The organism is Chryseobacterium sp. FP211-J200, from assembly GCF_001643375.1.
GTDB classification, from domain to species: domain Bacteria; phylum Bacteroidota; class Bacteroidia; order Flavobacteriales; family Weeksellaceae; genus Epilithonimonas; species Epilithonimonas ginsengisoli.
This window is the reverse complement of record NZ_LSHB01000045.1, coordinates 57,672-115,342: the sequence shown is the minus strand read 5'-3', so window position 1 is coordinate 115,342 and position 57,671 is coordinate 57,672. Positions and strand designations below refer to the sequence as shown.

Sequence of the window (57,671 nt, the reverse complement as noted above, 5' to 3'; positions counted from 1 at the left end):
AATATTTCTAGTCATGATATTGAAAATTATAATTTATATAAAAAAGTTTTGAGTCAAAAAGATGCTACATTCTATGTTGTAACACCGAATGAGACGAATGATGATTTTTCCATTTATACACTTTTCAATAGTGAATTGATAAATGTTAGCAAGGACGAATTTCCGAATTTTCAGACTTTAATTTCTAAACGAAAAGCCGATGAAAAAGCTGATTTAGAATCTATAATAGAAGAAGAAAAAAAAGAAAATATTAATAAGAAATATGTTATTACCACAACATTAACAACTGCAATTATTTCTCTTATCATTGCAATGCTTTTGACTCAAAGTTTGGACATTTTTAATTTTGATAATACTAAGACTAAGAAAGAAAATGATATTGTAAATTCAAATATTTATAAAGAACTTGAAAAGTTAAAACTTCAGCTGTCAATAATGGATTCAAAAAAGGATACTGTTACTAAAACAGATATAGAAATCGAACAGATAAAGAAAAGATTAATAAATATTGAAAAATTAATAACTCAAGACCCTAAGAATATTCTTGAGTTACAAAAAATAGATAATCATTTTGAAAGATTAAATCAAATAATTGATAGAGAAAAGGAATTAAACAATCTTAAAGTAGAAAAGTTAGAAGATAAAATGAATACTTATTCTAATATCATTTTCTCGCTTTTAGTAACAATCATTGGAGCAATTTTAGGTTATTTATTTAGTAATTTTAAACCTAAGAAAATATCAGCTAATAATAGCTAAGTTTTCGTTGCGTGCGAAGCACGAACAATGAAACTCCTGTTGAACGGAAGCTTTGGGAGCTCTTTTCAGCATTATCGGTTTATAGTAAAAATTTTTTAAAGATATTAAAGAGACTTTCAAAAAGGTCTCTTTTTTTGTGCGTGTTTTTTAGCAATTATGTAATTTTCATTAATGTGAATCACTTTATCATAAACAAATTCTAATGCAAGAGAACATAAAAAAAATTGCTGATTTTCGATGATTTACATTAACGTTATTTAACATCTTTTGTGTTTTTAGTTTGATAAGGAAAACCTACTTTTGTTAGAAAGAGTTGAAGAACACTCTTAATAACATTAAATTTTTAAATTATGGAAAAGTTTGCAATATTAGCTAGAGTAGAAGCAAAACCGGGTAAAGAAAATGAAGTATTGGAGTTCCTAAAGTCTGCCTTGCCGCTTGCGGAAGGTGAGCCAGGAACCGTAAGATGGTATGCTTTACAAATTGGCCCTTCTACTTTTGGTATATTCGATACGTTCGGAACTACAGATGCAAGAGATGCTCACTTGAATGGTGAGATTGCAAAGGCTTTAATGGCCAATGCTTCTGAATTACTTGCGAAAGATCCTGTACTTGAAATGGTAGATCTACTTGCTGTAAAATAAGAAATCGAACACAAATTTTTAATACAGTTAAATGGAGCTAGGAATTTTACCTGGCTCCATTTTTTTATATCATTTTGTGATAGGTTGAACCATTGAGATGTAAACAGGATTGATCTTATTTGCTCAAAGAAAATTTCAATTTCGCACAAAAAAAAGAGACTGAAACAGTCTCTTTTGAATTCTTAAGTATTAGAGTTTTTTAAGTTCTTCTAAAACTGCTTCGCCAACTGCATGAGCGGATTGAGGATTTTGTCCTGTTACCACTCTTTCATCTACGGTAACATGCGTTTGCCATAAACCAGATTTTTCAAACTTGGCTCCGCGTTCTATTAATTTAGATTCTAATCTAAATGGAACAACTTCATCTAATTTCACAGCAGCTTCTTCTTCGTTGGTGAAAGCATTGATTTTTTTGCCATCTACCAAGTATTTTCCATTGCTGAGTTTAATGTTCACCAATCCGGCAGGACCGTGACAAACCGCACTTACGATTCCATTTTTTTCATAGATTTTTTGTGCGATTACTGCCAATTCTTCATTATCTGGAAAATCCCACATCGTACCGTGACCTCCAGCATAAAGAATCCCCACATATTCATCAGGATTTACTTCTGAAGGCGTCATGGTGTTCTGAATTTTATTTTGATAATATTCATCTGCCAAAAATCTTTCATTAACCTTATCATCTGGAGTATTTCCATAATACGGCGGGTTTCCACCTTTTGGACTCACGAAATCTATTTCGTAACCAGCATCTACTAATACCGCCCAAGGATGCGTAACTTCACCTAAATAATAACCGGTAGATTCACCAGTGTTTCCTAATTCGCCGTGGCTCGTAACCACGAATAATACTTTTTTGCTCATTTTGTTCGATTTAATTGTTTGTGCATTGATCATATTAATCCCTAAAAAAAGAATACAACCGGTTAAGAAAATAATCTTGGATAAAAACTTATTGTGATTCATTTTACTATTGATTTTTAATGATTTGATAGTGCAAAGGTAAATACAGCTCCCCACAAACAACAGGACCTACCTCACAACTTTTTTGTGACCTACATCACATTACACCGAAAGCCGACTCAAGGTTTCTCTGGAAACACCTAAATACGAAGCGATTAATGTTTTGGGCAATCGTTGTAAAAGTGTAGGATATTGAGAAATAAATTGTTCGTAGCGTTCTTTGGCATTGCTATTCAGCAGAGACAAAATCCTTCTTTGGAGCGCGATATAACCATTATTAGACTTTTTCCTGAAAAAATGTTCTATCTTATGCATATCTGCACAGAGTTTCTCTCGGTTATAGAGTGACAAAGTAAGTACTTCGGTAGATTCTAATGCATCAATGGTAAAAGTAGCTTCCGTTTGATTAAAATACGCTTGATAATCGGTAATCCACCAATCTTCCATTGCAAATTGCATGATGTGCTCTTTCCCTTCTTTATTCAGGTATGATGCTTTTAACAAACCATTCATCACAAAATAATCATTTTGCACGGTATCTCCTTCTTGAATTAAAATCTGATGTTTTTTAAATTTTTTCAAGGTAAAATGAGACAGAATATACTCGAACTCCTGGTCAGTTAATGGCGTAATTTTCTCAATTTGACGTCTTAAAATCTCACTCATATTTTTATCATTCTAAATTGCAAACAAAAGAATTGTTGACTCCAAATGTAAATTATTGAAACCAAAAAATCCATCGCTCTTGATGGATTTTTTAAATATGGTAGATGGAATTCTTATGGATTGGTGGAGAAAACAAAAGCTATAGAATGATATCTTGGTCGGACCTATTTTTGTGTTTGTAGATTGTAAAAATCAATTGATAAAAGAAATCCGAAAAAGCAGTTTATTATTTTAATGAAACAACAAATCAATATCGCAAAAAAGTTTTTAGGATCTGAAGGAACTAATGCCTCATACAACTCTATTTTTATTGTTAATTCTTTAGCCAAAATTATCACAGCGATGATTGCATTGAAATTGGTAAGCTTAGGAAAATGGAACTTTAACGAACCTATATAAGTATACCATCCATTAAAATTGTCTCGCAGTTGAAATAAAAATTTTTCAAAAAAAATATTAGATAAAGCAAAAATACGTAAAACGGTTAAAACTGTTACTATACAGCGGTTTATAAAAGAGCAATACTAAGTTGGAAGTTGTTGTACGTTATCCAATAGGTAAATGTTAGATGGTCGCAAATGTATATTACATAATACTATTTGTATAATATCAGGAGATTTGGGGAGTATAACTTTGCATTATCAAATTAGAAGAAATAATTATTAAAGTTCTTCTAAAAGCAAAAAATGGAACAAGTGAATACTACAATAGACAATTTAAAAAAGATCCTGATCGAAAATGAAGAAATCTCAACTCTTCTGAATCCAGAATCTCTATCGTTGCTTGAAAATCATATTAAGCAAGCAAAATGTATCTTTTTTGTAGGAGCTGGACGTACTGGATTAGCATTAAAGATGGCAGCTATGAGGTTTATGCACCTTGGATTTGAAGTGCATGTAGTGGGAGAAACTACAACACCTGCTATTTTAGAAAATGATCTGCTTATAGTCGGTTCTGGTTCTGGCACAACATCAACCCTTGTGCTTGCTACAGAAAAAGCTAAAAAACAAAACGCCACAGTAATTGCAATTACAGCAGATGAGCATAGTAAAATCGCAACTCTATCAGATCAAATAATAGCCATTAAAGCAGCTGTAAAAACCGATTTCGGTATATCTGCTTCTGAGCAATATGCAGGTAGCTTATTTGAACAATCTGTTTTGTTGATTTTAGACGCAGTCTTTATGACGCTATGGCAAAAATCAGGATTAACAAAAGAAAATCTTTGGCCGAAACATGCCAATCTCGAATAATTAAAATACAACTAAATTTTTAAATTTTATATCATGACTAAATTACAAGTAGCAATTGACTTATTAACTACTGAAGCAGCCTTAGAATTGGCAGAAAAAGTAGCACCTTATGTAGATATCATTGAGTTAGGCACTCCATTAATCAAGGCAGAAGGTCTTAAAGTAATCACAGCAATGAAGGCTGCTCATCCAAATAAACTGGTATTTGCAGACCTTAAAACTGCTGATACAGGTGCATTAGAAGCAGAAATGGCATTCAATGCTGGAGCAGATTTAGTAACCGTAATGGGTGCTGTAGATGATGCAACAATTATTGGCGCTATTGAAGCTGCGAAAAAAGCAGGTAAAAAAGTAGTAGTAGATACAATTGGTGTTAAGAATCGTGTACAACGTGCTAAAGAAGTAACTGCTTTTGGAGTAGAGTTTGTGGAATTCCACGCTGGTTTAGATGAACAAGCATTACCCGGCTATAATGTACAAAAATTAATCAGCGAAGGTAGAGAAGCTCAAGTTCCTTTCTCAATCGCTGGTGGTGTTAACATCAACACAATAAAAGATGTCGTAGCTGCTGGTGCTGCAGTAGCAGTTGCTGGTGGAGCAATCTATGGTGCAGAAGATCCTGCCGCAGCTGCAAAAGCTTTAAAAGAAGCAATAATATCATAATTTGCTAGTAACTCACCATCAAAGTCTTCTCTATTATTGTAGGGAAGACCTTGTTCTATGATATTGATGATATAAATTCTCTTTTTTTAATCTCTGCATATTAAAATAAGCATTAATTTTAGTTAGGGATTTTAAATTCAGAATGGCTAATATCTCAATTAGTTTGTTAGTAATTGATATTAATAAAAAACTTGGAAAATGATTACATATAATTTCGGTATAGTTGGTTTAGGTGTTATGGGCAGAAATCTATTGCTCAATATGGCTGACCATGGGTTTGCTGTAGCAGGTTTAGATTTGGATCAAGAAAAAGCAGATTCATTACAGGCAGAAGCTCAGGAAGGTCATTCTGTTTTTGCAACTGTTAAACCAGAAGACTTTGTAAAGTCCTTAGAACAACCAAGAGCTATAATGCTATTAGTTCCGGCTGGTGTTCCAGTAGATGGAGCAATTAAAACATTGCTTCCATTTTTGGACGAAGGCGATATTATTATTGACGGAGGAAACACGTATTTTACAGATACAGACAGAAGAAATAATGAGCTTTCTTCAAAAGGAATCCATTTTTTCGGAATGGGTATTTCTGGCGGAGAAAGTGGGGCAAGAAGAGGCCCAAGCATGATGCCCGGAGGAGATAAGATAGCTTACGAACGTTTACGTCCAATCTTCGAAGCCATAGCTGCAAAAGTAGATGGTGAACCTTGTGTAGAATTTTTAGGCAACGGATCTGCTGGGAATTATGTAAAAATGGTGCATAATGGTATAGAATATGGAATTATGCAGCTTATTGCAGAAACCTATGATATTATGAAAAATGTTTATCATTTGGATCATGAAACCATTCAACAATTATTTGAACAATGGAATAAAGAAGAATTAAACTCTTTCCTTATTGAAATTACAGCTGATATTTTGAAGCAAAAAGAAGGTGGTGAACATTTGGTTGATTTAATTTCAGACTGGGCTAAATCTAAAGGAACAGGAAAATGGACTTCACAAAATGCAATGGATTTACAGGTTCCGGTTCCAGTTATTGATGCTGCTGTAAATATGAGAGATATGTCTAAATACAAACTCGAAAGAATACAGGCTTCAGCTTTATTAAAATGGAATAAGGAAGAAAATATCAGTAATGCAAATTTAGATGATTTGAAAAAAGGACTGTACTTTGCCATTATAACCACTTATGCACAAGGATTAGCTCAACTTAAAATTGCTTCTGAAATCTATGAATACGATTTGAATTTAGAAACAATATGTAAAATTTGGAGAGGAGGATGTATTATTAGAGCAATTTTATTAGAAGATTTTAGACAAGCATTTGCAACAGAATCCGATTTACCAAACGTAATGCTCGATAAGCACATTGCAGAAAAACTGAATACAACACAAAACAGTATTCGTACTGTTTTGAAAGACACTATTCAAAATGGAACTCCAGGTTCTGCATGGATGAACGCATTATCTTATTTTGATGCTTATCGTTCTGAAAAATTGCCAACCAATCTTATTCAAGCGCAACGTGATTTCTTTGGAGCACACACGTATGAAAGAATTGACAAAGATGGAATATTCCACACCCGTTGGGAATCGTAAAAAATAAATCAAATGAAAAATAATGATAAAAAACCAACTTCTATTGTCATTTTTGGCGCAACGGGAGATTTAGCAAAAAGAAAATTATTTCCTGCATTTTTTAATCTGTTTTTGGACGGTTGGATGCCAGAAGATTTTGAACTTCTTTCTTTAGGAAGAACAGAACATACTCAGGAAGAATTCAGAAATTATATTTTAGAAAATATCAACGATTTTTCGAGAATCAAGAACTTTTCTGAAGAGAAATGGAATCAATTCAAAGAAAAAATCAAATTTGTCAGATTCGATATTACACAAGAAGAATCTTTCATTCAGTTGAAAAATCAACTTGACGGCATAGATGCTAAATTAGGTGCCAGAGCCAACCGTCTTTTTTACCTTTCGGTAGCGCCAAGCTTTATTGAAAAAGTTTCAAAAAGCCTTAAAGAAAATGGCTTGGCTAATAATATGAATCAAGATCGCATGATTATCGAAAAGCCTTTTGGATACGATAAAGATTCGGCTGTGGCGCTTAATGCAATGTTAGCACAAACGTTCAAAGAAGAGCAAATCTACAGAATTGACCATTATTTGGGTAAAGAAAATGTTCAGAACATTTTAGCGTTCCGTTTTGGTAACACTATTTTCGAACCACTTTGGAATAATAAATATATCGATTCTGTGCAGATTACTGTGGCGGAAACCGTAGGTGTTGAAGATCGTGGAGGTTATTATGACGGTTCGGGAGCATTGCGAGATATGATCCAAAACCATTTAATGCAGATTCTCTGCATGGTAGCTATGGAACCACCAACTGCATTTGAATCTACAGAAATCAGAAACCGAAAAGTAGATGTCTTAAAAAGTGTGAGAAGAATCAATTTGGAAGACATCAACCATTATACGGTTAGAGCACAATATACTGAAGGCGAGATTGATGGTAAAAAGAAATTAGGCTATTTGGCAGAGCCAGGAGTTAATCCAAACTCAAATACAGAAACTTATGTTGCCATGAAGTTTTATGTTGATAATGAGCGTTGGAAAGGTGTTCCGTTCTATATGCGAACAGGAAAACGTATGTCCAAAAAAGAATCTTCTATTGTAATCAGTTTTAAAGAAGTACCTTGTACTACTTTTCAGGATAGAATAAAAAAATTGCAACCCAATAAATTAACCATCAATATTCAACCTGAAATGGATATCAATTTATCGTTTATGACGAAAAAGCCAGGGCTTGATATGAAACTGAAACCTGCTGAAATGGTATTCGATTATTTTGAATGTGCACCAGATACACCGGAAGCTTACGAGACGTTATTGTTGGACGCTCTTGATGGAGATTCAACACTGTTTATGCGTTCAGATCAAGTGGAAGAAGCTTGGGATGTTATTGCGAATATTCAAACAGCATGGGAAAATGGAAACGTGTCAAAAATGGTAACTTATCCTGCTGGAAGCTCAGGGCCAGAAGCAGCAGATGAATTGTTGAAGAGACAAGGACATAATTGGCTGAGTAATTCTAATGAAACATTGAAAACCAAAAAAGGTGCTTAATATACAATCATCAACGGAAGAAATATTTAAAACGGCAGCACAATTATTTGTAGCTGCCGCTTGTGATGCAATAGATCAAAAAGGCTTTTTTACAGTAGCTTTAACAGGAGGATCTTCACCAGAAGGGCTATACAAACTTTTGTCCGAAGATCAATACAAAAATCAAATTGACTGGACTAAAGTTCTTGTTTTTTGGGGAGATGAAAGATGGGTTCCTTTAGATAATGAGCTAAGCAATGCTAAAATGTCACAAGAAACACTTCTACAAAATGTTCCTGTACTGCCGTCTAATATTTTTCCAATGTATGCAGATGGTGTAAAACCCGAAGATTTTGCATCAACTTACAGTACACTTTTACATGAAAAACTTGGAGATGATGGAGTAATGGATTTTATTCTTTTGGGGATGGGAAGTGATGGACACACTGCTTCATTATTTCCTGGAACTGCCGTTCTTGAGGAAAAAGAAAAATGGGTTGCTGCTTATTATTTAGATGCACAGAAAATGTATAGGATCACTCTTACAGCTCCTTTTTTAAACAAAGCAAAAAAAATAATCGTGTTAACATTTGGCGATGCTAAGGCTGATGCCTTGAAAGAAGTGTTGGAAGGAGATTATAATCCGTCCCTCTATCCATCGCAATTATTGAAACCCGCAAAAGGAGAACTTTTGTTTTTAGTGGACGAAAAAGCGGCAAAATATTTGAGCAATAATGATTAATTAGCAAAAAGAAAAACTACAATATGTTTACACATTATCTTAAAGATATACAGCATAATTCTGAAAGGGCAATCACTCCCTTTCACATTTTTGATTTGGATAAAGAGGATATGGAGAAATATCGGAATCCTCATACAAAAGACCATTTTTGTCTTCTGTTTGTTAAAAAAGGGAGTATGAAAATGCAAGTAGAAGATCGTCGTTATGATGTCAGTGAAAATTGCATAAGCGTTATATTTCCTGGTCAATTATCCTCAAAAGAACAAATCAGTGATGATTTTGAAGGAAAAATGATTTTATTTGATGAAGTATTATTCTGTTCAGATATTTTAAAAAATGAGTTAAGTATTTACAATCACAATATATCCGTTAAGCTAAACCATATTGAATTACCCGTTGCAGAAACAAATGAAGTACAAATGTTATTGGAACAAATTGAAAAGTTGTATCATGACCTAACCTCTGTCAAAAAAGAGCAAGCACGATTTTTTATTAAGATAACATTGTTGAAATTAGTGGAGTTTGCACATACAAAATGGGATAAAGATAAAGTAACAAATGAGAATACCAGACTTTATGGAAAATTTCTTGAATTGTTGGAACGCAATTATAAAACGGAACGAATGGTTAGTTGGTACGCTGAAAAACTACTTATTTCACCAAAGAAATTAAATGAGATAACGAAGAAATCGGCAGGTTTAACTTCAATTGAAACCATTCACGCAAGGATAATGAACGAGATCAAACAATTGCTCTTACTATCCAGTTATTCTCATAAAGAAATTGCTTTTGAACTTGGATTCAATTCACCAGCAGCGTTAAATAAGTTTGTGCGTGCAAAATTGGATGAAACCCCAACAAATCTCCAACAACAATTGGCACAAATGTATAATACATAGGCTTAACGTGGTAGCATAAACGCCCATGATTGTAGGTAGGTTTGTACTACAAATTAAAAGTATATGTTACCATCAGTTCAATTAAAAAATACGCAAGCATTTCAAAATCTTGCAGCACATTTCGAGGACACAAAAGATCTGCAGATTAAGGATTTATTTTCAAAAGATCCACAACGATTTTCTTCGTTTTCTATCTTATGGAATGATATTTTGTTCGATTATTCAAAGAACAGAATCACAAAAGAAACATTTGATTTATTGCTTGATTTAGCAAATGAAGTGAAACTTCAGGAAGCTATTGAAAAGATGTTCTCAGGCGATAAAATTAATGCAACAGAAGCAAGACCTGTTTTACATACTGCATTAAGACAACCAAAAGACGCAGTTGTTCTTGTTGATGGGATCAATGTTATTCCACAAGTTCATGAAGTGCTTGAACAAATCCAAACCTTTACCGAAGATGTACTTTCAGGTAATTGGAAAGGTTTTACGGGAAAACAAATCACCGATGTGGTTAATATTGGTATCGGTGGTTCTGACCTTGGTCCTGTTATGGTTACTGAAGCCTTAAAAGCATACAAAACGCGGTTAAATTTGCATTTTGTTTCCAATATTGACGGTACTCATTTGTCAGAAGTTTTGAAAAATGTAAATCCTGAAACCACACTTTTTCTTATTGCATCCAAAACATTTACCACACAAGAAACAATGACCAATGGCCACAGCGCACGTACTTGGCTCATTAACTCTGGTGCGAAAGTAGAAGATGTAGAAAAACACTTTGTCGCATTGAGTACTAATGAAGCTGAAGTGAAAAAATTCGGAATCAATCCTAAAAATATGTTTGTTTTCTGGGATTGGGTTGGCGGAAGATATTCATTGTGGTCTGCCATTGGCCTGTCTATCAGTCTTGGAATCGGCTTTAATAATTTCAAAGCATTGTTAGAAGGTGCTCACGAAACCGATCAACATTTTCAGAACAGTGCGTTAGATCAAAATATCCCTGTTATCATGGCTTTACTTGGTGTATGGTATATTAATTTCTATGGTGCTGAAACATTAGGAATATTCCCGTACGACCAATATTTGCATCGCTTTGCTTCTTATTTTCAGCAAGGAGATATGGAAAGTAATGGAAAATATATTGATCGCAATGGTAAGGTAGTCAACTATCAAACTGGTCCAATAGTTTGGGGCGAACCTGGTACCAACGGACAGCACGCATTTTATCAATTGCTTCATCAAGGTACAAAGCTAATCCCTTCGGATTTTATTGCGCCTGCTAAAAGTTTAAACCCACTTGGTGAACACCATAAGATATTACTTTCTAACTTCTTTGCTCAAACTGAAGCTTTAATGAATGGCAAATCAGAAGAAGAAGTAATTGAAGAATTGAAAGCCGCTGGAAAATCAGACAAAGAAATCGATCAGCAAAAAAAGTTTAAAGTATTTCAAGGAAACCGTCCTACTAATTCATTCTTGTTAGAAAAAATAACACCAAAATCTTTGGGGAAACTTATCGCTTTATATGAACATAAAATTTTTGTTCAGGGTGTGATTTGGAATATTTTCAGTTTCGACCAATGGGGAGTAGAATTAGGTAAACAATTGGCTACCGTAATTCTTTCAGAGCTTGAAAAAGATGATAAGGTTTTAAGTCATGATTCATCCACCAATGGATTGATCGATCAATATAAAACTTGGAGTTAATCTATAATATTAATACATTTTTACAAAAGGTAACGGAGAAATTTCTGTTGCCTTTTATATGTTTAATCGTGTATAATAAATGTATATCGAAGCGAAACAATCAAAGGAATATGTAGAATCATGATCCCCTATTGCATATTGTATTGATTAAAAATAAACAATTCAGGCGGTTGGTTGTGAATGAATCAAATGTATATCATATAGTAAGTAATGGATAACAGCAGCCATGCAAGAGGCAGTTCTTTTGTAGAAGAAATTTAAATAATAAAATATGAGTAAGTTATTTGTTGCCAGCGAAGTATTTCATGGGGCTGGAAGTTTATCAGAATTGAAAAATCTATCTGGAAAAAAAGCAATCATTGTGACTGGTGGACTATCAATGAAAAAAAGCGGAACGTTAGATCGTGCAAAAGCATTCTTAACAGAAGCTGGATTGGAAACTATTGTTTTTGATGGTGTTGAAGAAGATCCATCATCAGCTACAAGTCTTAAAGGTGCGGAAATTATGCGTGAGTTCCAACCAGACTGGATTGTTGGCCTTGGTGGTTGCTCAGCTATTGATGCGGCTAAAATGATGTGGGTATTCTACGAACATTCAGATGCAAATTACGAAGCGATGACAAAACCGTTCAGTGTTCCAACATTACGTCAAAAAGCAAAATTTGTAGTAATTCCTTCTACAAGTGGTACAGGAACTGAAACAACAGGTTTAGCGGTTATTACCGACAAAGATAAGGAGTTAAATATCCAATCGTTTCTTATGAACTAACACCAGATATTGCGATTGTTGATGGAGAAATTTGTGCTACTATGCCAGCTCATATCACGTCAAACACTGGTTTAGATGCATTAACACATTGTGTTGAAGCATACGTTTCAAATATTGAAGACAATTATGCAGACGTATTGGCTAAAGGTGGTTTAGAAATCGTATTCGACAATCTTGAAGAGGCGGTAAATAATCCAACAAATATCAAAGCACGTCAAAATATGCACGACGCTTCATTTATGGGAGGTTTAGCGTTCAATAACGCTTGGTTAGGAATTGTACATTCATTATCACATCAAGTAGGTGCTCTTTATGGAATTCCTCACGGTGCAGCTAACGCAATTTTCCTTCCGAATGTTATCCGTTACAATCAAACAGAAACAACAAGATACCCTAATTTGGCAAAAATTGTAGGAAAAGAAACTGCTGAAGAATTAGCGCAAGAAATCGAAAAACTAAGAGCTTCTGTAAACAACAACGGTTCATTGAAAGCTTTTGGAATCTCTCGTGAAGATTGGGACAAAAATTTGGATTACATTACCAAAAACGCTTTGGAAGATCCATGTACAGGTTTTAATCCACGTAAACCGAGTTTTCAAGACTTAAAAGATCTTTATAACGCTTGTTATGAAGGTGTTGTTTACCAAAATTAAGTAATATTACAAAGTAAAGCGGTTAATCATTTCTGAATTAACCGCTTGCTTTGCTAATAAAGTTATTAGCATTATCTTTATTAGAGGAAAATGAATCGTATGATTTTCGTCTGTTTCATTGAACCTAAAATTATAAATTTAAAATAACAATTGCTATGATTATCAACCGAAAAATTCCATTTAAGTTTCTGTTGAATGAAATTAAATTACCGTTGTTTGTTGTTACTTTATTGGGAACGGCTTTTGGTTTATTACCCCGTTATTATTCGGAATATACGCCAGATGTATCTATCCAGATTGCTTCAACTTTAGGTATTGCAATCTCCATTCTCTTGTCTTATAAAATCAATCAATCCTACAATCGTTGGTGGGAAGCACGCACCATTTGGGGTTCGATTGCTAATGATAGCCGTACATTAATTTTGCGACTACAACTTTATTTGGATAATGAAAATGAGCAATTGCAGAAAATTTCATATTATCAGATAGCTTGGAACTATGCGTTGGAAAAATCATTAAGAAATCAGGATACATGGTCTAGTTTGGAAGGATTGTTGAACGAAGAAGACATAGCCGAAATTAAGAAGCATTCCAATATTCCGCTTGCCATTAGTCAATTACAGCTAAAAGCTGTAAAAGGGTTATTTGAGAAGAATTTGATTGATGCTTTAGGACGACTTCAATTAGAAAATACAATTAATAATTTATTGGCATCTATGGGGAAAACCGAAAGGATAAAAAATACAATTTTCCCTCCAACCTTTGGTCAAATATTGCATATTGCCATTTACTTGTTTGTTGTACTTTTAAGTCTGTCTTCTTCATTTCATCAGAATATTGATATTGTGCTACAGGTTTTCATCCTTATTTCAATTTCAATGATGTTCTTTTTTCTAGAAATGTTGGCACATAGACTTCAAAATCCATTCAATAATAGTCCTACTGATACACCAATATCAGCACTGTCACGTACAATAGAAATTAATATTCGACAATTATTAAATGAGACCGAAATCCCTAAGCCTATTGAAGCCCAAGGATTTTATCTTATGTAATGTTAGAAAATAACGTATAATCTTAAAGTATAGTTATCATGGCTCAAGAATTTAATGACGATAATATAGCTGGTTTTGTTCAGGTTCGAGGAGCAAAAGAACACAACTTAAATAATATAGATGTAGATATTCCAAGAAATAAACTTGTTGTTTTTACAGGAATATCGGGTTCAGGGAAATCTTCCTTGGCCTTTGGTACTATATATGCCGAAGCCCAAAGAAGGTATCTGGAATCCGTATCACCTTATGCTAGAAGATTTTTTAATCAGATGTCTGTTCCAGATGTTGAAGCTATTCATGGTCTTCCACCAGCGGTTGCTCTGCAACAAAGCCGTGGAGGAACAACCGTTCGTTCTACCGTAGGAAGTGTTACCACTATTTCTAATTTACTACGGATGTTGTATTCCAGAGGTGGAGATTATCCTGCCAATCAGTCTATTATTTATGCGGAAGGATTTTCTGCAAATACACCTGAGGGAGCTTGTCCAAAATGTCATGGTATTGGTCGTATTTATGATGTTACGGAAAAATCTATGGTGCCGAATGATTCTTTGACTATACGAGAAAGAGCAGTTGAGGCATGGCCATCAGCATGGCAAGGACAGAATCTTCGTGAAATATTAATGACTTTGGGTTTCGATGTTGATAAACCATGGAAAGATCTACCACAAAAAGATCGTGACTGGATTTTATTTACAGATGAAACGCCAACCGTTCCGGTTTATTCAGGGTTGTCGGCTCCAGAGGTAAAAAGAGCTTTGGAATTGAATCTGCCTGCAAGTTATATGGGAACATTCACCGGTGCAAAACGATATGTTCTTCAAACTTTTGCTAATACAAACAGCCAAATGATGAAACGAAGAGTTTCACAATATATGCTGAATACAGAATGTCCTGTATGTCATGGAAAAAGACTTAAAAGAGAATCATTATCTGTAAAATTTGATGGATATGATATTATTGATCTGTCCAATCTACCCCTTTCACAATTGATGGATATTTTTACGTCTTATGCCGAAGGACAATTTTTAAATAAAGAAAAAGATAAATTTCCTGAAAAAGCTATAGTAGTCCAAAATATCGCTATTGATCTTGTCGCAAGATTAAAAATCATGATTGATCTAGGACTTGGATACCTTTCATTAGAACGTAGTACACCAAGTATATCTCCCGGAGAATTACAAAGATTGCGATTGGCAACACAGGTGCACTCTAATCTTTTTGGAGTAATTTATGTTTTGGACGAACCCTCCGCTGGACTACATCCTGCTGATACCGAAGCGTTATTTACGGTACTTCAAAAACTAAAGGATGTTGGTAATTCCATGTTTATTGTTGAGCACGAAGTGGATATCATCAGGCACTGTGATTGGATTGTTGATGTTGGTCCAGAAGCAGGAACCAACGGTGGAGAAATATTGTATAGTGGCCCTTTAGAGGGCTTACAATTGGTCGAAAGATCATTGACCCGTCACTATATCACACCAAAACCTATAGCTAAAAAGAAGGTTAGAAAAGCAGAGCAATGGTTGCAAGTAAATAATGTTACCCGAAATAATATTCAGAATCTTGATGTGTCCTTTCCATTAGGAGTTCTTACCAGTATTACCGGAACATCGGGTTCTGGGAAAAGCAGCTTAGTAAGTCAGGCGTTGGTGGATTTAGTTTCAGATTATTTAGGACAAGAGATAGAAGAAGCTAAAGAAGAACAGTCAGAATTATTACAAGAAAATATTATTCACACCTCAGGTGTAATAGCTGATGGTATGCAACATATAAAACGATTGGTAAGAGTAGATCAAAAACCAATTGGTAGAACGCCGAGATCAAATCTGGCAACTTATACAGGTTTGTTTGACAGAATACGACAGCTTTTTGCGGAAACCCCGATGGCTAAAAGTCGCAAATATGATGTAGGTAGATTTTCATTTAATGTAGCCAAAGGTCGTTGTACACATTGCAAAGGCGAAGGATTTGTTATGGTAGAATTATTATTTCTTCCAAGTGTTTATACACCGTGTCCAACTTGCAAAGGAACACGATACAATGAAAAAACGCTAGAGGTAACATATAACAACAAAAATATTGCTAAAGTGTTGGATCTGACCGTAGATGAGGCTTGGAATTTCTTTCAGCATGATAAATCATTACGCCAAAGTTTAGATGTATTAAAGCAAGTTGGCTTAGGGTATATTCGTTTAGGACAACCAGCAACCGAGTTATCAGGTGGTGAGGCACAACGTATTAAATTAGCTTCAGAATTACAGCGTACACAGCGTGGTAAAACATTATATATTTTGGATGAACCTACAACAGGTTTACATCCATTTGATGTTGAAAAACTGATTGGTCAGCTTAATTTGCTGGTTGATGCAGGAAATACAGTTATCACAATCGAACATGATATGCACGTGGTGGCTTCAAGTGACTGGGTAATCGATATTGGCCCCGGTGCAGGGAAAGATGGCGGACAAATTGTAGCAGAAGGTACTCCGGTAGAAGTTGCGAAAAACACAAAAAGTAAAACAGCTAAATATTTGGCGGAGTATGTTTAAATGATAAAATACCCTGACATGATTGTTGTTGTTAAGTGTTGAGATTTAAACATTTGGTTTGAGGGAAATAATACAAATTATATGGTATAAAATAAAAATGAGAAGTAGCTTTTTAATTATTTTAGATAATTCAACCGTAATTGGATAAACAGCTTACCTCCTTCTTATTGTGGTTGTCTCCTCCTGCAATAAATTATCATTTTGAATAACTTGACCTCTTACAGCATTTTCAATTCCCACATTGATTCTTGTAACAGCCTTAAACAAAAAAAAATTCTCTTCTCCCCTCTCCTTCACATAATCTCTATTCTCATTCTCTTTAAGCATTTCTGCTTTTTCTATTTTGTACTGTTCCACCATCTTCTCTTTAATTTCCGGAAGCTCTTCCAATTTCTCATTCAATTCTGCAATTTTATCTTCAGTGGTTTTGGTTTGAAATTCAATTTGAGTAACATCTATTCCTTTCTGAGCTAAATTTTCAATTACTTCTTGTACTTGAGCTTTATGTAAATCAATTGTCCTTTGATAAGAAGGTAACTGTGTTCTCCAGTAGTCAGAATTTACATCTTCATTTTTTGAATATCCTTCGATCCTATTGAAGGAATGTTCAGCTTTAGCTATTAATTCTTTCACTTTTAAGAAATCTTCATACTTCCTCAAGACAAAAGCATTATCTGCGAGATGCTTATTTTTCTCACTTTCAATCCTTCTTTTCATTAATTCGATTTCAATGTTGGCTCTGGTTTCGGGATTGGTAATGAACTCCATTAGATAAAGTGATCGTTGTTGCAAAAGTATGGCGTGCAATATGATAGGTCAATTCTTTGTTAATTCCCCATAGGTCTGCAATCTCTTTGAGATAGGCGTTCATTTTTTGATTACTAAGAATAGGAAGAAGTTTTCCACTATTAAGACATACAGGATGATTTTTGTATTTTTTAATGATTTTCTCTGTTTGAGAAAGCAAGGGAATATTAGAAGTAGTTTTCGTTTTCTGACGTTTGGTATAGATCCATTGAGAGCCATCAAGTCCTAAATTGATATTTTGGTATGTTAGTTTTTGAGTATCAATGTAAGCCAATCCTGTAAAACAACTAAACAGGAAAATATCTCTTACCAAGGACAATCTCTCATTTTTAAAATCTTTGGCAAAAAGCACTTCTATTTCCTTTTCATTAAGGAACATTCTCGTCACTTCATTAAACTTCGAATGATAGTTCATAAAAGGGTCTCGCTCCATCCATCCATTTGCAAGACAGATACGAATGATCTTACCAAAATTCTTGATGTATTTAACAGCCGAATTATTGTTACAGGATCTTTCGGTTCTCAAAAAAAATTCAAAATCGTTTAGAAAAGCGTAATCGATCTTTTTAATTTCAATGTCGGTAACACTGTATTTCCATTTCAGGAAATCTTTGGTATGCTTCAAACAGGTCTTATAACGCGTTAATGTTCCTTGAGCAAATTCTTTGTCTATCAGTTTCTCCATTCGATCATTATGATCTTGAAAAATAGGAATCAGTGTTCTGGTCAATCTACCTCTACCCACTAACTTATTTTTAAGAGCCTCACAAGTTACTGTTTCCTTATCTCTGATTAATTCGTGATAGGTGTCGTAAACTTTTTGCTCAAATGTTTTTAAATAAAAATTAAGTGATCTGCATTCTTCTGAAGAACCACTAACCTTCTGCATAGCAGAATTCCATTTTGAAGGCTTTACTGTGCGTTTTGTGCTGATCTCGGATATTTTGCCATCAATTGTAATTCTTAGGTAAATAGGAGACTCTCCTACAGAATTGATTTTAGCTTTTTTTACATAGAAAAGTAAATTGAATGTCTTGTTCATTTCGTTTAGCGTTTAAGATTTAAAATTAACCTTAGCAAAAACTTTCAGATTGTGCTTTTTTAGTTCTCTTTGAACAGACATAAAACAAAAAAAGCTTTAAAACATACGTTTTAAAGCTTTTTGTACTACTTTGATATTGTAGTTGCGATCCGGACGGGACTCGAACCCGCGACCTCCGCCGTGACAGGGCGGCATTCTAACCAGCTGAACTACCGGATCTCTTGCCCAACAAACTAAGAAGAACTATCGTCGTTTATTGTGGTTGCAAAAATACAACAATAATCCACAACTGCAAATTTTAAATAAAAAAAAACGCCTCTCCAGAGGAAAAGCGTTCATTTTCAATTATATTAATTTTTTAAAGGTAAGCATTCAGCTTCTCAGCGATCACTTCTTTTGGTGCTACACCTACGATTTTATCTACTACTTCTCCGTTTTTGAAGATCAAAACTGTTGGAATATTTCTGATTCCGTAATCTACAGAGATTTGCTGATTGTTATCCACATCTACTTTTCCTACCAAAGCTCTTCCTTCGAAGTCGTTTGCAACTTCTTCGATGATCGGGCCTAGCATTCTACAAGGTCCACACCAAGCTGCCCAAAAGTCAACTAAAACTGGTTTATCTGAATTTAATACTGTTTCCTGAAACGATTGATCTGTGATTTCTACTGCCATGATTTCTTGTTCTTAATTATTTGTAATACAAAACTACAAAATTTATATTCTAATTATTCTGTTGATTATCTATGTAAACTATCGGCGTTTTCTATAACGAACTGACTTCCTATTTCCTCCAAAGCTTCTATCAGAGCATCAATGTCCGATTTTTTGGTATAATGACTAAATGAAACTCTTAAAGGCGTTTTGTTATCCAGATCATCCTCAGACAAAACAGACATCAATACCATAGACGGTTTTGAGGCTCCGGAACTGCAAGCACTTCCTTGAGAAATAGCGATGCCTTTCATATCCAACTGCAACCCGATCAATGGATTTTTATAAGGAAGCAAAACATTCAGAACGGTGTACAGACTTTCGTCATCTGCACTTCTTCCATTGAATTTGACCCCTGAAATCTTTTCTGTCAATTGCTGGATCGCATAATGTTTGATGTCGAGAATATGATTTTTGTAATCTTCCATTTTCTCCTGAGATATTTCCCAAGCTTTTCCAAGACCTGCGATTCCTGTTACATTTTCGGTTCCTGCTCTCAAACTTCTTTCCTGTGGTCCACCTGTGATGATTCCTTTCAAACCAGAAGATCTTCTTACGAATGCAAAGCCAGAACCTTTTGGCCCGTGGAATTTGTGTGCGCTGCAAGAAGCAAAGTCTACTGGAATTTTAGAAAAATCCAAGTCTACGTGAGCCATAGTCTGAACGGTGTCTGAATGGAAAAGTGTATTATTTTCTTTGCAAAGATGCGCTACTTTTTCAATGTCGAGAATGTTCCCAATTTCATTGTTGGCATGCATCAATGTTACTAAAGTTTTCTTATCTGAGGATTTCAGCGCTTCTTCTAATTTATTCAAATCAAAATCGCCGTTGGAGTCTGGTCTTAGATAAACCAATTCCACGCCTTTCAATTTTTTCATTTCAAGGCAGGTTTCGGCAACACATTTGTGCTCCAACGCAGAAGTGATGATTCTTTCCACACCAAGATAATTGACTGCAGATTTGATGATCATATTGTTGGACTCGGTGCCACAAGAAGTAAAAACGATCTCTCCTGGTGTCACTTTCAAAGATTCTGCGATCTTTCGCCTCACTTCTTCCAAAATGGTCTTGGCTTCCTGTCCCAAACTGTGGGTTGAGGACGGATTGCCGTAATTGAATTTCAACACATTCACCATACAGTCTATCACCTCATCGTCGAGAGGCGTAGTTGCAGCATTATCCAGATAAATTCTTTCCATTTTAAATTTAGATTTTGAAGCCGAAAAAAGTTCGAAAAATTAAGGCACTAAATTAGTGAAAAAATCGGTAATGCGATTCATTGGCGAACTTAAACATTGGTTTGTCACCAGATGTATCTCCAAAAGCTATGATTTTATCGAATTTCTTATCACCAAGTTCCGCTTCTATTCTGCAGACTTTTTCGTCTTTATTACAATTTTTTCCAATAAATTTTCCTGTAAAAACATCATCTTTAAACTCCGCTTTCGTGGCTAGCAATGTCATATTGAATTTCTCGGCAAATGGTTGCACCCAAATATCCAACGATGCAGAAACGATGTAAGATTCTGTATGTTCTCTATCGATATTATTAATGAAATCCGAAGCGTTTTCTCTGATCAGGCTTGGATAATTTTCATCAAAAAACAGTTTTGCTTTTTTATCGATATTATATCTTGATTCTCCTTTTAAGATGGATGAAATGAAGCTTTTCTTCACGGCCTCTGAATTCGCCAATTTTAATTTTAATAAGATAAACAGCGGAACGTGCTTTAGAAATTGAATCGAATATTTGGCTGGATTATAAAACTTCAAAAACAAAAACATGGTGTCTTTGTAAGTAAGCGTTCCGTCGAAGTCGAATAGATATAATTTTTTCATAAGTGATGAATTATGAATGATAAATGATTAGTTGCATCGCTTTTCTATCTCAGAATTGAAATCAATTATCATCTATCATTCATCAATTATAATTTAAGTTTTTTAAAAACAAACTCAGGAATATTTCTAATGATCAGCATTACGATTGCCCAAATTGGTAAAACGTAAGCCACGTTCTTTTTATTTTTGAAAGCTTTGTAAATTCCTTCCGCCGCTTTTTTTGGAGAAGCTGTCAACGCTGGATTCAATGGTAAACCTTCTGTCATTTTGGTGTCCATAAAACCTGGTTTCACCGTCAAAACGTGAACTTTTTTATCAAACAAATAATTTCTAAGTCCACTTAAATAGGCTGTTAAAGCCGCTTTTGCACTGCCATAAATGAAATTGCTTTGTCTTCCTCTTTCGCCTGCGACGGATGAGAGCACAATCATAGTTCCGGTTCTTTTGGATTCCATTTTTTTGGCGAAGAAGTTGAGGACAGGAACCAATTTAGCATAATTAATATCGATGATTCTCTCGGTATTTTCATCATCATAAAGCCCATCCTCTGTACTCAAACCAAGATAACCTGACGCGCAAAACAAAACATCCGAATTGAGATTTTCCAAATTTTTGTAATCGATTTCGTTCATCAAATCAAAAGGAATGATTTCCGAATGCTGAAAAAACTTCACCTGAATATGACAGGCAAATTTCTCTGTCGTCTCCGGATTGGAACTCAACAGATAAATGGTCTGGAATTTTTCGCCTTTCGCCAAACATTCTTCTACAAATGCTTGTGCAATTTCGGAATTGGAACCAAGAATAATCATAATTGTTAGGTTTGAGAGTTTTAGAGTTGGAGAGTTTTAGAGTCTTTAATAAAAACTAAATCCTATCAACCATTATTAATAATTCTTTTATGTTGAAGCGAAACAAACTTCGAAGAATCAACGTTTTGGAGATAATTCGTGAGCGATGAACGGCTCATACTATCTTTGGTCAAATAAATTCTTCCACCGCAATTCTCAACAATTGCATCGAGTTGGTCAATCAGTTTTTTCAAACCTTTGTTCACTTTAAAGTCCAAAGCCAAAGTGTAACCTTCCATTGGAAAAGAGTTGTAAGCTTGTGGATTATTTTTTCCGAAAAGCTTTAAAACAGCTAGGAAAGAACCGTTTCCACTTTTTGCAATTGTGTCCAAAATTTGTCGCATGCCTTCTTTTCCATTTTCTTTGGGAATGACCATTTGATATTGGATGAAACCACTTTTTCCGTAGATCTTATTCCAATCATTAATCACATCCAACGGATAGAAAAAAGTCTCATAATCAATAAAATTATTGAGTTGTTTCTTCGTCTGCTTGTTATAATAGAGGAAATTGAAAATCTTAATACTCAAAGAATTAAGGACAAACCCAGGAAAATAAAAAGGAATCGTCGGTTTTGGTTTCTCTTTCAGCTTCAAAGTTTTCTTTTGAAGGTTGGATGGCAATTCGGCTTTCAAAGCGTGCTCACCTCTCATCAAGATAGAGCGACCAAGGTTTTTACCTTTTTGAAAACAATCGATCCAGGCCACGTTGTAGGTCCAGTCTTCGCTTTCATCAAACAATCGGAAAACCTCATCCAGATTTTCGGCCTTGATGCTTTCTTGCTTGATGTAAGCAGATTCTATATTTTTCAGTTTGAATTTGGCTGAGAGAATAATCCCCGTCAATCCCATTCCACCGATTGTCGCCCAGAATTTGTCTGAGTTTTCTTCGCGTGAGCAAGTGATGACCTCAGCATTTTCATTCACCAATTTGAACTCGATCACATAATCTGAAAAACAACCTTCTGCGTGGTGGTTTTTCCCGTGAACATCGGATGCAATGGCGCCTCCAACGGAAATATATTTGGTTCCAGGCGTGACGTAAAGAAAATAGCCTTGCGGCACAGAAATCTCCAAAACTTCTGACAGAAGTACGCCGGACTCGCATTCGATAACACCGTTTAGCCTATCGAAAGAAATGAATTTATTAAGTCTTTTGGTAGAGAAGATATGTTCGCCAAGCGAAGCATCGCCGTAGCAACGACCATTTCCCCTTGCAATCACTTCATTATTTTCCCGTACAAATTTTTTGATAGTAGAAACAGAATCACCTGACCTCATTTCTTTTTCTACCACTGGGAAATTTCCCCAATTGGTCACTTTTTGAATAAAATTCGGTTTCATCTGTTAGTTTTTTTAATGGTCAAAGTTAATCCCCATAATTTCTTCATCATTGTTGTATGTTTTCAATCTTTGGATCATTCCTTTTTAAAATAGATCTGTAATAGAAAAGCAATCACCCAAAGAAAGATCGTGATCTGAATATACCTGTCTTTGTAAACGATCTTGGTTGGCGATTCGGTTTTGTTGTAGACCAAAGTCTGCTGCAAATATCTGAGGAATGCGAACACCACAAATAATACGGTGTAGAAAACCCTCGGATGGAATCTATCCTGAACCTCCGGTGATAAAGTAAACATCAAATAACAGATAATTGCCAAAGTACAACTGATAGACAATGCAATATCCGCAAACTGGACATTGTAACCGTCAAGCGCTCTTCTCGTTTTGCCGGAGACCTGCGCATTGATCAATTCGCCTCTTCTTTTCCCGATTGCCAGCACCAAAGCCAAAACAAAGGTCAAGAGGATCGCCCAATTGGTGACGGCAATTCCTGTCACATAACCGCCTGCTAGAACTCTTAGAACAAATCCTGTAGCAATGATGCAAATATCTACGATGGCGACCTGCTTTAGTTTGAACGTGTAGAAAAGGTTCATCACAAAATAAAATCCAATGATAACCCCAAATTTCCAAAAGTTGGTGTGAAAAATATAGTTTCCGATGAAAATAGAAGCAACAGATAAGATCACCAAGAAGGCAAATAAGATCTCTGCGCTTCTTTTGGAAACAGCACCACTTGCCAATGGACGGGTTTTCTTCTCTGGATGTCTCCTATCGGATTCTATATCAAAATAATCATTGATGATATAAATAGAACTTGCTGTCAATGAAAAAACCAGGAATGCAAAAATACTTTCGTAAAATAAGTATGTATTTGTAATTTTCCCTGAAAAAAATAATGGAGCAAAAACAAATAGATTCTTAACCCATTGTTCCACCCTTATTAATTTTAAATAGTTTTTCATCAATTATTTTAATAATTTACAAAAGTAGCATTAAAATAAAAAAACCGCAAATTGCGGTTTGTTATTTATTTGAAAATGAATGATTGTTAATTTGACCCAGATTTTGCAGCGTCGTTGATCATCTTTTCGTTTGCGGTAATTGCAAATTCTACACGTCTGTTTTGTGCTCTACCAGCGTCTGTATCATTAGAAGCGATTGGGCTAGATTTCCCTAAACCTTCTGTGAACAGTCTAGAAGACGAAATACCCTGAGCTGTAAAATAGTTTTTAACGGCTGCTGCTCTTTGTGCAGAAATCCTCAAGTTTACCGCATCTGTACCTACACTGTCTGTATGTCCGTAGATGTTGATGTTCGTATCAGGATTATTTCTAAGAACCGTTACCAATTTATCCAAGTTGGTTTTAGCCAAAGAAGTTAGATTTGAAGAGTTGAAGTCAAAATTCACGGTATTTTCGTGAAGCGTTACTTTGATCCCTTCTCCTACTCTTTCCACCTCAGCGCCAGGCAACACATCCTTGATCTCTTTTGCTTGTTTATCCATTTTGTTACCGATAACACCACCAGCAACACCACCTACAACACCACCAAGAACTGCACCTAATGGCGCATTTCCACCTTTTCCAAGGTTGTTTCCTAGGATTCCTCCTAGTACTGCACCCGCAGCTGTACCAATTGCGGCACCTTTTTGTGTGTTATTGGCATTTTGTACAGCTTCACAACTTGTGATCAATAGAGATCCAGAGATCATAAAGGCTGCAATATTTAATTTAGTAAATTTCATTTGATTTTTGATTTTTAATATTATTTAGTTCTTACAAAGTTGTAACGGATGTCCATTGGTGTACCATCTGCGTTCACAGACTGAACCAATGTGAAGGTATTGGCAGTTGGATTTTCCAAGATCAACTTGTATCCAGAACCTACCTTTTTTGCTTTTTCGCCCTCTCCGACTTTTTTGATAGAAACTACATTGTTCTTATCTACACTGAAAGTGATCGCCTGAGTTTTTTCTGGACAAGCAGAAGTTCCATGCAAATTGTAAGTTCCAGTATAATTATTTGGGATAAGTGTCCAAGAACTACCTACAAAACAGCTGATGCTAACGCCTTCGTCAAAAGGTTTAACGCTGAATTCTCTATTATAATCGATGTTAGAAATATCCCATTGTCCTTTCAGTTTCATCACTTCGGCTCTCAATGTTTGCGCTTGACCAGCGGAAACTCCAGTTTTGTTTGAAGAACAAGAAGCTGCAATCAAAGAAGCGCCTACAAGTCCTAAAAAAAGTGTTTTTTTCATAGTTTTAAAATTATTACCAAATGTATCATAAAAAAGTATGCCAAAGAATAAAAAACAAAAGATCCGAGAAAACTCTCAGATCTTTTGTCCTTCATAAAAAGTCTAATTCATTATAGCTTAGACTTTTCTATCGCTTTATTCGTTTTTTGTTTTTTTGCAGAGTTCTTTACAGAATTCGAAGATGAGTTGGCTCTGTAGAAATTGCTATACGCATACTCTGCCGCCTTCGCAACATCGATAACGCCTGCAGATCTTGATAATTTATCAAATCCATTGGTAGTGTTCGCGTTGGAGGTTTTCACCAAAGATTCGATGATCTGCTCTGGCTTCAAGTTCGGCATGTAAGCCAACAAGACCGCTGCAGCGCCTGCAACTACCGGCGAAGCCATAGAAGTTCCTTGCAGATATTCATATTTACCATCTGGAACTGTAGAATAGATCTTGTCTCCCGGCGCAAAAACGTCTACCATTTTCGCATCATAGTTGGAGAAGCTCGCTTTCAACATATCCGCATCGTTGGTATTGGCACCAACCACGATCATATTGTTGATGAATGGTTTCTCATCTGTTGCTGCTTTAAAATTGGTTGGGAAATACTGGTGTTCCGCAATATCCTCATTTTCATTTCCTGCTGCCTTCACAAGCAGTACACCTTTGCTTTCAGCATATTTGAAGGCATCCCAAACCACATTTTTCCCTGGAGAAACTGGTTTTCCAAAACTCATGTTAAGGATCTTCGCACCATTATCAACTGCGTATCTTACGGCATTTGCAACATCTTTATCTCTTTCGTCTCCATCTGGAACAGCTCTCACTGTCATGATCTTCGCCACTTTGGAAGCAACACCATATTGGTTTTCGGAACCGTTTACCAATCCAGCGATAATCCCGGCAACGTGTGTTCCGTGTTTTGCATCTGGACCTTCATAATGATTGTTACCATAACTTTTTTCAGAGTAATCATCATAGTTGTCACCAACGATAGATGCTCTCGTATCAAAATCAAGGTTAAAACCTTTCTCAGCCTGTGGCGTGAAATAATCTAAAGCTTCTTTCATCTGAGCTTTCAAATAAGTTTCAACTTCAGCTGCAGATTTCCCTGCCACCTGAGGATCATTGGAAACCTGAGCAAGAACCTGCATTGCCATCGCATCCTGCTGCGTTGATGGTTTGATTGCTGCTAAAGTTTCTTTCGTGAGGTTTTTACCGTTCAATAATTTCACCATATCTGGAATGGCGTTATTGATCATCGTATATAGTTGAAGGCTTTGTTTAGCTTCTTCACTTTTCTTGGTAAAGATCTCTTTGGACTTCATGTACATTGCAAATTCCTCAGGCATTTTGGTTTGATTCGCTTTGTTCTTTGTAGAATCGTCACCTTCGAAAACTGGTTTGTACTTTTTCACGACTCTCGTAACTTCCATGTTGTCAACATCTACATCGCCGTTTTTCCCACCTAGGAAATTCCAGCCGTAAACATCATCGATATAGCCGTTCCCATCATCATCTTTTCCGTTGTTTGGAACTTCATTGGGATTTCTCCACATATTCTTTACCAATCCTGGATGGTCCACTTCTACACCGCTGTCCAAAACACCCACGACAACTGTTTTTGGTTTCAGGCCTTTCGATTCCAAGAATTTATAAGCATTCTCCGTATTCACACCATACACTTTTGTGGTCGCGTAATCTTTGTGATACCAAGTTTTGAGGTCTTTATCGTTTTCTGGAGCAACTACTGTTTGTGCAGCTATCATTGCAAAACCGCTGTAAAAAGCAGCTGCTATCAATAATTTTTTCATTCTAAAATTTTTATTTAATTGATTTTGATATTTTTAATATATGTCAGACTTTCTGGTCCGATGTTACAGATCAAGTCCAAAATCGAGAGATCTTTCAGGAAACCATGCTTATCGGAAAAGCTTTGGTAATACTTCGAAAACACTGCTTCCGATTCGGATTTCGCAGAAAATTTTTCTCTGTAATTTTCAGATTCTGGATTTTTAAAATATTCTTCTGTCAAAATGTATTCCTTTTCTGTCTTAAGGATATTAAGGATCACTTTCAAAGCTTTGAGATTGAAGTCTAACAACGAATCTACTTTGCCTTCGTAAATAGTTTTCAGTTTATCTTCGTAATACTCGAAGTAAGGCGTGCTTTGGTAGGCTGTTTTGATAGATTTCCAATGGAGTTTCTGCCAATCTTCCACAAAAGAGATCTCTATGTCTTTGAGTTCTCTTTTTCCAGTGTGTTTGATTGGGATGATCAGTGGTAATTTTCCGTTGGCGCCGTAAATCACTGCACGGTTTCTGTAGGTCTGCTTTGGAAAGTTCTCGAACTGCTCGAAGGTGATTTCATTTTCTGGATCAAGGAAAACTGAGAACCACGAAATGGGTGGCAAATAAAATATGGGTAAAAGAATCTTGTTGTTCATATTTGTTAAAACTAAAAAACTTTGTCAAAGGTTTGAAACTTTGACAAAGTGATGATTTTTAATGCTTGATAGAAGTTGAAAAACGTCATCCAAGCGTGGTCATTTTATTTGGAAGACAAATCCAATAGCCCCGATAGGAACGGCATCCTTTTTTGCTTTTTCTACAAATTCAACTTTGAAGATCAAACGTTGTAAAAGCAAAAAAGATATAGTGGATAGCGGGATCAGCTCCTGATTATATTAATCTTCTTCTTTTTTCTTTTTAAATAAGTTGGCAAAGAAATCCCATCCGAAAAACAGGACCAAAATAAGCACTGCTACCCACCAATATGAGGTTTTGTTAGCTTCGCCTGTGTTGGTCGCTTTGAACATTCTGTCCCAACGGATCTTCTTTCCTGGCGCCTGATAAGTTGAGTTGGCGTCTGCAAAGAGGCCTTCTACACTCATCCAAGTGAACATTGGGCGACCAACGATATTCTCCTCTGGCACGACTCCGAAGAATCTCGCATCCAAAGAGGCATCGCGGTTGTCCCCGATCATCATGTAATAATTTTGCTTGATGGTATATTGATTGGTTTCCTGACCGTTGACGTAGATTTTTCCTCCTTTGTTCTCCAATTTGTTGTGCTCATATTCTGAGATGATCCATTTGTACATTGGCAATGTTTCCTGATCCAATTTTACGACATCTCCTTTTTTCGGAATTCTCAGCGGGCCGTACCAATCTTGATTCCATGGTTTGTTTACCGGATAGATAGACTGCGTTGTATCGATATTTTTTGTGTAGGCTGTTTTGTCAGCGTTCAGTTTGAATCTCACGGCACCTTCACCTTTTTCCTCGATCATCTCCTGCATGTCGGTCACCTCTGGAAGGGCTTTGATATCTTTTGCGGTCTGATCTGTCAAACCTTGGAAAGCGTAAACAAAACCTTCGTTGGTTTGATTTTCCTGAACCGGAAGAAAGCCGTAAGCTTTGTATAACTGAGGAATATCTAACTGTGAACTTGCTTTTACCAAATAACCATGCTGCTGCTGCTCATCGCCAAGAATCTTTTCTGGTGCATTGTTCACAAACAATCTTCCAGCGCGGAACTCGATGACATCACCAGGAATCCCGACGCATCTTTTCACGTAAGGATCTTTTCTGTCTATTGCGGTATGAACAGAATCTTGCGGATAGTTGAATACAACGATGTCATATCTTTCTACTTCATCATAACCTGGAATTCTTAGATATGGTAATTTAACGGCGTCGACATAAGATTTTGGGTCGTCCTTTGGATTCCCCTTTTGTCCACTGTCGAAAATAGTTCCTTGTAAGAATGGTAGAGCCACTGGTCTCATTGGCATTCTGTAACCGTAAGCCCATTTATTAACAAATAGGAAATCTCCTACTAGAAGCGTTCTTTCCATGGATCCTGTAGGAATTCCAAATGGTTGTGTGATAAAAGCGTGAATGATGGTTGCAAAAACAACAGCGAAGGTTACAGAACCTACGAAAGTCTCTTTCTTCTTGCCTTCTTCTTCCTCTTCTTCGGTTTCAATCTGTGGGTCTTTGCCGTAGTTGACCGTCGCCATGAAAATGAAAGGCAAAATCACGGTCAATAATCCATCCAATGCGCTTCTTTTCCCAAATTTCTTCATCAAGAAAATATGGAAAGCCGACATCATGATCGGACCTACGATGGGTAGATAAGATAATATCGCCCACCATTTCGGATGCTTGGTCTCTTTTAAAACAATGAAATAATTGTAGAAAGGAACAAAAGAAAGCAACGGGCTGTAACCCATTTTCTTGAATAACTTCCATGTTGTAAGTCCCATCAAAACGCTGATGATGAGAACATAGATGGTATAAGTAATGATGTAATCCATATTTTGGCTTTTGGCAATTGGCGCTTAGCTTTTTGCTATTTTTTATAATTAGTTTTTGATGTGATGTTTTTGTTACAGAAATAATGAGATGAAATTAATTTTTGCCCCCAACCCTAAAGGGAGAATTAATTCTTAAGAACATTACAATCCTAAAACATCTTTCATTGCAAAAACACCTTTTTTGTCAACGATCCATTCAGCGGCAATTACTGCGCCCAATGCGAATCCGTTCCTGTTGTAAGCGGTATGTTTGATTTCGATCTCATCTACTTCTGACCTGTAAAAAACGCTGTGTGTTCCTGGAACCTCATTTTCACGAATCGCAAAAATGCCTAACTCTTTTTCTTTGGTCTCATCTAATTTCCAAGCTTCGAAGTTTGAATTATGAATAATTCCTTCCGCTAAAGAAATAGCTGTTCCGCTTGGCGCATCTAACTTGTGGATGTGGTGGATCTCTTCTAACTGACAATTATATTCTGAAAACTTGTTCATTATCTTCGCCAGATTCTCGTTGAGAGCGAAGAAAAGATTCACGCCTAAACTGAAATTGGAGCCATATAAAAAAGCAGTGTTATTTTCTAAGGCAATCCTTTCTATCTCAGGTTTTTTATCTAGCCAGCCAGTTGTTCCACAGATGACAGGAATTTTATTTTCGAGGCAAGTTTTGATGTTTTGAAAAGCAACCTCTGGATTGGAAAACTCTATTACAACATCTGCGTCATTCAGGTTTTCTATTGTTGGTGTTTCGCGTAATCTCGCTACGACTTCGTGACCACGACTTTGGGAGACCCCATCGATGATCTTCCCCATTTTCCCGTAACCTACCAGTGCTATTTTCATTTTCTATTTGTAATTTATTTGAACGATGTGTTCGAAATGTTTTGTTTTAATTTTAAAATCTAAAATTCAGGCTCAATCCAGCTTTCGCATAGGAATTGGTGAATTGATCATTAATAATTGTCGGCGTAATGGCAAGATCCGGATCGTGGCGACCTTCGTAAAGATGCGCATCTACCACAGCATCTACGATATTAAGAATATAGATCAAAGCGGAAATCCCGATGGCATAATCACGTTGCCGTTTGGATCGGTCTTGTGCATTTCCCAAAACCGTCTTATCGACTCCATTGACATCCGAAAATTCGTGCGGAAGTCCGTTGAGCTCAGCAACAAAAGCATTTCTATAACGTTTGTACTGCTTGTCATTCCACAGGGCAACTCCTATTCCCGTTCCCACAGCGCCCCAAACAATTGGGATCTTCCAATATTTTTTGTTGTAAAACTGACCAAGACCGGGTAACACCGCAGAATAGAGACCCGCCTTTGCAGGACTTAATTTGGTGACTTTTGCTGGTGCATTCTGTTGATCAATATCCTCGACAACCTGAGCCTCTGATAAAGGCTTGGCTGCAGGAATGCTATCTTTTGGAAGATTCTCTACACGTATCGTGTCATTTGGATTGATTTGTGAAAAAGCAAAACAAAATGAGAGAAGCAAAAGGAATGTGAATAATTTCTTCATTTATCTGATGTGCGCAAGAATGCTTTCCAGCTCTTCTTCATTTTTAAAATCCAGGACGATCTTTCCTTTTTTTCCATTAGCTGAAGTTTTGATCTCCACATTCACATTCAGAATATCGGTCAAACTTTTTTGCGCTTTTTTGAAATGGTTGGGAATGATAGACTGCTTGGCCACTTTTTCTGTATCCTGAGCATTTTTCATCAGGCTTGCCAATTGTTCAGCTTGTCTTACGTTCAATTGTTCTTTGATGATCCTGTCAAACAAGATCTGGCGTTTCTCTTCAGAATCTAATCCCATGATTGCTCGACCATGCCCAGCAGAGATCTGACCACTTCGAACACCTTTCTGAATATCCGGGGATAACTTCAAAAGACGGACACTATTCGTGATCGTACTTCTCTCCTTACCAACACGTTGGCTTAGATTTTCCTGGGTCATACCAACCTCATCCAACAATCTTTGATAAGTTAAAGCTACCTCGATAGGATCTAGATCTTCTCTTTGGATATTTTCCACCAAAGCCATTTCCAATAATTCCTGATCGTTGACCAAACGGATGTAGGCAGGAATAGTTTCCAGACCTGCTATTTTGGAGGCGCGATAACGTCTTTCTCCAGAAATGATCTCGAATTTCGGCCCATCTTTTCTAAGGGTAATCGGCTGAATGATGCCTAAACTTTTAATCGATTCGGCTAGATCATTCAATGCTTTTTCGTCGAAGTAAGTTCTTGGCTGGTTGGGATTGGGATAGATGTCTTCAATCGAGATCTCTACAATATTCCCAACCAAAGATTTTGCACCTTCATCGGAAGCGGAGTTGATATTGGTTTTGCTTTCGGCATTCAAAATTGCGCCGAGACCGCGACCCATTGCTCTTGTTTTGTCTTTCATCTTGATATAAATGATGGTTGATAAATGATAATTGATTAATTATTATTCTAAAGAACCATTTTAATTTTTAACTAATTTTTCGTTTCTCAGCAAAACTTCTTCTGCCAATTGGATGTATTGGATCGCACCTTTGCTTTCCGCATCGTAGCTTAATATGCTTTCTCCGAAACTTGGTGCCTCGCTCAATCTTACATTTCTGCTGATGATAGTTTCGAAGACCATTTCTGGGAAGTGAGAGTTTACCTCTTCCACCACTTGATTTGACAATCTCAATCGGCTGTCATACATTGTCAAAAGCAAACCTTCGATATCTAGATCCGGATTGTGGATCTTCTGAACATTTTTGATAGTATTCAATAATTTACCCAAACCTTCCAAAGCAAAATATTCGCACTGGATCGGGATGATCACAGAATCTGCAGCCGTTAATGCATTAATGGTAATCAGACCTAAACTTGGTGCGCAATCTATGATGATGTAATCATAATCATCTTTGATAGATTTCAAAGCTTCACGCATCATGTACTCGCGGTTTTCACGGTCCACCAATTCTATTTCCGCAGCAACAAGGTCGATGTGAGATGGAATAATGTCCACGTTTGGTGAAGTGGTTGGCAAAATACATTTTCTAGCTTCCGCACTGTGCTCCAATAAATGATAGGTAGAAAAATTGATCTCCTCAACACCCAAACCAGAGCTTGCATTGGCCTGCGGATCTGCATCTATCAAGAGAATTCTCTTTTCCAATACGCCAAGAGCTGAAGCAAGGTTAACCGCTGTTGTTGTTTTTCCAACGCCACCTTTCTGATTTGCAACACCTATAATTTTTGCCATAAACATTAATTTAATCCTCAAAAATACGATTTTTTACTACTTGGAAAGTTTTGAAAAACCTGCACAGCCGTTAAAGTATTGTTAATTAAACGATTGACTTAAAAAAAAATTATCCACATTTCCTTTCAAAATGTGGATAATTATAAAAAAACTGATGTTTAATATTTACATAGCCTTGATTTTCAGACTATTCAATTTTCATGGAAATAGGCATTCTGAAAGACGATCTTACAGCTTTGCCTTTTAATTGTGCAGGCGTCCATTTTGTTTTGATGGCTTTCACCGTTCTCTCTGCTTCGGAGTTGAATTCTGAGCTGGAGCCTGTAACTTTTAGATTGGAAATACTTCCGTCTTTTTCTACTACAAATGTGATGACTCCGGAAACCATTCCTGTTTTATCTACAGATTCCGTATCAAAATTCTGCGCTACCTTTTCACGGAAAGCGTTGATACCACCTTTGAAATCTGCCGCAACGTCTACTTTTGTTCCATCAACAACAATATTTGGATCTTCAACTTTTGCTGGAGGCGTGTAAGGAGGCGCAACAGTGGGCGGCCCTACCTTGATTGCTGGTGGTGCAACAATAAGTTTTGTATCTTCTCCTGCAGAAGTCTCTGAACTCAAAGCCGCATCTTTTTTATCATCTTCTGTTGGAAGTGGTTTATTTTTCTTTACATCTCGAACTGGAGTAAAGATTGTGGATTCTACAGTTTTCACTTTCACTGGGACTGAACTTGCTGGAGTCACTTTTACGATTTCTGGTATTTCTTCTACGGGATCTAGAATGTAAGGACCATAATCATGACCTTTATCAGTAATAACATCTGAAGAAAAGGCTGACACAATCAAAGGAATTACTGCTACTGAAGCAAAAAATGCAACTCCCACAAATAAGGCTTTTGTAAGCTGACTGGAATATTCATTTCTAAGGGCATAAGCACCATAAGCTTTATTTCTGTTTGAAAAAACAATTTCGTCAAGGTTGTCTTTCACGAAGAAAGTGGATAGATCTTTCATGATAATAAAATTAAATAATTAGTAAAGTTTTGAAGTATTACTTAATAACACAGCAAACAACATTCCACTTTTTAAACTAATTATCAAATAAATTATGATTAACATAGGTATTCAATAAATTTTCTTCCTGATTAATTGTGAATGTTAGAAATTAATGTAATTTAATGTGATGAAAATTTTATTCTTCATAGCATTCATTCTCAGCGTCTGGACGAAGGGTCAAGATGGTTTTATCCTGGAAAACACAGACAAAACCGTTATAAAATTCAAGCTGATCAATAATCTCATCTTCATTCCGGTGAATGTAAATGGCGTTGAACTGAACTTCCTCCTGGATTCCGGAATTGCAGAAACATTGCTTTTTAGCTTAGAAAACAAAAATGTTGATTTTAAAAATATAGAGAAGATCACCTTCAAAGGTCTCGGAGAAACTGTCAGTATCGAAGCTTTGAAGTCCATTAAAAATGATGTGAAAATCGGCAAGAACTTCATCGATAATTCCCATACGATATTTCTCGTGTTGGACGAAAGTTTTAACATTTCTCAGGATATTGGAATTCCCGTGAATGGCATCATTGGTTATTATTTCTTTAAGAATCATCCGGTCGAGATCAATTACATCAAAAAAAAATTGACAGTCTATAAAGATAAATCCAAGTTTCCAAAGAAGATCAAACGATATTCGGACTTTCCGATGAGTGTAGAGTTCAACAAACCTTACTTGAACGCCGATGTGGAAATGAAACACGACAAGCAAAGCTCAAAGCTATTATTAGATCTTGGCAACACAGATTCTGTTTGGCTTTTCCCTGTAATGATCAAAGATTTCATTTACAACAGACCCAACATTGATGATTTTTTGGGACGTGGCTTCAGCGGAGATATTTTCGGAAAAAGGAGCAGGATCAATTCACTTTCGATCGGAGATTTCAAATTCAGAAAACCGATCGCATCTATGCCGGACGAATATTCAATCCAACATTTGAAATTAGTAAAAGACAGAAAAGGATCTATCGGCTCCGAGATCCTGCGCAGATTTACCATTATTTTTGATTATCAGGACCAGATAATTTACCTCAAATCCAACAGATATTTGAACGACCCATTCCTGATCGATGGAAGTGGACTGGAAATAAAACAGGACGGATTGCTTTGGGAGAAAGAAGAGGTAAGGATAGAAACATCTCGAGTAAAAATTGGTAACACAGAAACTAACGTAGCAAATACACCAGAAAGCTTCAAATACAAATTCACCCTTAAACCGAAGTTTATCGTATCTGGCACCAGAAAAGATTCACCGGCGCAGAAAGCAGGAATCATTAAAAACGATGAACTCATCACAATCGATAAAAAAAGTGCTAAAGAAATGACATTGAACAACATCCATCGCATTTTAAAAACATATGTCTCCAAGAAAATACATTTGGAGATCAGAAGAAATGGCATCCCGATGAAATTTGAATTTACATTGGAAGATCCAATTCCCTATATTGAGGAATGAGAATTGATAAGCATCATCTGAAAACTGATATTTATGAGCGAAACATTGAACAACATACGAAACCGACCGCGTTTCAAACTTTACACAGACCTTTCTCTCGAGGAATATGAAGAGAATCTGAGAAATTACCTTGAGAATCACCATGATCAGTTTTTTGGAAACATCAACAAAGAGGTGGCGACCATTTTTGTGCGGACGGAAAACGAAAGCTACTGGAAACCCAATTTGACATTGAGAATAGAAAAAGAAGATGAAAAAACGGTGATCAGAGGGATCTTCGGACCAAGCTCGGCTGTTTGGACATTCTTCATGTTCCTGTATTTTCTTTTTACCGTTGCCTGGATGACATTTTTCACACTATTTTATGTGGAAAGGCAAATCAACACCAACAATTATCCGTGGGCGCTGCCAAGTTCTTTTGTTGTTTTAGGATTTATTGCACTGACTTACACGGCGGTGAGATTTGGGCAACTGAAGGCTAAGGATGAAATGCTGGAGTTAAGAAGATTTGCGGAAGAATCTACGTTCCATACCGAAAAACAAGATTAGTTATTGATCTTTCGAGCTTCAATGAAATGTTTGAATTTCAGACCTATCTTCATTAATAAAAACTGAAAAGGCTTCTGGCTTTTGTAATACTTGTTGATGAAAATATCCATCGCTCCAAAGAAACGATCCAGATAAATTTTATCCTTCACCGTACTTTCTCCTTTGTAATGCAGGATAGAATATTTACCATAATAGAAATTTTGGTAGCCATTCCTTAAAATTGTGTAGCAAAGGTCGATATCTTCACCGTACATAAAATAACGTTCGTCAAAGCCACCAACTTCCTGATAAACAGATTTTTTCATTAGAAGATTTGCGCCAGTCATCACTTCTACTTCTGCAATATCAAACTCGCCAATATCGTTTCTGTAGTAGGTTTTGGAATCATTATTGAGCCTGGTGAATAATTTTTCAAAAGAATTAACTAGTGCAGGAACAGACCTTTTACTTTCTGGCAAGAATCTTCCTTGCGCGTCATGCATCCTGAGTCCCAAAGCTCCAAAAGTCTCTTGTTGGTCTGCGAAATCAAGAATTTCTTTAAAGTAATCGCCTTCGATTTCCGTGTCTGGATTCAAAATATAGACGTATTCGCCTTTTGCAGAATTTACGCCGATGTTATTTGCTTTTGAGAATCCTAAGTTTTCTTTTAGTTCGATAAAATTTACGTTTGGAAATTCACCAATAAGAACTTTCCAATTGGAATCCGGAGAATGATTATCCACAACGATGACCTCAAAGTCAAATCCGTGAAAATACTTATTAATGGAAAGAATACAGTTTCGCAACAGATCTTTCACCTGATAATGTACAATGATCACACTTACTTTCATCAGCCCGCTTCGTTATAAATAGTTCTGTTGGTTATGGACCTACCGAGTGAGATCTCATCAGCATATTCCAACTCGTCTCCCACAGCGATCCCTCGTGCAATACTTGAGAACGCAACATTTTGAGATTTGAATTTTTTATAGATATAATAGGCAGTCGTGTCACCTTCCATGGTTGCACTCAATGCAAAGATGAGTTCTTTTACCAGACCGCTGTTCAATTTTTTCTCTATGCTTCCAATCCTAAGTTGGCTAGGTCCAATACCTTCCATGGGAGAGATCTTGCCACCAAGAACGAGATATTTACCTCTATACTTCCCTGTATTTTCTATAGCCATCACATCCCGAACGTCTTCTACAACGCAAAGCAGTTCGTCATTGCGTTTGTGGTCGTTGCAAATGTCACAAACTTCGGAATCTGAAAAATTATGACATTCTTTACAGTATTTGATATCAGTCACCAGATTTTGGATAGATGTCCCCAAAGAAATTCCCTGCGAGGCCGGTTGCCGCAACAGATGCAAGGCCAAACGAAGTGCCGATTTTTTCCCGATGCCGGGCAAACCAGATATTTCGTCTACAGCTTTTGATAAAACTTTACTTGGATAATCCATTTTTTTAAGAAACAAGAATCAAGGTAAAAGATTCAATGTGTTTTTTTAGTCTTTGATGATCTTCTCGTAGGTTTGGAAATAAAAATCGTGGTCGTTCTTTTCATCTTTCGGGTGGAATTCCTCAGACGTCTTTTGCCAGATCTTCAGATCTATTTTTGGAAAAAATGTATCTGCTTCAAAATCTTCTTCTACAAGGGTGATCTCCAATCTATCTGCCAACTCCATCGTCTGCTTGTAGATCTCGCCACCACCAATGATGAAAACCTCTTCATCAATCTTCTTGGCAAATTTGATAGCCTCCTTTAGCTTGGAGACAATCAGAATATCCTCTGCAAACCAATTCTCTTTTCTGCTTACCACAAGATTGGTCCTGTTTGGCAGAGCTTTACCAATACTCTCATAGGTTTTCCTTCCCATGACGATGGGATGGTTCTCTGTAAGCGATTTGAAATGTTTCAGGTCTTTTGGAAGGCGCCAAAGCAATTGATTGTCTTTTCCTAAGGCATTATTTTTCCCTATAGCTGCGATTATCGTAATCATAATATTTACAAAACTACATTTTTATGTTTAATTAAGAAAAATTTATGAGATGTTAGTTTTCATATTTTGTATTTTTGGCAAAATAATGAAAAAATAGGTCACAAATTTTCATATTATGCAACGCGCGTGAGGGATGGTAGCGGTTATCCTTTTTGTTTTGCCTTCCAAAACAAAAAGATAGTAGCGGACAGCCCGACCCGATGTTGAGGAATGAGGCGTGCGAAGCAAGCGCGAGTGACAAAAACGAGGGGCACGCCCAAATTAAATTTTAAATCAAAATCCGGAAACATGCCGGTGAATAATATCTCTAAATGAAAAAGATCTTTTTAGCATCGGCTTTTGCGCTACTATTTTTAGCGAGCTGTACCAATGACAAGGACATCCTGAACTCTTTGAATGACTACAACCTGAGTAAGCAGAATCAAGGTTATCATTTCGGGGACAAACTTCAAATTCCACAAGACGTTTTGGATTATTCGGAAGCGATCACGATCAGCTTTGGAGATAAAGAAAGCAGCGACCTTAAAATCGACCCGAAGTTTTTCTCGCTCGGCGAAAATGATGTGACCTTCAATATCAAGACAAAAAGTGGCGAAGTCCTACAGCAGGATGCAACCATCAACGTCTTTGCAAAAACGAAAGCGAGAACAATGTCTTACCAGGTCCTGAATCAGTATCCGCATAATTCCGAGTACTTCACAGAAGGTTTCGAATTGCATGACAACACCATCTACGAGAGTGTAGGTCTGGAAGGAAAATCGAAATTGGTAAAATACACTCTGGGAAGCACAAACCCAACTCAGGAAGCCATACAACCAAGCAACATTTTTTCTGAAGGCATCACTGTTTTCGGTGATAAAATATACCAATTAACTTACAAAACGAAAAAGGGATTCATCTACGATATGGATATGAAACTGATCAAGGAATTCCAATATCCAAATATCATTGGTGAAGGTTGGGGAATGACAAACGACGGTAAGAATCTGATCGTTTCTGACGGCACCAAGAATATCTATTTCCTAAATCCAGAAAATCCATCAGAAGTTCTAAGATACATTTCCGTAGCAAGCGATAAAGAAGGTTATGACCAGGTCAATGAATTGGAATATCATGATGGAGCGATCTATGCAAACGTTTGGCACAAACCTATTATCTTAAAAATAGACCCAGCAACAGGTGAAGTCATTGGAATACTTGAGCTAACAAATATTGTTAAACAAAGCTCAACTGGAGGTGAAGATGTCCTCAATGGAATTGCCTTCAAAGGGGAAAACATGCTGATCACTGGTAAAAACTGGAGCAGGATCTACGAGATCTCGGTAAAATAAAAATTGAAATAAAATCACAAAAAAAGAGCTTCAAAAAATGAAGCTCTTTTTTTATTGTATAGCTGCGATCTCTTTTTCAGGGCTTTTCACAACCGAATATTTGATGCTTACCTGCGTATTTTCCGATAGCGTTTTCTTGGCCAGATAAGGACTTTGACAAACCTCGGAACGCATGACATATTCGCCTTGGTCTACCACGATGCTCTCTGTTTTTTTTGCTGCCACAGGAACCGTATAGCTTTTCCCGCCTAGGATCATCATGGTAAAATCACAATCGGATTCGTTGTTGATGACCAGCACGGTTTTTTTATTGGCCTCATCAGAATTGAATAATTGATTGAGGAGCACCACCGCTTTATCCTCGGTCTTGGGTTTTACAGGTTCCAACGGCATATCATTATTGGTCTCCAAAATAACGGTTGCATTCTTCACTCCAAACAACGGAGATACGGCATTGGATGATGCACAACTCACTAAACTGATTCCGAAAAAGAGCACAAAAAATCTATTCATTCTTTAATTTGAATTTGATATAGGTGATCGTCTTCCCTTTGGAAGAGAACAATTCCTCATAATAAGTTCTAATTTCTCTAAGTAATGGTGTGGTGTCCGGCTGATATTCCGGCGCACCGTAAATGTCGTGGTGGGCAGTCAGGATCTCATGACCTAAGCCTTGCAAAAGACCCAGCGTGTAGCCATGAAGATATTCTGAATCGGTTTTCAGATGAATAACACCATCCTGTTTTAGGATGTGCTTGTAACGCGTCAAAAACTCTGGATTGGTAAGTCTGTGTTTGGTCCTTCTGTATTTGATCTGTGGATCGGGGAAGGTGATCCAGATCTCGGAAACCTCATTCTCTGCAAAGAGATTTTCTATCAATTCTATTTGAGTTCTAAGGAAAGCTACATTTTTCAGGTCGCTCTCAATAGCTTCTTTGGCACCGAACCAGAATCTTGCACCTTTGATATCGACGCCGATAAAGTTCTTCTCCGGAAAAGCCTTTGCCAAACCTACAGAATATTCTCCTTTTCCGCAGCCAAGCTCCAAAACGATAGGATGATCGTTACCAAAAAATTCTTTCCACTTTCCTTTGTGTTCAAAATCGTTGATAGCCTGATCACGTGTTGGCTGGATGACGTTTGGTAATATTAGATTTTCTCTGAATCTCGCTGCTTTATTCTTGCCCATTTTTTTACTAAGGTTGTTTTTAATCTTAAAAACGCAACAAAGCTAAACAATTTATTTTAAATTGAATAGCATAGTAACTTATTGTTTAAAATTTGATAATTTGTTAATATTATTTTGAAATTTCTGTAGTAGCCTGCATGAGGTGAGAGTTCTGCAATCTTCTAAGGTAGATGGGAAGATACTTCTCGATATAGGTTTTTGCAGCTTCGTAATTGTTGGACTCCAGATAGTCTGTGATGTTGTCTGAACTGTAGATGAACTGAAGGAAATTGGGAATCAATTCTTTCGGGATCTTTAATTTGATGAAGTACTCGTCGCCGAAATAATCCTGAAGATTCTTGATATTCTTGCTCATTCTCTCGTACTGGTAATAGCGTTCTTTCTTTTTCTTCTCGCCAGAAATGAGATCAAAAATACTATCGATGCTGAAACTAAGACCTTGATTGAAGCCCAGGACAGGAATTTCGGGAGAAGTGCCGTCGCCTTTTGGTTCCGGCAATCCGATCATCTTTCTGAGTTCAAATGCTTTTTCCGAACCTTTCAGCATGGCGACATCTCTACGGAGGTTACCAGTCGGTTTGAAAGAGCTCAGGATCACTTCCTGTATCTCGTAGTAAGCAATTTGTAACTCGACGAAGTTTTTATTGCGCTCCAACATTTCTTTTGAGACCTCTACATCCTTCCTCTCGGTCGCGATGGAGGTAAACCTGAGGACATCGCCTATTTTTGCTGCAATCCGGAACTCACCGTTGTAATTTGCAAGCACACTTTTATGAGCATTGATATTGGTCACATAGACCTGGTTGAGATACAGACTGGACTTATCTCTGATAAAAATCTCACCTTCAAAATCCTGCCCGTAAATGGATGCTAAACAAAACATTAGCAAAATAGTAAAAATCTTCTTCATATGATCCGGCAAATTTAGAGAGAATAATATTTAGAATCGGTACAAAAGAAAGCCGATAAGGTTAAAATTTTATTAAACTTTATCGGCTTTTTGTTAAGTAGTTTTAATTAAATCCCATTTAAAAAATTATTACTAAAAATCGATGATCTAGTCAGAATTTCTATTTTTCAGGAGGATCCAACCGGTGTTCTTCACTGGTGGCGAATTGTCAAAATCCTGCCACTCCAGATTGAACCAATAGCTGGAAGTTGGTAATACTTTCCCGTTCTGTTTGCCATCCCAGGTATAATTATTCTTGGTATCGCCTTCAAAAAGTAGCCTGCCTGCTCTATCGATGATCTGGAACTTCACATTCTTTTTATATTTCAAGAGTGACATATCCAAGACATCATTCACGCCATCTCCATTAGGTGTGATCAAATTGTAGATCTCTATGACAGAGAATTCTTTTTCCACGGGGTCACAATCATCCGCAGAGATCACATAGGCCTTGTGCAATCCTGGAGAAACATTGGTAAAAGTATTAGAAGCTTGGTAACTACCTCCATCTATCGCATATTGGTAAGGTTGTTTGCCACCTTTTGCAGTGATCTTCACCGTACCGCCGTTGATCTCTATACCTTCTATGGTAGGCAACTCTGCAGCTTTGATCTCTACGCTCTGTTTGTAAGGGCAATCATTTGGAATGTCTCCTTTTAAGATCACATAATATTTACCGACAGGCAGTCCAGAAATACTATGAAAATTAGGACCTATCACTCCGGACTCTCCTTCTTTGTACCATTCGTATGAAGTAAAACCAGGACCTGCATCCAAATCGGTTGTCTCATCAGGGCAAATAGTTTTATCCTTCAATATATCTGATTTCTTTGGAACTTTTATTTTGACCGTCAATTCTGCCAAAGCTGGACAACCTATAGTAGTGCTTGAAATACGAACATGCAATAGTTGCTGGTCATTGACCTGAACCTCATCTATACTATTAGTGGCGTTAGGATTTTGGGCATCAGATTTTTTCACAAAAAACTTAACGGTTGCAGTAGCATCATTTGTAAAGAAAGATCTGTATTTCGTATTAAGATCCTTGACCAAGAATTTGCCATCCAGGTCATCATCACATTCTTCTGTGGTTTGTAATGTATTGATAAGCGAAATCTTGCTTCCTATTTTGAAATCTATAAATCCTGCTACATCGTTACAATATGCAGATCTCACTTTTACGTACACTCTTGTGTCTACTTTATAAGTAAAATCATCGCCAGTGATCAGCTGGGTGTAAGCTGAGTCCTTGTAATATTCTACTTTGAGGTCTGGATGTGGGTTTTGCAAAATCACTGGCGTTACCTGAGTTGAGAATTTTATTTTGATCTCGTCATCAAAATCCTCGTCACAGAATGTCGCATTTAATTTAGAAATATCCAGGATTGCTTTCGGGGAACCTAAGATCTCGAAATTCTGTTTGTACTCGCAACCGTTTGTTGAAGTTAGAATTACATAGTATTTTCCCGGACCCAATGTTTGAGTTCTAGTTTTTGGGAATACTTTTGTCAAGTCACTTTCATCAAACCATTCCCATGTTTGATGTTTATCTCCAGCATCGATGATTGTTGTAGAACCTTCACAAATGATTTTTGGCGATGTTGGCAACGTTGTAGAAGCAAATCCTTTTGTATATTCTAAAGTCAATGTTCCAACATTAGGACAACTGGTTCCATTTTCGAAACGGTAATGATAAATTTTGTTCCCTAAACCTGTCAATGTAACTTTATCACCAGGAAGCGCATTTTTGTCTTCCTGAGCTTCAGCTAATGAAAGATAAAACTTGGGCTGGATTGCCATATCAGCCGAGTTAAGGAATAGATATTTGTAATCATTAAGGTGAATAGTATGGGAATCATCAAGATCTGGATCGCAGAATTTATCGTTTGCAGTTGTTGTAATCAAGGGTAACCTAGCGCCTACTTTGAAAGTGATTGGAAATGAATCTTTTGGGCATCCGTCTGGCGAAATGACTTCCATCTGAACCACTGTATCTGCAGAATAAGTCCAGCCATTATTCAGCTGAGTACCATTAAGATAGAACTTGACATTAGTAAAATAAGCTGAATCCTTGAGTAATGCCGCTTTTACCAGTTCGAAATCTTGTACTAAGACACCTTTATAATCAAGGTCACAACCTTCATAATCGGATGACAACAACTCTGCTTTCGGATTGAATTTGAGTTCTATCTTAACTGTTTTTTTACAAGTTGCGTTGCTCAATCTCAGATAGACAAAGCCTTCCGTACCATTATAATTCGCAAGATCCGCTGTAGGAATCGTATTGTTGCCTGTATCATTGTCAGCATCATTCTGCTTTGAGTAAAATACTTTGCTGGTTACAGAAGCGTCTGTAGTCACATTGGCTTTTGTAAGATCGAATGAGCCATTGGTCGCATCTATTTTGCAACCTTTCACAACATCATCGTTGGCTATGATATTATTCAAATTGATTTGGACACGTACTTCTTCTGTCTCTGGTGTTGATGAATCACCAGTAATTTTATATCTGAAATAATCTGTACCCGTAACTCCTGGATTGGGAACATAACTGATGGTTTTTGCAACATTGTCAATTACCAATTGTCCTTTGGAAGGATTGGCTGGATTAGCCGGGTCAATAACAGGTTCGATAGTTTTTACGCTTTGGGAACTAAGTGTAAATTTTACTGAAATCGGGGATAATGTATCACAAATACTATAGGTCTCAGAAGTGTAATTTACACAACTTAGAAATTTGAATTCATCTGTTTCAACTTCTGCACAAGAACCCTGTTGTACTTTGGCTTTATAATAACCAGCATGCTGAGGCTTGAAGACATTCTGAGTCTCACTTGTAATTTGTTCATAGACACCTGTTACTTGATTTTTCTCATACCATTTATAGGAATTGAAACCTTCAGTAATTTCCAATACTACATTACCGACACATTCTCCTTCCTTTTTTATAATTGCAGGTATAAAAGAGAACCCAGCAAAATAACCACCATAACCCACGGCATCATTACCTGCTGAAATTCCAGCTGTAACGGCAGCTGATGAAAAAATTGCAACGTTTCCGCTTATATCAGGAATAGAGTACGTAACCCAATCGGTCGTACCAGTTACCGGAAAAGGACCATAGCTAGGGTCTAGCGGTATTGATGTTCCATTTTTTTTCACATCCAATATTGTAAGAGATTGCACACCACTTACAACAGTATATTTTTCTGTAATGATATTAAGTTTGGTTGGCACCTCAAGCTGACCTCCTGATTGTGCAAAGTTGTTTGAATTAAATCTATTTTCATTGATCCTACCAATTTCATCTATTTTCTTAGGAAGATAACAGCTAAGTGGCGGTATATAATTGAATCCACCAGTTGCAATCATCGAACTGCCGGCGTCCCCTGCCAAAACCTGATAGACATATACACTCTCCGTGGTTTTGATATGCATGTTGTAGTGATCAGTTCCCTGAAGTTGGTAAGCATTGTCATCAGTTTCGTAATATTGGCCTGTATTGATAGTCGCTGCTGGCAAAGAAGATCCATTCAGATAAATTTTTGTTCCATCCTTAACAGCTACGATGATGGCTTTTTCCATTCCAGATGTCGTATCTCCATTTCCTTTCATCAAAACAAATTCCTGACCCAGCTTATCAACAGGAACACCTTGATCCATTAGGATATCCGTACTATTATTTTCCGTCTCGATATATTGTCCATTGAAGTTCCCATTTGTAATATTTATCGGTTTATCCGCAATGATCTTTGCACCTATGAACGCATCCATGTTTAAATCCTTGTAAGAACGTCCTTCGATGATGTAGGATTGTCCTCTGTCCAAAGTAAATGTGAAACTATTTCCCGACAGTCCTGGAGGAGTTTGAGAAAAAACAGTTGTGCTTTTGAAATCACTAACTGTAACGGTTGTTCCATTCTCAGTAGCAATCACACTGGTCATAAAATTGGTATTTGTATTACCAGTCACATCATTTTTCCTTACTGGTGGCATAATTGCACGAAATTCTTTCCCAAGACTCGCATTACCTTTAGACGTTAAGATCTCACCATGATTTAAAGAGGAAAATCTAAAACTTGCATAAAACTGTTTATCGCCTTTGAGATAATAGCCTTTGCTTACCGACTTGAAGAGATCAACTGTGTTTGATGTGATAATCTGACCTCTTTGTGTTGTGGGGATAACGTAAACACCTGGACTGTTCTTACCCACCATCACCGACCCTACGACGATATTGTTATTATAAATGTCGACTTTAAAAGGTACGGTCTCACTCGTTGACATGTAGATACTCTGATAGTTATTAGTGTTCCTAACCCTATCAAACATCGGAGCAAACCAATGCTCAGTGTCCAGCTGTGCAAATATATTATTGGAAAAAGTAAAAAGTATAAGTAATAGTAGAATTTTCTTCATCGTAATAGCCGGTTCAATATATTACAAATGTAGAAAAAAGGATTTTATTGCTTAAAACTTGTTTAATTTCGATTCTTCAGTAGGATCCAGCCGTTTTGTTGCACTCTTTGCGGGTTTCCGGTTTCATTCCATTCCAAGATGTACCAATAGGAAGAAGTCGGTAAAGTTTTACCACTGAAGCTTCCGTTCCAGATGAAACGGTTGCTTGTATCGCCTTTGAAGATCAAAATGCCAAAACGGTCATAGATTTCGAATTTAGGTTCTAATTTCTTCAATAATGAAGAATAATCGATGACATCATTTACCCCATCACCATTTGGTGTAATGATGTTTAGGGAATTGATCAATGTAAATTGTTGTGCAATCACTGTGCATCCGTCTCCTCCTTTTACATAAACAGTATGAGAACCCAATTCAACATTGGTGAAGATATTGGAACTTTGATAAGTCCCACTGTCTAAAGCAAATTCATAAGGCAAAGTTCCTCCAGAAACCAATACGGTGGCTGTAGTTCCTTCGATCAAAATATTATCGATCATGGGTTCTTCTGCTTCGGTTATTTTCACAAATTGCTGATAAACGCAGTCGTTATAAGTCAGTTTCACCCAATAATCTCCCGCTGGAACATCCTCGATTTCATTTTCAAATTGTCCTTTCACGCCATTGCTCCATTCATAAAACTGAAAGCCTGACCCAGCATCCAGATCAACCGTTGCACCTTTACAGATGACGGTTTTCATATTTTTAAGAACTGTAGATTCTTGGGGTTGTTTGAATTTGAAGGTAATCTCTTTATAACTGGGACAGAATTTTGCTTTTTCTATTCTGATGAAAAATTTCGCATCTGCACTGATGGTTTGGGAATTTGATATGGTTGAATTCCCTCCAAGCTTCGCCTTAGATTCGTCATCAAAATAAGTTGCTGTCACATCGGTCTCATCTGTAATAACTTCAACATAGTCTGATAAATTAAAAGTCTGATTTCCGCTAATATCATCATCACAAATATCAATTTCCTGAACTGTATTGAATTTCAATTGGGTTCCAAAATAAAATTGGATAGGATAAATATCAGGTATGCATGTTTTAGCCCCAACAGAAAGATATAAGGTCTGCGGATCGCTGCTGAAAATAAAATCTGAATCCGGATCGATAGCTGCTCCACCTGGGGTTAACGAATAAAAACGATCAAACACATTCTCATCATAATCCCGAATGATCTGGCTATCGAACTGCGAGAGTTTTGCAGTGAAACTACCATTAAAATCATTATCACAAATCATAATGGGTGTAGTACTGATTTGCGCAACTGGTGCGTCTTCTATTCTTAAATTACCTTCCAATTTGCACCCGCTACTGAGAACAATATCTACCCGGTAATCGCCTTCCTGGGTTGCTCTGTATGTATCAATATCATCAGTACCAGGAATTGGAATCCCGTTTCGGAACCATCTGTAAGAAGTTGCTCCGGAAACTGTTGTGATATCATGGTAACTGCCTGCACAAAGGGGGTCTGAATTCTCCAACGTTAGATCAGGACCAAGATCTATATTTCCTGTAAAACTACCTGCTTTCAAAAAGACACCAGAATCATACAATCCATTTCCCTGATCTGCAATTACTAATTTGATATGGTATTTCTGTCCAGGAACCACTTCTGTTTTAGCACTAAGAATTGCGGTTTGACCATTAAAACTAACAGGACTATAATTTGGATTGTAATGTCCAAAATAATTTTCATTGATTGGAGAACATTTTCCTCCAGCTCCTCTAACATTGTTTGACGTTATAGGCGTTTGGGACCCTGGAATGACAGCAATATTCTGATAATCCGGATCACCAACTTTTTTTATGAGAAATGCGAAACCATCCGTATAGCCGCAAGTGCCAGGATCAGACAGTCTCAGATACTGCTCTGAAAGAAACATATAATCGAAACTGATTTTATCACTTTGGTTCGAGGTAAAATCAAATTCTAAGATGGTCGCATTGGTAGTATTGCTAATATTCGCACCTCTTTCCAAATCAGGATCTCCGCCCCAGGTAAAAGCGGTAGCGCTTTGAATCCAAGGAAAAGAACCAACAGCTTCCGAAACTCTACCACTAGACAAAACAATACCTTCTTCAACCTCAAATGCACTACCATTTCTATTGAAGTATCCATAACTCAAATCACCGCCTCCAAAATCCCATCCAGTTACGGTCACATTATCTACCGTGATGCAACTTGCATTTTGGGATCCAATAAAGATATCCTTTACCAATTGATCTGCAGTGTAATTTGTATCTACACTAATATATTGAGCCTTCGCATAATTACTGAAAATTATGCTCAGAACGTAAAATAGAAATTGGAAAGATGTAGAGAATTTCATTCAACAAAATATGGAGTGCAAATTTACTTCTAAATATAATAACAAAAAATCCCACTATAAAAATATAGCGGGATCTGATTTTATTTGTTTTGAATCTTAATTAAGAAAGAGCAACTCTTACGAATCCTGTTACTTTAAGATCTCCGTTTACAGACTTCACATAGTCAGCAACACTGATTCCAGCATCTTTGATGAAAGACTGGTGTACCAAAGTATTGTCTTTGTAGAATCTCTGCATTTTACCTTTCAAGATATTATCGATGATGTTTGCAGGTTTCCCTTCTTTTGTCAACAATTCTCTTTCGATCTCCAATTCTTTGTCAATTGTTTCCTGAGAAACCTGAGTCTCGTCAAGCGCAATTGGGTTCATTGCAGCAACTTGCATAGAAACAGATTTTGCAGCTTCGTCAGCTCCGTCTACTTTTGCAGAAAGAGAAGTGATAGAAGCAATTTTGTTTCCAGCGTGGATGTAAGCACCTAAGAACGCACCTTGAATACTTTCAAAAGCACCGATCTCGATCTTTTCTCCGATGATTCCAGTTTGCTCTATCAATTTTTCAGCAACAGATTGTCCGTGGAAGTCAGAAGCCAAAAACTCTTCTTTGTTAGAATATGCAACAGCTTGCTCAGCCAATTCGTAAGCCAATTCTACGAAAGCATCATTCTTAGCTACGAAGTCAGTCTCACAGTTAAGAGAGATGATAGCTCCCAATGTGTTGTCTTGGTTTACTCTTGCGATCACAGCACCTTCAGAAGAATCTCTGTCCGCTCTGTTTGCAGCCACTTTTTGACCTTTTTTTCTAAGGATGTCGATTGCTTTTTCGAAATCTCCTTCAGCTTCTGTAAGAGCTTTCTTGCAATCCATCATTCCTGCACCTGTGGTGTTTCTTAGTTTTGCTACATCTGCAGCTACTGGTGTATACATAATGAAATTATTTTTTTTATTATTTGTTTTGATTTTACGCTTTCACGTTTTTCAGCGTGCAAATATAGTGATTTTTATAAAAAAATAACGCACATTCTTATTCTTAATAAAATAGGACCACAACATTATTTTTTAAGATCAATTGATGAACTAATTATTTAATTATCTTAATTTTCTAATCATTTCACAAGATTTAATTTACTTTTACGTTTCAAATTGAATCAGATATTATATTATAATGAAGAAGATATTTTTACTTTTATTTTTCACGATCGGGATTTCTGCATTTTCGCAAAGCGTTTTCGAGGCTAAGCAAACAACGGACAGAGCTGTTGTTGAAAAATTCATCCGGGACAACCCCAAACATCCTGCGGTCCCAGAACTTAAGAAAAGAGCAATGACCCTCAGATATGGTGGATCATCCTCATCATCGTCAACAGTTGCAAAGCCAGCCATCACACAGATGACGGAAAAGAAGATCGAAAGAACATCCAAAGTTGGGACTACAGCCACAAAAGGAGAACCATCGGAACAGGCAAAGAATACGGCAAGAATGCTAACAAGTCTTTTTAACAATAACCCCAATAAAAAAGAAGCGATCATACAGTTTGTAAACAAATCCAAATGTATCCTCGTCATCAAAATAAGTGGTAAAAAATTCTATAACCTTACCGTTCCCGCCAATGGACAAAATTACATCTTGGTGGACAAAGGGAATTACGCTGTTACAACATCTATCTGTGATGCGGCCTACAATCAGAACAAAGCCTTCACAAGAGATGTAATCATCACACTCAAAGGTGGATAGATCACACAGAATCGACCATTGATCAAACAAAGTCTATTGAAATTATTTTCACTCATATTAATACTAAGTTCAAGCCTATTTTTTTCTCAGAAGAAAATAGGCTTGGATTCTTTGAACACCAAAGATGTGCAGGAATTGTTTGGCGATGATTATGGCAGTATCTATCTTTATAAGAACAAGGATCTAAGTTTTACAAAATATGATTCACTCGGAAATCGACTTGGAAAGCTGATGTTGACATTTCCCTACAAGATTCAAAGTGTGAATAATCCGCTCAACATTGTAATGTTCTCCGAAAATGCTCAGGAGATCAAATTCTTCGACCAAAATCTGAACGAGATCCAAAAGATCAATCTAAGTATGAATTTCGGTTTTATAAAAGCAGTTTACGCCGAGGACCTTCAATTTGCGTGGATGATAGATGAAAGCAACAAGACCTTGATTCAATACAATTTCCGAAGCACTTCTACGATCAGTTCTTTTCCTTTTAATATCAATCTGCAATCGCTGAAGGATTTTCTGGTCTATAATAACAAGGTGTACATCCTTCGTGAAAATACCTTTGAAGTTTACAGCACAAAAGCGACACTTCTCTACTCCGCTCCCATTTTAAATGCGAGAAAACTGCGAAGGACCAACAATGACATCCTGATCTTCGGAAGTCAGACCGTTCATCAATTTGATGGAAAAGACCTGTCTGAGATCTTCAAAAACGAAAGCGCAAAAATTGTGGATAAAAATAACGCCGGATTTTTGGCTGTCATAAAAGACAAGCTTTATCTTTACACCAAATAAATGATAATCGATAAGTCATAAATGATTTTAAAATTATCATTCATCAATTATAACTTATCAATTATATTAAAGAATGCATATTGCTGTTACAGGAAATATTGGAGCCGGGAAAACTACGCTTACAACAATGTTGTCAAAACATTACAATTGGGAAGCACAGTTTGAAGATGTAGATCACAACCCTTATTTGGATGATTTTTATGGCGATATGTCAAAATGGAGTTTTGCACTTCAGATCTACTTTTTGGGCAGTAGATTCCGACAGGTAAAAGAGATTCGCGAGAGTGGAAAAAACGTGATCCAAGACAGAACGATATACGAAGACGCACACATTTTTGCTGAAAACCTGGCTGAGATGAATCTCCTTTCCGAGCGTGATTTTAAGAATTATTTATCCGTTTTCATCTTGATGAAGGACTTTGTTTCGGCACCGGATTTGCTAATCTACCTAAGAGCAGACGTTCCGACTTTGGTTAAACAGATCTCCAAAAGAGGACGAGAATATGAAGCCGGGATCAGTATTGATTATCTGTCCAAACTGAACAACAAATACCAAAGCTGGATAGAAAATTACAAGGAAGGGAAGCTTCTCATCATAGATGTGGACAACTTGGATTTTGTAGAAAGACCGGAAGATTTCGGGTACATATTAGAAAGAATCGATGCAGAGTTGAACGGTTTGTTTTAGATTATTTTTTGGCGAAATAATTTAGCAAATCTGAAAAATTACAATCGCCAAAGTTTTAATTGAAAGCATCACTGTTATGATAAAAGTAATCCACAACAACAGCTGTCCGAAATCCAAAGCCATTTTGGAATATCTGGACGAGAATGACATCAAATTCCAGATCATTGATATCAAGAAAGACCCACTCAGCCTTTTTGAGCTGCGAACACTTTTCAAAAAACTGAATAAGAATCCAAGCAGGATACTGAGACATTCCAAAGAACTTTATAAAAAATATTTCTCGGAATCAGAATCTGTGAATGATGAACAAGCATTGGAAGTTATCGCTTTGAACCCTGAATTGATACAATGCCCTATCCTTATCAAAGGAAAGGTGGCAATGTCAGGAAACCCGTTGGAAAACGTAAAATTCTTTATAGAAAACTAGATTGCACTATATATACAGGAACGAACGTGGAATATTAATTATCAAATATTTCACGTTCGTTTTTTTATGAATTATTTTTAAAATAATTTGCCTATCCGGAAAATAATCCTTTATTTTGCACTCTCAAATATTCATTAGTCAAAAGAACATCGAGATATGTCAAGAATTTGCCAAATAACAGGTAAGCGTGCAATGGTAGGAAACAATGTTTCCCACGCTAATAACAAAACGAAAAGACGTTTTGAAATTAATTTACTAGAGAAGAAATTTTTTCTTCCTGAGCAAGATAAATCAGTAACCCTGAAAGTTTCTGCACACGGATTGAGAATCATCAATAAGATTGGTATCGAGGAGGCGCTTGAAAGAGCAGCTAGAAATGGATTTATTAAAAACACTACTAAGTAATGGCTAAAAAAGGTAACAGAGTTCAGGTAATTCTAGAATGTACTGAGCACAGAGAAAGTGGCGTAGCAGGAATGTCAAGATACATTACTACAAAAAATAAAAAGAACACTACAGAGAGATTGGAGCTTAAAAAATTCAATCCGGTTCTTAAGAAATATACTGTTCACAAAGAGATTAAGTAATCTATAAAAATATTTTACAATGGCAAAAAAAGTAGTAGCAACGCTTCAAGGTGGTGCTGGATCAAAAAAAATGACCAAAGTTATCAAAATGGTGAAGTCTTCTAAATCTGAAGCTTACGTTTTTGAAGAAAAAGTAATGAACGCTGACGAAGTTGAAGCTTATCTTAAAAAATAATCTCTCAACCGGATACAATATAGAAAACTACTCTTTTTAAGGGTAGTTTTTTTGTTATATTTGTTTCCGGTAAAATCATTTATCGATCATCATTAATCATTTATATATCAAATGAGTTGGTTCAAAAAAATATTCAAAAAAGAAGATAAGGAAACACTTGACAAAGGATTGGAAAAATCCAGCCAAGGTTTTTTTGACAAAATATCCAGAGCTGTTGTCGGGAAAAATACAGTTGATGATGAAGTCCTTGATAATCTGGAGGAAGTTCTTATCGCATCCGACGTTGGCGCAGAAACCACTATCAAGATCATCAAAAGAATCGAGGAGCGCGTTGCAAGAGACAAGTATGTCAACGTAAGCGAACTGGATGAGATCCTTAAAGAAGAGATCTCTGCACTTTTATTAGATAATCCGCATCTTGATACCGATAACATCGATACAAGCAAAAAACCATACGTCATAATGGTTGTAGGCGTCAACGGTGTTGGAAAAACGACTACGATCGGGAAATTGGCTCATCAATTCAAATCTCAAGGATTAAAAGTGGTTCTTGGAGCTGCAGACACTTTCCGTGCTGCTGCTGTTGATCAATTGGTGATCTGGAGCGAGCGTGTTGGCGTTCCAATCGTGAAACAGGACATGGGTTCTGACCCTGCTTCTGTGGCATTTGATACTGTTCAATCTGCGGTTGCTCAGGATGCCGATGTAGTGATCATCGATACAGCTGGAAGACTTCACAACAAAGTGAATTTGATGAATGAACTTTCAAAGATAAAACGCGTGATGCAAAAAGTTTTACCAGATGCGCCACACGAGGTTTTATTGGTTTTAGATGGTTCGACTGGTCAAAACGCTTTTGAACAGGCCAAACAATTTACTGCCGCCACAGAAGTTACTGCACTGGCAGTTACAAAGTTAGACGGAACAGCGAAAGGTGGCGTTGTCATAGGGATTTCCGATCAATTCCAAATTCCTGTAAAATATATTGGCGTAGGAGAAAAAATGCAGGATCTTCAGATTTTTAATGGTATGGAATTTGTAAACTCATTCTTTAGAAAGAGATAAACAAATCACACTATTAACATTAAAAAATTTAAACTATGGGTATTTTAACATGGATTATTTTCGGTCTTATCGCCGGAGCAATCGCAAAAGCAATTCATCCCGGGAACGATCCTGGAGGCTGGGTAGTAACAATTATTATTGGTATTTTAGGAGCAATGCTTGGAGGCTGGTTAGGATCTATGCTTTTGGGTGTAGATGTTTCAGGATTCAATTTCTCTAGCTTTTTAGTAGCAATCGGAGGTTCTGTTTTACTACTTTTCCTATACAGGATGGTCACAAACAAATAATTGTTGAAATAATCAATTTACATCAATTGCACAATATTTTTAAAAATGCGTTAGATTTTCTAACGCATTTTTGCTTTATTCTAATAAAAAACTATTATATTTGAATTAAAATTAAATTAAAAGTATGAAGAAAATCTTTACTACTCTACTTTCTTTCGGAATGATAACCGGTGCTTTTGCACAATGGAGCAAAACTTCCATGAAAGGAGAAAACCTACGTCAAAACGGATCAACAAGTTTCTACTCTGTTGATGTGAATGCAATCCGTGCACAGCTGGCAACTGCTCAGCCTACCGGGAAAAACAGCAAGCCTGTAATCATTAATGTACCAACTCTGGAAGGTAAAATTGAAAAATTTGCAGTTTACAGCCTCCCTGTTGTTGTACAATCTTTGGCAGATAAATACCAACTGGGATCTTATGTTGGAACCGGTATTGATGATCCGGAAAAGTACATCCGGTTTTCTGTAGCTCCAAATGATTTCCAATCTATGATCATCAAGAATGGTGTTTCCGAGTTCATTGAACCACAGAACAAAGACAAATCTGTCTACGCTGTTCACCCAAAAACAAACAAGACCTCTGGAGAAAATGGACCATGGCTTTGTGACAGCACAGAGTCATTACTTTCAAAAAAAGAGATTGACAAATTAACAAACGGAAGTACTTTTGCCAATAATTCAAAAGATTTTTCCAAAGCTTCTGACAGAAAATATAGAACGATGCGTCTAGCCATGTCTGTAAATGGAGAATATACAGCTTATCATGGCGGGACCGTTGCAGGTGCACTGACTGCAATCAATGCAACTTTGACTCGTTGTAATGGTGTATTTGAAAATGATTTTGGATTACACCTAATTCTACAGGATTTCCCTTCCGTCATTTATACCGATGCCACCACGGATCCTTATAGCAATACACTTAATGCATGGAATCAGCAATTGCAGACAACACTAACTACCAATGTTGGAAATGCTAATTACGATATCGGACATATGTTTGGAGCCTCTGGAGGTGGTGGAAATGCAGGTTGTATTGGCTGTGTCTGCGTTAACCCGACAACAGGAACTCCTCTAGGAAAAGGTGCGGGGATCACATCACCTGCAGACGGAATTCCGCAGGGAGATAATTTCGACATCGATTATGTGGCGCACGAAATGGGTCACCAACTTGGTGGTAATCACACATTCTCCATGGGCATAGAAGGCACTGGACAAAACGTAGAGCCAGGAACCGGATCTACTATCATGGGATACGCAGGTATCGGTGCTGCTTTAGGATATCCTGGATCAGATGTACAGCAACACTCAGATGCTTATTTCCATATTAATAGTATCATTCAGGTTCAAACCAATCTGATTGCTAAGACATGTGACGTTGAAACGCCGGTAGTAAATCAGCCACCGATAGTTGCAGCAATGCCAAACTACACCATTCCAAAAGGAACTCCTTTTGTTTTAACCGCTTCTGCTACAGATCCGGAAAACAATCCTATTACATATACTTGGGAACAAACGGATAATGCATCTTCTGGAAGCTCTACAGTAAACGCAAACAGCACATCAGGCCCATTGTTTAGATCGTGGACAGGAAGCGCTGATTCAGTGAGATATTTCCCTAGACTTTCCACTGTACTTGGTGGTGCCGTGAGCAGTGTTGCAGATTTTGAAAGTGTTTCCAATGTTGCAAGAACTACAAACTTCAAGGTAACCGTTAGAGATAACAATCCTGATAAGATTCAACAGCAAACCCAATATGGAACTCAGGTGATCACTGTTGGTTCTGCGGGTCCATTCAAAGTGATTTCTACAAAGGTTTACAACAATGCTGTAGGTGCATTCACTTGGGATATTGCAGGAACAAATGTTGCGCCTTATAGCGTTTCCAATGTTAAAATAGATTATACAACAGATAATGGCACATCATGGACTGTATTAGCAGCATCCACACCTAACGATGGATCAGAGAACTTTGACTTTGCAGCATTTGCTACCGATTCTGAGATTACAATCAGAGTATCGGCTATTGATAATGTTTTCTATGCTGTTGGTAAAGTGACCGTTTCTGAAATGGCAAATTGTGACGGAACAGCTCCAGCAGGATTGGCAACTTCTGCCATTACACAAACTGGCGCAAGAGTTGACTGGGATGCTATTGCAGACGCAACTTATATCTTAAGATACAAAAAAGCTACAGATACGAACTGGACAGAGGTGAACAACCTTACAACCAATGCTTACACAATTGCAGGATTAACACTTAATACAGCTTACAACTTAAGCGTTGCAGCAATTTGTACTGGAACTGTGGGAACTTATGCTACTGCTGATTTCACAACTGCTGGTATTAACTATTGTACAGCGGGTGCTACATCTACAAGTTTCGAAAAAATATCAAACGTTACTTTTGCAACAATCAATAATAGTTCTACATCCACTTCAGGTTACGAGGATTTCACAACTGTTATTGGAAACATCAGCAAAGGACAAGCTTATCCTTTCTCAGCTACATTTAGCGGAACATCTTATACTGATGATCAGGTTTTGGTATGGATAGATTTCAACCAGGATGGAGATTTTGATGATGCAGGCGAATTAGTCCTAACAACGGCTAAGAAAGTTGCTCCATGGACAGGAAATATTACCATCCCAGCAACTGCTGCAACTGGAAAAACAAGAATGAGAGTAAGACTGCACGATTCTTCTTTAGGTGGAAACACAACATCTTGTGGAACATCTACTTATGGACAAGTGGAAGATTATTCAGTAAACATTGGAGTTTTGGCTGTAAACGATGTTAAGAAAAACAACATTCAGGTTTATCCAAATCCCGCAACTGATGTGATCAACATTTCCAATGTCTCTTCGAAAACCAGGTTTGAAATTTACAACGTTGGTGGTCAATTGGTAAACCAAGGTACAACTGACGGGAAAGTAAATGTTTCTAAACTGACCAAAGGTGTTTACATCTTGACAGTAGAATCTAACGGTGAGAAATCTCAAACCAAATTCATCAAGAATTAGAACTAAGATTTCAATTAAATAAAAAATCCCCGAAAGTCAATTTCGGGGATTTTTGTTTTTTAATTTATAAAGATCAATTAAGTTCCGTGATAAAAATATCAGTTTCAGCTTCCAAATTATCTCTATCAGAATTGTTGTAGATGATGTAATTCGCCAATTTCATTTTATCTTTTTCTGGCATTTGATTTTGCATGACCGTTTCAATTTCTCTGTACGTCTTATTATCACGATCCATTGTTCTTTTAATCCTCAGATTATCATCGGCCGTGACCAAGAGTGATTTGTAACATTGCTCATTCAATTTTAACTCAAACAACAATGCTGTTTCCTTAAAAACAAATTCTGATGTCTGAGCAGCGACCCATTTTTCAAAATCAATTCTGACTGCCGGATGGATCAAATGATTCAGCTGTTCTAATAGTTCAGCATCATTGAAGACTTTCTCAGCAACATATTTCCTGTTGTAAAGTCCATCTGCGTAAGCCTCGGCTCCTAAAAGTGAAATAATCTTTTGCTTAAGTTCAGCATCTATATTGACAATATTCTTTGCCTGATCATCTGAGTAGTAGACCGGAAATCCTTTTTTCTCCAGTAATTTTGCAACGGAAGTCTTTCCAGAACCTATTCCGCCTGTTAACCCAATGATCCTGGGAGGAGGGACATCCTCCTGATTTTGATTTATATCTTGTATTTCCATAATCTATTTAATATCCAAAAACTTCA

General features: G+C 36.8%; 55 protein-coding genes, 1 tRNA gene and 1 pseudogene (2 of these 57 cut by a window edge). 25 read left to right on the top strand and 32 right to left on the bottom strand.

Going from position 1 to position 57,671, the window contains the following annotated elements; genetic code table 11:
* Together AXA65_RS14110 and AXA65_RS14105 are read left to right on the top strand one after the other, a co-directional pair.
* A protein-coding gene (locus tag AXA65_RS14110; protein WP_063970729.1) for a hypothetical protein crosses the window boundary here: on the top strand, positions 1–759 show its 3' portion. 180 nt of this gene lie to the left of the window's left edge; only the last 759 of its 939 coding nucleotides appear in the window; its start codon lies off the left edge, out of view; it ends in the stop codon at positions 757–759.
* Positions 760–1,109: 350 nt separating this feature from the next.
* Positions 1,110–1,403: a putative quinol monooxygenase gene (locus tag AXA65_RS14105; protein WP_063970728.1), complete on the top strand. Its 294-nt coding sequence runs from the start codon at positions 1,110–1,112 to the stop codon at positions 1,401–1,403.
* Positions 1,404–1,592: 189 nt separating this feature from the next.
* Here the strand turns inward: AXA65_RS14105 and AXA65_RS14100 are convergent, their stop codons facing one another.
* Positions 1,593–2,270 (bottom strand): type 1 glutamine amidotransferase domain-containing protein, encoded by a 678-nt coding sequence (locus AXA65_RS14100; protein ID WP_063970741.1) that lies wholly within the window; start codon positions 2,268–2,270, stop codon positions 1,593–1,595.
* A gap of 201 nt (positions 2,271–2,471) precedes the next feature.
* Complete coding sequence (locus AXA65_RS14095) at positions 2,472–3,035, bottom strand: Crp/Fnr family transcriptional regulator (RefSeq protein WP_063970727.1); 564 nt, start codon at positions 3,033–3,035, stop codon at positions 2,472–2,474.
* A 686-nt stretch (positions 3,036–3,721) separates the two neighbouring features.
* Here AXA65_RS14095 and hxlB point away from each other — a divergent pair.
* The 10 genes and pseudogenes from hxlB to uvrA all read left to right on the top strand — a co-directional run bounded on the left by hxlB (position 3,722) and on the right by uvrA (position 16,442).
* Positions 3,722–4,288 carry a 6-phospho-3-hexuloisomerase gene (gene hxlB, locus AXA65_RS14090; RefSeq protein WP_063970726.1) on the top strand — a complete coding sequence of 189 codons (567 nt, stop codon included), beginning with the start codon at positions 3,722–3,724 and terminating at the stop codon, positions 4,286–4,288.
* A gap of 33 nt (positions 4,289–4,321) precedes the next feature.
* Positions 4,322–4,951 carry a 3-hexulose-6-phosphate synthase gene (gene hxlA / locus AXA65_RS14085; RefSeq protein ID WP_063970725.1) on the top strand — a complete coding sequence of 210 codons (630 nt, stop codon included), beginning with the start codon at positions 4,322–4,324 and terminating at the stop codon, positions 4,949–4,951.
* Between the two features lie 198 nt (positions 4,952–5,149).
* On the top strand, positions 5,150–6,547 hold the full coding sequence (gndA, locus tag AXA65_RS14080) for an NADP-dependent phosphogluconate dehydrogenase (protein WP_063970724.1): 1,398 nt from the start codon (positions 5,150–5,152) through the stop codon (positions 6,545–6,547).
* Between the two features lie 12 nt (positions 6,548–6,559).
* Complete coding sequence (gene zwf / locus AXA65_RS14075; RefSeq protein WP_063970723.1) at positions 6,560–8,080, top strand: glucose-6-phosphate dehydrogenase; 1,521 nt, start codon at positions 6,560–6,562, stop codon at positions 8,078–8,080.
* On the top strand, positions 8,073–8,801 hold the full coding sequence (pgl, locus tag AXA65_RS14070) for a 6-phosphogluconolactonase (RefSeq protein ID WP_063970722.1): 729 nt from the start codon (positions 8,073–8,075) through the stop codon (positions 8,799–8,801). The genes zwf and pgl overlap by 8 nt, the downstream gene beginning before the upstream one ends.
* Positions 8,802–8,824: 23 nt before the next feature.
* A complete protein-coding gene (locus AXA65_RS14065; protein WP_063970721.1) occupies positions 8,825–9,700 on the top strand; it encodes an AraC family transcriptional regulator in 876 nt (291 codons plus the stop codon).
* A gap of 63 nt (positions 9,701–9,763) precedes the next feature.
* Complete coding sequence (gene pgi, locus AXA65_RS14060; RefSeq protein WP_063970720.1) at positions 9,764–11,410, top strand: glucose-6-phosphate isomerase; 1,647 nt, start codon at positions 9,764–9,766, stop codon at positions 11,408–11,410.
* A 271-nt stretch (positions 11,411–11,681) separates the two neighbouring features.
* A pseudogene (locus AXA65_RS20475) lies at positions 11,682–12,832 on the top strand (iron-containing alcohol dehydrogenase).
* A 155-nt stretch (positions 12,833–12,987) separates the two neighbouring features.
* Complete coding sequence (locus tag AXA65_RS14050; protein ID WP_063970719.1) at positions 12,988–13,887, top strand: bestrophin family protein; 900 nt, start codon at positions 12,988–12,990, stop codon at positions 13,885–13,887.
* 38 nt (positions 13,888–13,925) lie between these two features.
* Complete coding sequence (gene uvrA / locus AXA65_RS14045; protein WP_063970718.1) at positions 13,926–16,442, top strand: excinuclease ABC subunit UvrA; 2,517 nt, start codon at positions 13,926–13,928, stop codon at positions 16,440–16,442.
* A gap of 153 nt (positions 16,443–16,595) precedes the next feature.
* On the opposite strand, the gene AXA65_RS14040 is transcribed toward uvrA, so the two are convergent.
* The 19 genes from AXA65_RS14040 to AXA65_RS13950 all read right to left on the bottom strand — a co-directional run bounded on the left by AXA65_RS14040 (position 16,596) and on the right by AXA65_RS13950 (position 33,875).
* Entirely contained in the window at positions 16,596–17,159 is a 564-nt protein-coding gene (locus AXA65_RS14040; protein WP_131797826.1) for a hypothetical protein, read from the bottom strand.
* Between the two features lie 10 nt (positions 17,160–17,169).
* Positions 17,170–18,291, bottom strand: coding sequence for a site-specific integrase (locus AXA65_RS14035; RefSeq protein ID WP_228391687.1), 1,122 nt, complete (start codon positions 18,289–18,291; stop codon positions 17,170–17,172).
* 145 nt (positions 18,292–18,436) lie between these two features.
* Positions 18,437–18,510 (bottom strand) — tRNA-Asp (locus AXA65_RS14030).
* 139 nt (positions 18,511–18,649) lie between these two features.
* Positions 18,650–18,967 carry a thioredoxin gene (gene trxA / locus AXA65_RS14025; RefSeq protein ID WP_034972729.1) on the bottom strand — a complete coding sequence of 106 codons (318 nt, stop codon included), beginning with the start codon at positions 18,965–18,967 and terminating at the stop codon, positions 18,650–18,652.
* Between the two features lie 65 nt (positions 18,968–19,032).
* Positions 19,033–20,205 carry a cysteine desulfurase family protein gene (locus AXA65_RS14020; RefSeq protein WP_063970716.1) on the bottom strand — a complete coding sequence of 391 codons (1,173 nt, stop codon included), beginning with the start codon at positions 20,203–20,205 and terminating at the stop codon, positions 19,033–19,035.
* A 52-nt stretch (positions 20,206–20,257) separates the two neighbouring features.
* Positions 20,258–20,845 (bottom strand): HAD-IB family hydrolase, encoded by a 588-nt coding sequence (locus tag AXA65_RS14015; RefSeq protein WP_063970715.1) that lies wholly within the window; start codon positions 20,843–20,845, stop codon positions 20,258–20,260.
* 86 nt (positions 20,846–20,931) lie between these two features.
* Positions 20,932–21,657: an SDR family NAD(P)-dependent oxidoreductase gene (locus tag AXA65_RS14010; protein ID WP_063970714.1), complete on the bottom strand. Its 726-nt coding sequence runs from the start codon at positions 21,655–21,657 to the stop codon at positions 20,932–20,934.
* A 65-nt stretch (positions 21,658–21,722) separates the two neighbouring features.
* The gene (locus tag AXA65_RS14005) at positions 21,723–23,039 is read right to left on the bottom strand and encodes an FAD-dependent oxidoreductase (RefSeq protein ID WP_063970713.1); all 1,317 of its coding nucleotides are present in this window, start codon (positions 23,037–23,039) and stop codon (positions 21,723–21,725) included.
* A gap of 74 nt (positions 23,040–23,113) precedes the next feature.
* Complete coding sequence (locus tag AXA65_RS14000) at positions 23,114–24,004, bottom strand: decaprenyl-phosphate phosphoribosyltransferase (protein WP_063970712.1); 891 nt, start codon at positions 24,002–24,004, stop codon at positions 23,114–23,116.
* 86 nt (positions 24,005–24,090) lie between these two features.
* Complete coding sequence (locus tag AXA65_RS13995; RefSeq protein WP_063970711.1) at positions 24,091–24,786, bottom strand: OmpA family protein; 696 nt, start codon at positions 24,784–24,786, stop codon at positions 24,091–24,093.
* A 20-nt stretch (positions 24,787–24,806) separates the two neighbouring features.
* Entirely contained in the window at positions 24,807–25,301 is a 495-nt protein-coding gene (locus AXA65_RS13990) for a lipocalin family protein (RefSeq protein ID WP_034972741.1), read from the bottom strand.
* A gap of 110 nt (positions 25,302–25,411) precedes the next feature.
* Complete coding sequence (locus AXA65_RS13985) at positions 25,412–27,103, bottom strand: S8 family serine peptidase (protein ID WP_063970710.1); 1,692 nt, start codon at positions 27,101–27,103, stop codon at positions 25,412–25,414.
* 14 nt (positions 27,104–27,117) lie between these two features.
* Entirely contained in the window at positions 27,118–27,735 is a 618-nt protein-coding gene (locus tag AXA65_RS13980) for a WbqC family protein (protein WP_063970709.1), read from the bottom strand.
* A gap of 240 nt (positions 27,736–27,975) precedes the next feature.
* A complete protein-coding gene (gene lepB, locus AXA65_RS13975) occupies positions 27,976–29,610 on the bottom strand; it encodes a signal peptidase I (protein ID WP_063970708.1) in 1,635 nt (544 codons plus the stop codon).
* Between the two features lie 141 nt (positions 29,611–29,751).
* A complete protein-coding gene (gene dapB / locus AXA65_RS13970; RefSeq protein WP_063970707.1) occupies positions 29,752–30,450 on the bottom strand; it encodes a 4-hydroxy-tetrahydrodipicolinate reductase in 699 nt (232 codons plus the stop codon).
* 52 nt (positions 30,451–30,502) lie between these two features.
* Positions 30,503–31,132: a DUF5683 domain-containing protein gene (locus tag AXA65_RS13965; RefSeq protein WP_063970706.1), complete on the bottom strand. Its 630-nt coding sequence runs from the start codon at positions 31,130–31,132 to the stop codon at positions 30,503–30,505.
* Positions 31,133–32,023, bottom strand: a complete 891-nt coding sequence (locus AXA65_RS13960; protein WP_063970705.1) for a ParB/RepB/Spo0J family partition protein — start codon at positions 32,021–32,023, stop codon at positions 31,133–31,135.
* 60 nt (positions 32,024–32,083) lie between these two features.
* On the bottom strand, positions 32,084–32,857 hold the full coding sequence (locus AXA65_RS13955) for a ParA family protein (RefSeq protein WP_063970704.1): 774 nt from the start codon (positions 32,855–32,857) through the stop codon (positions 32,084–32,086).
* 187 nt (positions 32,858–33,044) lie between these two features.
* On the bottom strand, positions 33,045–33,875 hold the full coding sequence (locus AXA65_RS13950; RefSeq protein WP_063970703.1) for an energy transducer TonB: 831 nt from the start codon (positions 33,873–33,875) through the stop codon (positions 33,045–33,047).
* A gap of 169 nt (positions 33,876–34,044) precedes the next feature.
* On the opposite strand from AXA65_RS13950, the gene AXA65_RS13945 reads away from it, so the two are divergent.
* Together AXA65_RS13945 and AXA65_RS13940 are read left to right on the top strand one after the other, a co-directional pair.
* Complete coding sequence (locus AXA65_RS13945) at positions 34,045–35,376, top strand: PDZ domain-containing protein (RefSeq protein ID WP_063970702.1); 1,332 nt, start codon at positions 34,045–34,047, stop codon at positions 35,374–35,376.
* A 33-nt stretch (positions 35,377–35,409) separates the two neighbouring features.
* A complete protein-coding gene (locus AXA65_RS13940; protein WP_063970701.1) occupies positions 35,410–35,925 on the top strand; it encodes a hypothetical protein in 516 nt (171 codons plus the stop codon).
* Here AXA65_RS13940 and AXA65_RS13935 read toward each other — a convergent pair.
* The 3 genes from AXA65_RS13935 to AXA65_RS13925 are packed head-to-tail and all read right to left on the bottom strand — an operon-like array spanning position 35,922 to position 37,906.
* Positions 35,922–36,755: a glycosyltransferase family 2 protein gene (locus AXA65_RS13935; RefSeq protein ID WP_063970700.1), complete on the bottom strand. Its 834-nt coding sequence runs from the start codon at positions 36,753–36,755 to the stop codon at positions 35,922–35,924. The two genes, AXA65_RS13940 and AXA65_RS13935, sit on opposite strands and share 4 nt — an antisense overlap.
* Positions 36,755–37,366, bottom strand: a complete 612-nt coding sequence (gene recR / locus AXA65_RS13930) for a recombination mediator RecR (RefSeq protein ID WP_063970699.1) — start codon at positions 37,364–37,366, stop codon at positions 36,755–36,757. Before recR ends, AXA65_RS13935 begins: the two co-directional genes overlap by 1 nt.
* Positions 37,367–37,411: 45 nt before the next feature.
* Positions 37,412–37,906: a dihydrofolate reductase gene (locus AXA65_RS13925; protein ID WP_063970698.1), complete on the bottom strand. Its 495-nt coding sequence runs from the start codon at positions 37,904–37,906 to the stop codon at positions 37,412–37,414.
* 311 nt (positions 37,907–38,217) lie between these two features.
* Here AXA65_RS13925 and AXA65_RS13920 point away from each other — a divergent pair, with 311 nt between their 5' ends.
* The gene (locus AXA65_RS13920; RefSeq protein WP_063970697.1) at positions 38,218–39,237 is read left to right on the top strand and encodes a glutaminyl-peptide cyclotransferase; all 1,020 of its coding nucleotides are present in this window, start codon (positions 38,218–38,220) and stop codon (positions 39,235–39,237) included.
* 51 nt (positions 39,238–39,288) lie between these two features.
* On the opposite strand, the gene AXA65_RS13915 is transcribed toward AXA65_RS13920, so the two are convergent.
* From AXA65_RS13915 to tsf, 6 genes are all read right to left on the bottom strand, one after another.
* Positions 39,289–39,750 (bottom strand): DUF6759 domain-containing protein, encoded by a 462-nt coding sequence (locus AXA65_RS13915; RefSeq protein WP_063970696.1) that lies wholly within the window; start codon positions 39,748–39,750, stop codon positions 39,289–39,291.
* Positions 39,743–40,426 carry a tRNA (guanosine(46)-N7)-methyltransferase TrmB gene (gene trmB, locus AXA65_RS13910; protein ID WP_063970695.1) on the bottom strand — a complete coding sequence of 228 codons (684 nt, stop codon included), beginning with the start codon at positions 40,424–40,426 and terminating at the stop codon, positions 39,743–39,745. The genes AXA65_RS13915 and trmB overlap by 8 nt, the downstream gene beginning before the upstream one ends.
* Positions 40,427–40,535: 109 nt before the next feature.
* On the bottom strand, positions 40,536–41,336 hold the full coding sequence (locus AXA65_RS13905; protein WP_063970694.1) for a hypothetical protein: 801 nt from the start codon (positions 41,334–41,336) through the stop codon (positions 40,536–40,538).
* A 147-nt stretch (positions 41,337–41,483) separates the two neighbouring features.
* Positions 41,484–45,794, bottom strand: coding sequence for a T9SS type B sorting domain-containing protein (locus AXA65_RS13900; protein WP_086048208.1), 4,311 nt, complete (start codon positions 45,792–45,794; stop codon positions 41,484–41,486).
* Between the two features lie 62 nt (positions 45,795–45,856).
* Positions 45,857–48,169: a choice-of-anchor L domain-containing protein gene (locus AXA65_RS13895; protein WP_063970692.1), complete on the bottom strand. Its 2,313-nt coding sequence runs from the start codon at positions 48,167–48,169 to the stop codon at positions 45,857–45,859.
* A 100-nt stretch (positions 48,170–48,269) separates the two neighbouring features.
* Positions 48,270–49,094, bottom strand: a complete 825-nt coding sequence (tsf, locus tag AXA65_RS13890) for a translation elongation factor Ts (RefSeq protein WP_063970691.1) — start codon at positions 49,092–49,094, stop codon at positions 48,270–48,272.
* 238 nt (positions 49,095–49,332) lie between these two features.
* Between tsf and AXA65_RS13885 the strand changes: the two genes are divergently transcribed.
* The 10 genes from AXA65_RS13885 (at position 49,333) to AXA65_RS13845 (ending at position 56,948) form a co-directional block, all read left to right on the top strand.
* Positions 49,333–49,902, top strand: coding sequence for a DUF6759 domain-containing protein (locus AXA65_RS13885; protein ID WP_063970690.1), 570 nt, complete (start codon positions 49,333–49,335; stop codon positions 49,900–49,902).
* Positions 49,903–49,938: 36 nt separating this feature from the next.
* On the top strand, positions 49,939–50,697 hold the full coding sequence (locus AXA65_RS13880) for a hypothetical protein (RefSeq protein ID WP_131797825.1): 759 nt from the start codon (positions 49,939–49,941) through the stop codon (positions 50,695–50,697).
* A 73-nt stretch (positions 50,698–50,770) separates the two neighbouring features.
* Positions 50,771–51,385: a deoxynucleoside kinase gene (locus AXA65_RS13875; protein WP_063970689.1), complete on the top strand. Its 615-nt coding sequence runs from the start codon at positions 50,771–50,773 to the stop codon at positions 51,383–51,385.
* A gap of 76 nt (positions 51,386–51,461) precedes the next feature.
* Positions 51,462–51,812 carry an arsenate reductase family protein gene (locus AXA65_RS13870; RefSeq protein WP_063970688.1) on the top strand — a complete coding sequence of 117 codons (351 nt, stop codon included), beginning with the start codon at positions 51,462–51,464 and terminating at the stop codon, positions 51,810–51,812.
* Between the two features lie 156 nt (positions 51,813–51,968).
* Entirely contained in the window at positions 51,969–52,217 is a 249-nt protein-coding gene (rpmB, locus tag AXA65_RS13865) for a 50S ribosomal protein L28 (protein WP_028123136.1), read from the top strand.
* On the top strand, positions 52,217–52,399 hold the full coding sequence (rpmG, locus tag AXA65_RS13860) for a 50S ribosomal protein L33 (protein ID WP_028123137.1): 183 nt from the start codon (positions 52,217–52,219) through the stop codon (positions 52,397–52,399). Before rpmB ends, rpmG begins: the two co-directional genes overlap by 1 nt.
* Positions 52,400–52,418: 19 nt before the next feature.
* Positions 52,419–52,574, top strand: coding sequence for a DUF4295 family protein (locus AXA65_RS19375; RefSeq protein WP_064506456.1), 156 nt, complete (start codon positions 52,419–52,421; stop codon positions 52,572–52,574).
* 111 nt (positions 52,575–52,685) lie between these two features.
* On the top strand, positions 52,686–53,639 hold the full coding sequence (gene ftsY, locus AXA65_RS13855; RefSeq protein ID WP_063970687.1) for a signal recognition particle-docking protein FtsY: 954 nt from the start codon (positions 52,686–52,688) through the stop codon (positions 53,637–53,639).
* 35 nt (positions 53,640–53,674) lie between these two features.
* A complete protein-coding gene (locus AXA65_RS13850; RefSeq protein ID WP_034966230.1) occupies positions 53,675–53,926 on the top strand; it encodes a GlsB/YeaQ/YmgE family stress response membrane protein in 252 nt (83 codons plus the stop codon).
* A gap of 124 nt (positions 53,927–54,050) precedes the next feature.
* A complete protein-coding gene (locus tag AXA65_RS13845) occupies positions 54,051–56,948 on the top strand; it encodes a reprolysin-like metallopeptidase (protein ID WP_063970686.1) in 2,898 nt (965 codons plus the stop codon).
* Positions 56,949–57,021: 73 nt separating this feature from the next.
* Here AXA65_RS13845 and coaE read toward each other — a convergent pair whose 3' ends face one another.
* Together coaE and AXA65_RS13835 are read right to left on the bottom strand one after the other, a co-directional pair.
* Entirely contained in the window at positions 57,022–57,645 is a 624-nt protein-coding gene (coaE, locus tag AXA65_RS13840; protein ID WP_063970685.1) for a dephospho-CoA kinase, read from the bottom strand.
* Between the two features lie 7 nt (positions 57,646–57,652).
* Positions 57,653–57,671: the 3' portion of an MBL fold metallo-hydrolase gene (locus tag AXA65_RS13835; RefSeq protein WP_063970684.1), read on the bottom strand. It continues 848 nt past the right edge of the window; the window shows 19 of its 867 coding nt (coding positions 849–867); its start codon lies off the right edge, out of view — the gene reads right to left on this strand; its stop codon occupies positions 57,653–57,655.

Excerpts from the sequence above, each read along its gene's own strand:
- AXA65_RS13940 (WP_063970701.1), top strand. The coding sequence starts at position 35,410 with ATGAGCGAAACATTGAACAACATACGAAACCGACCGCGTTTCAAACTT.
- zwf (WP_063970723.1), top strand. The coding sequence starts at position 6,560 with ATGAAAAATAATGATAAAAAACCAACTTCTATTGTCATTTTTGGCGCA.
- AXA65_RS19375 (WP_064506456.1), top strand. The coding sequence starts at position 52,419 with ATGGCAAAAAAAGTAGTAGCAACGCTTCAAGGTGGTGCTGGATCAAAA.
- recR (WP_063970699.1), bottom strand. The coding sequence starts at position 37,366 with ATGGATTATCCAAGTAAAGTTTTATCAAAAGCTGTAGACGAAATATCT.
- AXA65_RS13895 (WP_063970692.1), bottom strand. The coding sequence starts at position 48,169 with ATGAAATTCTCTACATCTTTCCAATTTCTATTTTACGTTCTGAGCATA.
- AXA65_RS14040 (WP_131797826.1), bottom strand. The coding sequence starts at position 17,159 with ATGAAAAGAAGGATTGAAAGTGAGAAAAATAAGCATCTCGCAGATAAT.
- AXA65_RS13915 (WP_063970696.1), bottom strand. The coding sequence starts at position 39,750 with ATGAATAGATTTTTTGTGCTCTTTTTCGGAATCAGTTTAGTGAGTTGT.
- AXA65_RS14095 (WP_063970727.1), bottom strand. The coding sequence starts at position 3,035 with ATGAGTGAGATTTTAAGACGTCAAATTGAGAAAATTACGCCATTAACT.
- AXA65_RS13980 (WP_063970709.1), bottom strand. The coding sequence starts at position 27,735 with ATGAACAACAAGATTCTTTTACCCATATTTTATTTGCCACCCATTTCG.
- AXA65_RS13925 (WP_063970698.1), bottom strand. The coding sequence starts at position 37,906 with ATGATTACGATAATCGCAGCTATAGGGAAAAATAATGCCTTAGGAAAA.
- AXA65_RS14005 (WP_063970713.1), bottom strand. The coding sequence starts at position 23,039 with ATGAAACCGAATTTTATTCAAAAAGTGACCAATTGGGGAAATTTCCCA.
- AXA65_RS13905 (WP_063970694.1), bottom strand. The coding sequence starts at position 41,336 with ATGAAGAAGATTTTTACTATTTTGCTAATGTTTTGTTTAGCATCCATT.
- AXA65_RS13960 (WP_063970705.1), bottom strand. The coding sequence starts at position 32,023 with ATGAAAGACAAAACAAGAGCAATGGGTCGCGGTCTCGGCGCAATTTTG.
- AXA65_RS14010 (WP_063970714.1), bottom strand. The coding sequence starts at position 21,657 with ATGATTATTCTTGGTTCCAATTCCGAAATTGCACAAGCATTTGTAGAA.
- AXA65_RS13955 (WP_063970704.1), bottom strand. The coding sequence starts at position 32,857 with ATGGCAAAAATTATAGGTGTTGCAAATCAGAAAGGTGGCGTTGGAAAA.
- AXA65_RS13875 (WP_063970689.1), top strand. The coding sequence starts at position 50,771 with ATGCATATTGCTGTTACAGGAAATATTGGAGCCGGGAAAACTACGCTT.
- trmB (WP_063970695.1), bottom strand. The coding sequence starts at position 40,426 with ATGGGCAAGAATAAAGCAGCGAGATTCAGAGAAAATCTAATATTACCA.
- AXA65_RS13945 (WP_063970702.1), top strand. The coding sequence starts at position 34,045 with ATGAAAATTTTATTCTTCATAGCATTCATTCTCAGCGTCTGGACGAAG.
- AXA65_RS14020 (WP_063970716.1), bottom strand. The coding sequence starts at position 20,205 with ATGGAAAGAATTTATCTGGATAATGCTGCAACTACGCCTCTCGACGAT.
- AXA65_RS14050 (WP_063970719.1), top strand. The coding sequence starts at position 12,988 with ATGATTATCAACCGAAAAATTCCATTTAAGTTTCTGTTGAATGAAATT.
- AXA65_RS13920 (WP_063970697.1), top strand. The coding sequence starts at position 38,218 with ATGAAAAAGATCTTTTTAGCATCGGCTTTTGCGCTACTATTTTTAGCG.
- AXA65_RS14065 (WP_063970721.1), top strand. The coding sequence starts at position 8,825 with ATGTTTACACATTATCTTAAAGATATACAGCATAATTCTGAAAGGGCA.
- trxA (WP_034972729.1), bottom strand. The coding sequence starts at position 18,967 with ATGGCAGTAGAAATCACAGATCAATCGTTTCAGGAAACAGTATTAAAT.
- gndA (WP_063970724.1), top strand. The coding sequence starts at position 5,150 with ATGATTACATATAATTTCGGTATAGTTGGTTTAGGTGTTATGGGCAGA.
- AXA65_RS13900 (WP_086048208.1), bottom strand. The coding sequence starts at position 45,794 with ATGAAGAAAATTCTACTATTACTTATACTTTTTACTTTTTCCAATAAT.
- coaE (WP_063970685.1), bottom strand. The coding sequence starts at position 57,645 with ATGGAAATACAAGATATAAATCAAAATCAGGAGGATGTCCCTCCTCCC.
- dapB (WP_063970707.1), bottom strand. The coding sequence starts at position 30,450 with ATGAAAATAGCACTGGTAGGTTACGGGAAAATGGGGAAGATCATCGAT.
- AXA65_RS13995 (WP_063970711.1), bottom strand. The coding sequence starts at position 24,786 with ATGAAATTTACTAAATTAAATATTGCAGCCTTTATGATCTCTGGATCT.
- tsf (WP_063970691.1), bottom strand. The coding sequence starts at position 49,094 with ATGTATACACCAGTAGCTGCAGATGTAGCAAAACTAAGAAACACCACA.
- hxlB (WP_063970726.1), top strand. The coding sequence starts at position 3,722 with ATGGAACAAGTGAATACTACAATAGACAATTTAAAAAAGATCCTGATC.
- uvrA (WP_063970718.1), top strand. The coding sequence starts at position 13,926 with ATGGCTCAAGAATTTAATGACGATAATATAGCTGGTTTTGTTCAGGTT.
- AXA65_RS13935 (WP_063970700.1), bottom strand. The coding sequence starts at position 36,755 with ATGAAAGTAAGTGTGATCATTGTACATTATCAGGTGAAAGATCTGTTG.
- AXA65_RS14100 (WP_063970741.1), bottom strand. The coding sequence starts at position 2,270 with ATGAGCAAAAAAGTATTATTCGTGGTTACGAGCCACGGCGAATTAGGA.
- AXA65_RS13950 (WP_063970703.1), bottom strand. The coding sequence starts at position 33,875 with ATGAAAGATCTATCCACTTTCTTCGTGAAAGACAACCTTGACGAAATT.
- hxlA (WP_063970725.1), top strand. The coding sequence starts at position 4,322 with ATGACTAAATTACAAGTAGCAATTGACTTATTAACTACTGAAGCAGCC.
- rpmG (WP_028123137.1), top strand. The coding sequence starts at position 52,217 with ATGGCTAAAAAAGGTAACAGAGTTCAGGTAATTCTAGAATGTACTGAG.
- AXA65_RS13985 (WP_063970710.1), bottom strand. The coding sequence starts at position 27,103 with ATGAAAAAATTATTGATAGCAGCTGCTTTTTACAGCGGTTTTGCAATG.
- pgi (WP_063970720.1), top strand. The coding sequence starts at position 9,764 with ATGTTACCATCAGTTCAATTAAAAAATACGCAAGCATTTCAAAATCTT.
- AXA65_RS13885 (WP_063970690.1), top strand. The coding sequence starts at position 49,333 with ATGAAGAAGATATTTTTACTTTTATTTTTCACGATCGGGATTTCTGCA.
- ftsY (WP_063970687.1), top strand. The coding sequence starts at position 52,686 with ATGAGTTGGTTCAAAAAAATATTCAAAAAAGAAGATAAGGAAACACTT.
- rpmB (WP_028123136.1), top strand. The coding sequence starts at position 51,969 with ATGTCAAGAATTTGCCAAATAACAGGTAAGCGTGCAATGGTAGGAAAC.
- AXA65_RS13850 (WP_034966230.1), top strand. The coding sequence starts at position 53,675 with ATGGGTATTTTAACATGGATTATTTTCGGTCTTATCGCCGGAGCAATC.
- AXA65_RS14105 (WP_063970728.1), top strand. The coding sequence starts at position 1,110 with ATGGAAAAGTTTGCAATATTAGCTAGAGTAGAAGCAAAACCGGGTAAA.
- lepB (WP_063970708.1), bottom strand. The coding sequence starts at position 29,610 with ATGGATTACATCATTACTTATACCATCTATGTTCTCATCATCAGCGTT.
- AXA65_RS14035 (WP_228391687.1), bottom strand. The coding sequence starts at position 18,291 with ATGAACAAGACATTCAATTTACTTTTCTATGTAAAAAAAGCTAAAATC.
- AXA65_RS14000 (WP_063970712.1), bottom strand. The coding sequence starts at position 24,004 with ATGAAAAACTATTTAAAATTAATAAGGGTGGAACAATGGGTTAAGAAT.
- AXA65_RS13965 (WP_063970706.1), bottom strand. The coding sequence starts at position 31,132 with ATGAAGAAATTATTCACATTCCTTTTGCTTCTCTCATTTTGTTTTGCT.
- AXA65_RS13845 (WP_063970686.1), top strand. The coding sequence starts at position 54,051 with ATGAAGAAAATCTTTACTACTCTACTTTCTTTCGGAATGATAACCGGT.
- AXA65_RS13870 (WP_063970688.1), top strand. The coding sequence starts at position 51,462 with ATGATAAAAGTAATCCACAACAACAGCTGTCCGAAATCCAAAGCCATT.
- AXA65_RS13990 (WP_034972741.1), bottom strand. The coding sequence starts at position 25,301 with ATGAAAAAAACACTTTTTTTAGGACTTGTAGGCGCTTCTTTGATTGCA.
- AXA65_RS14015 (WP_063970715.1), bottom strand. The coding sequence starts at position 20,845 with ATGAAAAAATTATATCTATTCGACTTCGACGGAACGCTTACTTACAAA.